This is a genomic window from Streptomyces sp. NPDC037290 (genome assembly GCF_055603245.1).
In genome coordinates, this window is sequence record NZ_JBVJVZ010000031.1 from 1 (window position 1) to 43,366 (window position 43,366).

Annotated in this window: 50 protein-coding genes and 4 pseudogenes; 20 read left to right on the plus strand and 34 right to left on the minus strand. The window is 68.9% G+C overall.

All coding sequences use genetic code 11. From position 1 onward, the window contains the following. The coding region (locus tag ACZ7HQ_RS40500) for an integrase core domain-containing protein (protein ID WP_471001242.1) at positions 1-404 on the plus strand (404 nt) is incomplete at its 5' end. A 136-nt stretch (positions 405-540) separates the two neighbouring features. On the opposite strand, the gene ACZ7HQ_RS40505 is transcribed toward ACZ7HQ_RS40500, so the two are convergent. Further along, positions 541-852, minus strand: coding sequence for a replication initiation protein, RepL2 (locus tag ACZ7HQ_RS40505; protein ID WP_471001374.1), 312 nt, complete (start codon positions 850-852; stop codon positions 541-543). Continuing rightward, positions 852-1,304 carry a MarR family transcriptional regulator gene (locus ACZ7HQ_RS40510; RefSeq protein WP_471001245.1) on the minus strand — a complete coding sequence of 151 codons (453 nt, stop codon included), beginning with the start codon at positions 1,302-1,304 and terminating at the stop codon, positions 852-854. Before ACZ7HQ_RS40510 ends, ACZ7HQ_RS40505 begins: the two co-directional genes overlap by 1 nt. Positions 1,305-2,471: 1,167 nt before the next feature. Here ACZ7HQ_RS40510 and ACZ7HQ_RS40515 point away from each other — a divergent pair. Continuing rightward, entirely contained in the window at positions 2,472-2,924 is a 453-nt protein-coding gene (locus ACZ7HQ_RS40515; protein ID WP_471001248.1) for a hypothetical protein, read from the plus strand. A gap of 207 nt (positions 2,925-3,131) precedes the next feature. Here the strand turns inward: ACZ7HQ_RS40515 and ACZ7HQ_RS40520 are convergent, their stop codons facing one another. After that, positions 3,132-4,232, minus strand: a complete 1,101-nt coding sequence (locus tag ACZ7HQ_RS40520) for a hypothetical protein (RefSeq protein ID WP_471001250.1) — start codon at positions 4,230-4,232, stop codon at positions 3,132-3,134. Between the two features lie 17 nt (positions 4,233-4,249). Continuing rightward, positions 4,250-5,009, minus strand: a pseudogene (locus ACZ7HQ_RS40525) (transposase). A gap of 681 nt (positions 5,010-5,690) precedes the next feature. On the opposite strand from ACZ7HQ_RS40525, the gene ACZ7HQ_RS40530 reads away from it, so the two are divergent. Together ACZ7HQ_RS40530 and ACZ7HQ_RS40535 are read left to right on the plus strand one after the other, a co-directional pair. Continuing rightward, entirely contained in the window at positions 5,691-5,885 is a 195-nt protein-coding gene (locus ACZ7HQ_RS40530) for a hypothetical protein (RefSeq protein WP_471001253.1), read from the plus strand. 166 nt (positions 5,886-6,051) lie between these two features. After that, on the plus strand, positions 6,052-6,321 hold the full coding sequence (locus ACZ7HQ_RS40535) for a DUF3761 domain-containing protein (protein ID WP_471001256.1): 270 nt from the start codon (positions 6,052-6,054) through the stop codon (positions 6,319-6,321). A 132-nt stretch (positions 6,322-6,453) separates the two neighbouring features. Here ACZ7HQ_RS40535 and ACZ7HQ_RS40540 read toward each other — a convergent pair whose 3' ends face one another. Together ACZ7HQ_RS40540 and ACZ7HQ_RS40545 are read right to left on the minus strand one after the other, a co-directional pair. Beyond that, on the minus strand, positions 6,454-7,056 hold the full coding sequence (locus ACZ7HQ_RS40540) for a DUF6417 family protein (protein ID WP_471001259.1): 603 nt from the start codon (positions 7,054-7,056) through the stop codon (positions 6,454-6,456). Between the two features lie 566 nt (positions 7,057-7,622). Further along, the gene (locus tag ACZ7HQ_RS40545) at positions 7,623-7,766 is read right to left on the minus strand and encodes a hypothetical protein (protein WP_471001262.1); all 144 of its coding nucleotides are present in this window, start codon (positions 7,764-7,766) and stop codon (positions 7,623-7,625) included. Positions 7,767-8,585: 819 nt separating this feature from the next. Here ACZ7HQ_RS40545 and ACZ7HQ_RS40550 point away from each other — a divergent pair. The 5 genes and pseudogenes from ACZ7HQ_RS40550 to ACZ7HQ_RS40570 all read left to right on the plus strand — a co-directional run. Beyond that, positions 8,586-9,068 (plus strand): MarR family transcriptional regulator, encoded by a 483-nt coding sequence (locus ACZ7HQ_RS40550; RefSeq protein ID WP_471001265.1) that lies wholly within the window; start codon positions 8,586-8,588, stop codon positions 9,066-9,068. Beyond that, the gene (locus ACZ7HQ_RS40555; RefSeq protein WP_471001269.1) at positions 9,068-9,391 is read left to right on the plus strand and encodes a replication initiation protein, RepL2; all 324 of its coding nucleotides are present in this window, start codon (positions 9,068-9,070) and stop codon (positions 9,389-9,391) included. The genes ACZ7HQ_RS40550 and ACZ7HQ_RS40555 overlap by 1 nt, the downstream gene beginning before the upstream one ends. Before the next feature lie 702 nt (positions 9,392-10,093). After that, positions 10,094-11,248, plus strand: a complete 1,155-nt coding sequence (locus ACZ7HQ_RS40560) for a ParA family protein (protein WP_471001272.1) — start codon at positions 10,094-10,096, stop codon at positions 11,246-11,248. Next, positions 11,245-12,528: a ParB/RepB/Spo0J family partition protein gene (locus ACZ7HQ_RS40565; RefSeq protein ID WP_471001275.1), complete on the plus strand. Its 1,284-nt coding sequence runs from the start codon at positions 11,245-11,247 to the stop codon at positions 12,526-12,528. The genes ACZ7HQ_RS40560 and ACZ7HQ_RS40565 overlap by 4 nt, the downstream gene beginning before the upstream one ends. Before the next feature lie 391 nt (positions 12,529-12,919). Beyond that, positions 12,920-13,435: pseudogene (locus ACZ7HQ_RS40570) on the plus strand (IS5 family transposase); the annotation flags it as partial. A gap of 72 nt (positions 13,436-13,507) precedes the next feature. Here ACZ7HQ_RS40570 and ACZ7HQ_RS40575 read toward each other — a convergent pair. The 14 genes and pseudogenes from ACZ7HQ_RS40575 to ACZ7HQ_RS40640 all read right to left on the minus strand — a co-directional run bounded on the left by ACZ7HQ_RS40575 (position 13,508) and on the right by ACZ7HQ_RS40640 (position 21,888). Then, positions 13,508-13,663, minus strand: a complete 156-nt coding sequence (locus tag ACZ7HQ_RS40575) for an excalibur calcium-binding domain-containing protein (RefSeq protein WP_471001278.1) — start codon at positions 13,661-13,663, stop codon at positions 13,508-13,510. A 1,028-nt stretch (positions 13,664-14,691) separates the two neighbouring features. Next, entirely contained in the window at positions 14,692-14,979 is a 288-nt protein-coding gene (locus tag ACZ7HQ_RS40580) for a hypothetical protein (protein WP_471001281.1), read from the minus strand. 251 nt (positions 14,980-15,230) lie between these two features. Then, positions 15,231-15,533, minus strand: a pseudogene (locus ACZ7HQ_RS40585) (Scr1 family TA system antitoxin-like transcriptional regulator); the annotation flags it as partial. 323 nt (positions 15,534-15,856) lie between these two features. Next, positions 15,857-16,405 (minus strand): WhiB family transcriptional regulator, encoded by a 549-nt coding sequence (locus tag ACZ7HQ_RS40590; RefSeq protein WP_471001284.1) that lies wholly within the window; start codon positions 16,403-16,405, stop codon positions 15,857-15,859. Continuing rightward, entirely contained in the window at positions 16,402-16,878 is a 477-nt protein-coding gene (locus tag ACZ7HQ_RS40595; protein WP_471001286.1) for an ASCH domain-containing protein, read from the minus strand. The genes ACZ7HQ_RS40590 and ACZ7HQ_RS40595 overlap by 4 nt, the downstream gene beginning before the upstream one ends. Then, on the minus strand, positions 16,875-17,555 hold the full coding sequence (locus ACZ7HQ_RS40600) for a GGDEF domain-containing protein (protein WP_471001289.1): 681 nt from the start codon (positions 17,553-17,555) through the stop codon (positions 16,875-16,877). Before ACZ7HQ_RS40600 ends, ACZ7HQ_RS40595 begins: the two co-directional genes overlap by 4 nt. An 88-nt stretch (positions 17,556-17,643) precedes the next feature. Further along, positions 17,644-17,946, minus strand: coding sequence for a hypothetical protein (locus ACZ7HQ_RS40605; RefSeq protein ID WP_471001292.1), 303 nt, complete (start codon positions 17,944-17,946; stop codon positions 17,644-17,646). A 93-nt stretch (positions 17,947-18,039) separates the two neighbouring features. Continuing rightward, entirely contained in the window at positions 18,040-18,741 is a 702-nt protein-coding gene (locus ACZ7HQ_RS40610; RefSeq protein ID WP_471001295.1) for a hypothetical protein, read from the minus strand. A 97-nt stretch (positions 18,742-18,838) separates the two neighbouring features. Then, entirely contained in the window at positions 18,839-19,225 is a 387-nt protein-coding gene (locus tag ACZ7HQ_RS40615) for a hypothetical protein (protein ID WP_471001298.1), read from the minus strand. Positions 19,226-19,387: 162 nt separating this feature from the next. After that, positions 19,388-20,005, minus strand: coding sequence for a hypothetical protein (locus ACZ7HQ_RS40620; RefSeq protein WP_471001300.1), 618 nt, complete (start codon positions 20,003-20,005; stop codon positions 19,388-19,390). Positions 20,006-20,027: 22 nt separating this feature from the next. Beyond that, the gene (locus ACZ7HQ_RS40625) at positions 20,028-20,453 is read right to left on the minus strand and encodes an RRQRL motif-containing zinc-binding protein (protein WP_471001303.1); all 426 of its coding nucleotides are present in this window, start codon (positions 20,451-20,453) and stop codon (positions 20,028-20,030) included. A 285-nt stretch (positions 20,454-20,738) separates the two neighbouring features. Beyond that, positions 20,739-21,074, minus strand: a complete 336-nt coding sequence (locus tag ACZ7HQ_RS40630) for a hypothetical protein (RefSeq protein WP_471001306.1) — start codon at positions 21,072-21,074, stop codon at positions 20,739-20,741. A gap of 129 nt (positions 21,075-21,203) precedes the next feature. After that, complete coding sequence (locus tag ACZ7HQ_RS40635) at positions 21,204-21,416, minus strand: hypothetical protein (RefSeq protein ID WP_471001309.1); 213 nt, start codon at positions 21,414-21,416, stop codon at positions 21,204-21,206. 16 nt (positions 21,417-21,432) lie between these two features. Further along, entirely contained in the window at positions 21,433-21,888 is a 456-nt protein-coding gene (locus ACZ7HQ_RS40640; protein WP_471001312.1) for a DUF6197 family protein, read from the minus strand. Between the two features lie 131 nt (positions 21,889-22,019). Between ACZ7HQ_RS40640 and ACZ7HQ_RS40645 the strand changes: the two are divergent. Further along, positions 22,020-22,505, plus strand: a pseudogene (locus tag ACZ7HQ_RS40645) (RNA-guided endonuclease InsQ/TnpB family protein); the annotation flags it as partial. A gap of 94 nt (positions 22,506-22,599) precedes the next feature. Further along, positions 22,600-23,265, plus strand: coding sequence for an RNA-guided endonuclease InsQ/TnpB family protein (locus tag ACZ7HQ_RS40650; protein ID WP_471001377.1), 666 nt, complete (start codon positions 22,600-22,602; stop codon positions 23,263-23,265). A gap of 13 nt (positions 23,266-23,278) precedes the next feature. Here ACZ7HQ_RS40650 and ACZ7HQ_RS40655 read toward each other — a convergent pair whose 3' ends face one another. From ACZ7HQ_RS40655 to ACZ7HQ_RS40700, 10 genes are all read right to left on the minus strand, one after another. Beyond that, positions 23,279-25,489, minus strand: coding sequence for a hypothetical protein (locus ACZ7HQ_RS40655; protein ID WP_471001314.1), 2,211 nt, complete (start codon positions 25,487-25,489; stop codon positions 23,279-23,281). Positions 25,490-25,504: 15 nt separating this feature from the next. After that, positions 25,505-25,897, minus strand: a complete 393-nt coding sequence (locus ACZ7HQ_RS40660; RefSeq protein ID WP_471001317.1) for a hypothetical protein — start codon at positions 25,895-25,897, stop codon at positions 25,505-25,507. An 11-nt stretch (positions 25,898-25,908) separates the two neighbouring features. Next, positions 25,909-26,379, minus strand: a complete 471-nt coding sequence (locus ACZ7HQ_RS40665) for a hypothetical protein (RefSeq protein ID WP_471001320.1) — start codon at positions 26,377-26,379, stop codon at positions 25,909-25,911. Between the two features lie 733 nt (positions 26,380-27,112). Continuing rightward, the gene (locus ACZ7HQ_RS40670; protein WP_234491171.1) at positions 27,113-27,331 is read right to left on the minus strand and encodes a hypothetical protein; all 219 of its coding nucleotides are present in this window, start codon (positions 27,329-27,331) and stop codon (positions 27,113-27,115) included. Position 27,332: 1 nt separating this feature from the next. After that, positions 27,333-27,974, minus strand: a complete 642-nt coding sequence (locus ACZ7HQ_RS40675; RefSeq protein ID WP_471001323.1) for a hypothetical protein — start codon at positions 27,972-27,974, stop codon at positions 27,333-27,335. A gap of 169 nt (positions 27,975-28,143) precedes the next feature. Beyond that, positions 28,144-30,426, minus strand: a complete 2,283-nt coding sequence (locus tag ACZ7HQ_RS40680; protein WP_471001326.1) for a hypothetical protein — start codon at positions 30,424-30,426, stop codon at positions 28,144-28,146. 122 nt (positions 30,427-30,548) lie between these two features. Continuing rightward, positions 30,549-30,872, minus strand: a complete 324-nt coding sequence (locus ACZ7HQ_RS40685) for a hypothetical protein (RefSeq protein WP_471001329.1) — start codon at positions 30,870-30,872, stop codon at positions 30,549-30,551. A gap of 231 nt (positions 30,873-31,103) precedes the next feature. Next, positions 31,104-31,367, minus strand: a complete 264-nt coding sequence (locus ACZ7HQ_RS40690) for a WhiB family transcriptional regulator (RefSeq protein ID WP_471001380.1) — start codon at positions 31,365-31,367, stop codon at positions 31,104-31,106. A 5-nt stretch (positions 31,368-31,372) separates the two neighbouring features. Further along, the gene (locus ACZ7HQ_RS40695; protein WP_470642048.1) at positions 31,373-31,498 is read right to left on the minus strand and encodes a hypothetical protein; all 126 of its coding nucleotides are present in this window, start codon (positions 31,496-31,498) and stop codon (positions 31,373-31,375) included. Between the two features lie 680 nt (positions 31,499-32,178). Beyond that, positions 32,179-32,580 (minus strand): hypothetical protein, encoded by a 402-nt coding sequence (locus ACZ7HQ_RS40700; RefSeq protein ID WP_471001332.1) that lies wholly within the window; start codon positions 32,578-32,580, stop codon positions 32,179-32,181. Between the two features lie 316 nt (positions 32,581-32,896). Here ACZ7HQ_RS40700 and ACZ7HQ_RS40705 point away from each other — a divergent pair, with 316 nt between their 5' ends. The 5 genes from ACZ7HQ_RS40705 (at position 32,897) to ACZ7HQ_RS40725 (ending at position 36,552) form a co-directional block, all read left to right on the plus strand. Continuing rightward, positions 32,897-33,700, plus strand: coding sequence for a GntR family transcriptional regulator (locus tag ACZ7HQ_RS40705; protein ID WP_471001336.1), 804 nt, complete (start codon positions 32,897-32,899; stop codon positions 33,698-33,700). An 84-nt stretch (positions 33,701-33,784) separates the two neighbouring features. Next, positions 33,785-34,345, plus strand: coding sequence for a UTRA domain-containing protein (locus tag ACZ7HQ_RS40710; RefSeq protein ID WP_471001339.1), 561 nt, complete (start codon positions 33,785-33,787; stop codon positions 34,343-34,345). Positions 34,346-34,430: 85 nt separating this feature from the next. Next, positions 34,431-34,754, plus strand: a complete 324-nt coding sequence (locus tag ACZ7HQ_RS40715; protein ID WP_471001342.1) for a hypothetical protein — start codon at positions 34,431-34,433, stop codon at positions 34,752-34,754. Between the two features lie 194 nt (positions 34,755-34,948). Continuing rightward, on the plus strand, positions 34,949-35,986 hold the full coding sequence (locus ACZ7HQ_RS40720) for an AAA family ATPase (protein WP_471001345.1): 1,038 nt from the start codon (positions 34,949-34,951) through the stop codon (positions 35,984-35,986). Continuing rightward, complete coding sequence (locus ACZ7HQ_RS40725) at positions 35,983-36,552, plus strand: phosphotransferase-like protein (RefSeq protein WP_471001348.1); 570 nt, start codon at positions 35,983-35,985, stop codon at positions 36,550-36,552. Before ACZ7HQ_RS40720 ends, ACZ7HQ_RS40725 begins: the two co-directional genes overlap by 4 nt. Positions 36,553-36,556: 4 nt before the next feature. Here ACZ7HQ_RS40725 and ACZ7HQ_RS40730 read toward each other — a convergent pair whose 3' ends face one another. Continuing rightward, positions 36,557-37,396, minus strand: a complete 840-nt coding sequence (locus ACZ7HQ_RS40730; RefSeq protein ID WP_471001351.1) for a DUF1932 domain-containing protein — start codon at positions 37,394-37,396, stop codon at positions 36,557-36,559. 4 nt (positions 37,397-37,400) lie between these two features. Further along, positions 37,401-38,045 carry an HAD family hydrolase gene (locus ACZ7HQ_RS40735; RefSeq protein WP_471001354.1) on the minus strand — a complete coding sequence of 215 codons (645 nt, stop codon included), beginning with the start codon at positions 38,043-38,045 and terminating at the stop codon, positions 37,401-37,403. Positions 38,046-38,131: 86 nt separating this feature from the next. Here ACZ7HQ_RS40735 and ACZ7HQ_RS40740 point away from each other — a divergent pair, with 86 nt between their 5' ends. Together ACZ7HQ_RS40740 and ACZ7HQ_RS40745 are read left to right on the plus strand one after the other, a co-directional pair. Then, on the plus strand, positions 38,132-38,692 hold the full coding sequence (locus tag ACZ7HQ_RS40740; RefSeq protein WP_471001357.1) for a hypothetical protein: 561 nt from the start codon (positions 38,132-38,134) through the stop codon (positions 38,690-38,692). Between the two features lie 101 nt (positions 38,693-38,793). After that, positions 38,794-39,072, plus strand: coding sequence for a helix-turn-helix domain-containing protein (locus ACZ7HQ_RS40745; RefSeq protein ID WP_471001360.1), 279 nt, complete (start codon positions 38,794-38,796; stop codon positions 39,070-39,072). A 1,154-nt stretch (positions 39,073-40,226) separates the two neighbouring features. Here ACZ7HQ_RS40745 and ACZ7HQ_RS40750 read toward each other — a convergent pair. Further along, positions 40,227-40,742 (minus strand): hypothetical protein, encoded by a 516-nt coding sequence (locus tag ACZ7HQ_RS40750; RefSeq protein ID WP_471001363.1) that lies wholly within the window; start codon positions 40,740-40,742, stop codon positions 40,227-40,229. Between the two features lie 418 nt (positions 40,743-41,160). On the opposite strand from ACZ7HQ_RS40750, the gene ACZ7HQ_RS40755 reads away from it, so the two are divergent. After that, a complete protein-coding gene (locus tag ACZ7HQ_RS40755) occupies positions 41,161-41,865 on the plus strand; it encodes a hypothetical protein (protein WP_471001365.1) in 705 nt (234 codons plus the stop codon). Between the two features lie 148 nt (positions 41,866-42,013). Further along, on the plus strand, positions 42,014-42,505 hold the full coding sequence (locus ACZ7HQ_RS40760) for a DciA family protein (protein WP_471001368.1): 492 nt from the start codon (positions 42,014-42,016) through the stop codon (positions 42,503-42,505). A 60-nt stretch (positions 42,506-42,565) separates the two neighbouring features. On the opposite strand, the gene ACZ7HQ_RS40765 is transcribed toward ACZ7HQ_RS40760, so the two are convergent. Next, positions 42,566-43,366 (minus strand): IS256 family transposase (locus ACZ7HQ_RS40765; RefSeq protein WP_471001371.1); only part of this gene is annotated, 801 nt, incomplete at its 5' end.

A 43,366-nucleotide genomic window follows, 5' to 3' on the forward strand; every position in this document is an offset into this window, starting at 1 on the left:
CCCACGATACTCCCGTGCCGCTCGCTGCCGATTCCCCACACCCACCCGCAAACCTCCAGCTCACAGAGGTGTTGCGACGACCGATTGAATCCGCCGAATATACGAGTGAGGCGTACAACGCGCTGTGTGAGCGTCTTGGAGTAGTGCAGTCCATGGGGCGTGTGGGGTCGGCCCTGGACAACGCGGCCGCGGAGTCGTTCCACTCGTCGATCAAGGTCGAGTACATTCACCGGCACCGCTTCGCCACCCGCGCCGAGGCCAGGCTGAAGATCGCCACGTGGATCACGGACTTCTTCAACACGCGCCGCAGGCACAGCGCCGCCGGCGGGCTGCCACCGACCGAGTTCGAACAGATCATCAATCAGAAGCGCGCTGAGGCCCATTCACGGACTCAAGCCGCATAGACAAAGACTCCACGATCGCAGGGGATTGCCAGCGCGCTGTGCGCCGAGGGCGTGCAGATTGCCGGGAGCGCAAGGGGGACGTCCTGCAGACCGCTCCTGATGTACTTCACGTCAATGAGCAGCGGTCTCTGGGACGTCAGGTTGCGCGTCGCAGAGGGACGACGACGTTCTCCCCCATGCGTTTGGGGTCGAGACGGTAGTACTTGATGTGCCCGAGTCTCTCGGTCTCCTCTAGCCAGCCGGCTTCGATGACCTGCTTGCGGGTGCGGGAGAACACGGGCGGGGCCATGCCGACGAGTTTGGCCAGGTTGACGGCTGTCTCGAGAACGGCACCGGACCGGTCGGTCGGGTGCAGGGCGTACAGCATGACGACGAGGCGCTGGTTAGCGCTCATGCCGGCGGTCTTCTCCAGCAGCTCAAGGTTCTTCTGCTTGTCGTCGCTGCTGATCACTGGACCTCCCACCGCGCAGGGGCGTTCTCGTTGAATCCAGGGATGTCGGGCGGATTGCACGTCTTCACCGCTTCGCGCTGTTCGATCCCGGTGCCGTGGAAGGCGATGTAAGGGCTGATTCTGTAGAAGTTGTAGTTACCGATGCGCCCGCGGACGACCAGGATGCGGTGCTTGACCAGCTTCCTATTGATCTTCCCCACGGCGTCAGTGGACATTCCTACGCGTTTGGCGATATCCGCTCCAGTAGCCCTGAGCGGCTCCATGCCCTCGGGGGAAACTCCGATCCACCACAGGACAAGAAACTTCTGACTGGGCGTGAACGCCTTCGATTCGGTGATCGCCTCGACACGTGCCTTGTCGACCTGTGTATGCCTGCCGGAGAAGGCGTATGGCGCATAGGGGACCGGCTCGCCCGTGTCGGCGTCGACCAGCCTGCGTGCTGCTCCCAACGGACCCTCCGGTACAAGGGGGTTGACGGATGGTGGACAAGGGACGGCCGTGAGGCCGACCTGATGAACTTAACGTACATGAGCAGGACGTCAATCAACTCCGCCTGTCGGCCGTGTCGCTTCCGCTTATGTGAAGAGTTCGTCTTGCTCGGCCTCGATCGCTCAAACAGAGACTCATGTACGTCACGTCAATCTGGTGCTGCTGCAGGATCGTGGTGGGCAGTTTCTAGTACCGTGGTGGCCGCTCAGGTGATCGCTCTCCCAGTCCGACAGATCGTCGTGCACGACTGCTGGGACTGTTTGGCACGTCTGAGAGAACTGTCTACTCAGGCCTGCGGATCGCCCTTCACGGCCGAGGGATCTGCTTGCCAGTTCCCTCGATCTTGACTGTTCGGGGAGTTTATGCAGGTCAGACACACATTGGCGGGCGCGCTCTCTTATCACTCCAGCTGCGCACCGTCGGCTACTGCACTTCAACCCCTCAGTGCCGTCTCACAGCAACGCACATCGTCTTCACCCCAGCTCCACTCAAGGCAGCCCATTGCCGCACAGCTGCTCCCCGCTTGGTCCTTGCCAACACGCCAGCGAGTTCACATGCGGGTTGTCGGGCAACGGCCCTCCCACACTCACATCCCGGCCGCTTTCGGGCGCGGTCGGCCTACACCACGACGAAACGGATTCGCGCCAGGGAGCTGGGGCAGCGGGACCGGCCGTCCGCGAAAGCCGATGCAGTCGCTTTAACCCCGACCTGAACCACTCTCCCGCCCGTTGAACCTGCACCACCGAAAGTCAGCAACGACGATGCCAGCAGTCGACGGAGCAGGTGCGCGTATGCTGCAGCAACCCCGTACCGGTCTTAGCCACGCTTTCCGTTTTGCAGGCCCCGACGGACCCGCCAGCCGCCCGTGGTGAACGACCACGTCGGCGGGGCACCGCAAGCCCGCCAGGGCTGAGGAGCTACCGACCCAGCGCGCGTGAGTCCCCAGACCGCAAAGCGTCATTGACCTGGGATGGAAGGGGCAGAACGCTGCTGGAGAGCCAGAACCTCGTGCTGCGGCCCACAGACAGCGAAGGCCGTCGCAAGAGCGGGCCCTACTCCCCCCACCCGTACATCGCCTCCTACGCGACCCAGGACGAGGTGGAGGACGCCATCCGCTCGCCGTTGGCGTGGCGCTGGTGGCCGCGAGCGGCCAGACGGCGGTGGCGGCCCCGCCGCCGAATCCGGCACCACCGGAGATCACCGTGGCCACGCAGGACGCCTCCCCGCAAACGACGACCAGCTGCGACTTCTACGCCTCCAAGCCCATCCACAGCGGCTCCCGGATGACGGACACCGGAGGCATCAAGACGTGCTCGGGTGGACCCGTCGCCTGCACCAGCGAGGTGGACCTGGAGCTCTACAACGACTACTCGAACCAGTGGATGACGATGGGGGCCGCGCGCCAGTCGAAGTGCGCGCCTCTGCTGCGGTCGTCGACCGCAGCAGCAACCTGCGAGCACCACTCCGGTGACCCGAACCATGCCTTCCGGACGACGACGTATGGCACCCTCGTGAGCTCTGGCGGCTCCGCGGGCAGCGGCACTGCGAACAGTCCCGTCCTTTACGTTCCCTGCGTGTAATGGGAAGGCGGAGGGCCTGCGGCGCTCGGGCGGCGGGCCCTCCAACTACGAGGCCAACCTGCCGCAGTAGGCACGGAGATCCCCACTCCGGGCGGTTGGCGCCAGCAATTCAACATGGCCTGACGGACGATCTACTGCTCAGACTGCCGCCCGCGACCAGCGTGAGCAACCCGAGAACCGGTCACACCAGCCCCTTGACCTGCGTATTCAAGTTGGCGGAGGCTCACTCCCCGGCGGGTGAGCTCCACTCAGGGGAGTGGATGCTGAGCACGGTGTCGTCCACTCCCGGCTGATGGGCTCCACTCGGTGGAGTCCACCGAGTGGAGTGCATGCACGGCATCGCCGGTGCGATGCACAGCATCGGATGCACTCAGTGGCCCGCCGAAGGGCCGTGGTGCGGGGTCCGGGCTTCTGGGGGCGGTGCGCCTGTTGGTCGTCCTCGCGCACCGGGTGCGGCCTGGCGGCATCGTCGCGGTGGGCGTAGCGGTCCATCGTGGCGCGGGCCCGGCCGGCCGCTGCGGTGAAGGCGGCCCCGAGGTGACGCAGCCGCTCGGCTGTGAGATCGAGGGCTTCCACGTCGGTGCGGGACTCCCGCAGGGCCCGCAGTGCCGTCAGGTCGACCGCTTCCTGTCGGCCGGGCTCCTGCTCCTGGTCGTCGTGCTCGGAGTCGGCAGCCTCGAGAGCGAGCAGTTGCTCGGGTATCGCCGCCTGCTGGTGCCGGGCGACGTCGTACGCCTGACCCCGCGCGGCGACGGTGGTGCGCAGCTTCTCGCGGACCACCGCGCCGGCCAGGACGGCCCGCTCGTACTGCAACGGGACGCGGGGTATCTCCCACTCCCCCGGCTCCAGGTCCGAAGGCCGGGGCGCGGCCGGTGTGCACGGGTCGGCCTGGACGTGGTTACGGGCCGGTGTGGGGATAGGCGGGCGGCGGTCGGGTTGGAGGTCGGCCAGTGACCAGCGGGCGGTGTAAAGGCGGTAAACCGGTAGCAGGCCGCGCAACGTCTTCGGCTCGCTGATGTCCACGCAGTACGTGGCGAGCGCGGCGTCCACGATCTGTTCGTCCAGGCCCGGCTCGCGGCGGCGGCCGCGCAGGACGAGAGCGAGGTGACGGCGGGCTTCGGCGAGCAGGTGCCGGCGGTGGAACCAGCCGCCGTCATTCATCACGAACACCGTCGCGGCGACGTCGACGGCCGCCAGGGCGACGTCGACCACGGCGGCGACCCGGGCCCGGATCGCCGCCGCTGCGGCGCGGGCGCTGTCGGCCAGGCCCTCGGCCGACGGCACGTGCAGCCGTTCGCCGAGGTGCACGTACAGACGGAGCCTTTTCAGCGGTAGCTCTCCAGAGTGATGACGGCTTTGGCTGTGGTGGTGAGCCAGGTAGGGCTGCAGCGGGCATGGCGGAAGATCTGCCAGGTTTTGAGCCGTGCGATGCCGCGTTCGACGGGATAGCGCAGCCGGGCGTGGGCCTTGTTCAGCGAGCGTTGCCGGACGGTGAGTTCTTGACGGGGTCGGCGGCGGGTTGGGACGGCGAAGGTGCCGCCCGCGCCGAGGTAACCGAGGTCGGCCATGGCCGGAATACCGAGGCGGGTGCAGGTGGTCACGATGCGGTGGTGGCGGGCGGCGCGCACGTCGTGGACCCGGCCAGGCAGGGCCCGGGAGACCCACAGCAGCCGGCCCACGGGATCGGTGACGACCTGCAGGTTCACGCCATGGCTATGGTGCTTGCCGGAGAAGTCACCGCTCCCGCCGGCGACCCGGTCACACTCCGCGAGTGTGCCGTCCACCAGCACCATATTCCACACCCGCCGCCTTCCCGGCACGCAAGGCGGCGGTCAGACCGGGGGCGCGGCAGGCGAGCAGGGCGACGACGGAGCGGACATAGGCGTGGGCGGTGCCCACGCTGATCCGGAACCCGGCCGCGATCTGGCCGAGGGTGAGGTGCTGCTTGAGGTACACGAGTGCGACCAGCGCACGCCCCGACGGGCGGAGCTTGCACCGGCGGTCACCCTCCCGCAGGACGATCAGCATCGTGACCGTCTCCCCGAGTGCGTGCGGCAGGTCCAGTGCGGCAGGATACGTCACCAACTGAGCCCCCAGGCTGAAGAGTCGAGACGTCAAGCACCTTGCTCAACTGCCCAGGGGTTCCGCCCGTTTCGTCTTCCCACCCATCACCCGATCGGCTGCCGAGCTGAAAAGGCTCACGCAGTGCGTCCATCTCCGAGCGGCGAAGCTCCACCAGCCGCGGCCCTTCCGGCTGGTGCTCGGGGGCCGGGCTGTCCTCCGTGTAGGCCAGCACATCGCGGCCGTGGCCGGTGAGCCGGGCCGCCCACCGCACGGCCCGCCACGGACAACTCCGCACGCATCTCCCGGCCGGCCGACTCCATCAGGCCCTGCCCCACCGCGGTCTCGACCTGCTTGTGGTGCTCGGGGCGCAGCGTGCCGAGCAGTACCCAGCCGTGCTCGGCAACCTCCTCATGGTCCCCCAGAACCCGCAGCGCCTCGAGCAAGGCGTGACCGTCGCCGAACGCGGTGCCGCATCCCTGGTGGGCACGCTCGGCGGCACCCTGTCCAAGCTCGACGCCGAAGGCCAAAGCCGGGAACTGACGGGTCTGATGCGACAACTCCCCCAGGCCACCTTCACCCACACCTCACGGGTTCACAGACGGGCAGGGAGCACGCGCGCGGAAGGAAGGAAGAGGGTAAATCCCTGTTCAGGGGGCGGCTGGCGAGCGTGACCGGCGTGGGGTGGTGTGCGTTGCGTCCTGCATGGACGAACTCCTCGATCCCGCCTTCGGTATGCCGGAGCTGTACGAGCCGCGCCTGCCACTGCTCACGCTCACGGAGGCGCACCAGCTGCTGGACGTCCTGCAGCACTTCGGCACTACCGACCACGACTGGGGTGCCCAGGCCCGCCACTTCGCCGCCGAACTCGCCGCCCGCGTCCCCTCACGCGACGCCTAACGACCGCCCCCCTGCTCTGCGAGGAGATGAAACGCGGCAGCTCCGTCCGGCACCGCACGGGCTTGGCGGCCCGCCGCCGAGTCCAGGATTCCCAAAATCGCATGTAAGCGGGTGAAACCCTTATAGAGTCCCCGTGCACTTGCTCGGTCTCAAAGGGGGGTTCCTTTTGCGCGCTCGTCTTGCGGTCTCGGCGGTGGCTGTCGCCGTGGCCGGTGTCTTCTTCAGTGCACCGGCCGCGTCGGCGGCGACCCTGCCATCGACCAACACCGCCCACCACTGCATCCAGCACACCACCGGGGTATGCGGCTGGACACACCACCAAAAGCCCCACGACAAGTACGAGACCGCGAAGTGTCAGGACGCGTCCTTGTCGTACTCGCGGCACTCCCAGGGCACCTGCTCCCACCACCACGGCGTCCGCTACTGGTTCAAGTAGCCCGCCACACACCGCAGGTCGCCTCCTCCATGTTCCCGCAGGAGGCGACCTGCACGTCCTCGACCCCCACAGGGGCGGCCGGCCTGCGGACGCGGGCGCACCTTGCGCGCTTCGCGGCCGGCCGAGGGAGGGTCAAGGCAGCCTGGTCAGCCGCAGGGTGCCCGTCGAGCGGTCGGCGTGGTAGGTGACACCGTACTGGCGGGCGAACCGGTTGGCCTCGGCGACCGAACCGCCCATCGAACGCAAATAGAAGGCGTAGGCCACCGAGGCGATCTGCTCCTCGTTCAGGTGCAGAACCCACCAGCTGCCGAGCTGGCGCGCGGTGCGCACCCGGTCGGCCAGGCCCTCGGGCGGCGGTACATGCAGCCGTTCGCCGAGGTGCACGTACAGACGCAGTGCGTCCATCTCCGAGCGGCGAAGCTCCACCAGCCGCTCACCTGCTGCCATCCCCTCAGGCCGGTGTGCGGGGGCCGGGCTGGCCTCGGTGTAGGCCAGGACATCGCGGCCGTGGCCGGTGAGCCGGGCCGCCCACCGGACGGGCCCGCCCTCGTACACGGACAACTCCGCACGCATCTCCCGGCCGGCAAACTCCACCAGGCCCTGCCCCACCGCGGTCTCCACCTCTTTGTGGTGCTCGGGGCGCAGCGTGCCGAGCACCACCCAGCCGTGCTCGGCAACCTCCTCATGGTCACGCACAACCCGCAGCGCCTCGAGCAAGGCCTTCCTGCCACGCATACGCCCCTCCCCCACTGTCACGCTCGCCGCTGAACGCCGGTCAAGGCGACGGTAGTAGCCGCCCCGCGAGTGCGTGACGGAACGCTGGATAGATCAACGGTGTGTGGGCCACGCGGAGCGGGCCCACACCATGACACTCCCGGTGTCAGCGCCCGGCGGGCCCGGCCGGTCGGGCCCGCCGTAGCCGGGGTCGGCTCGTCAGTATGCTCGGGCGACGGTGACGGGAGCGTCCGGGCAGTCGCCAAGGACATCGGCGAGCGCGGGCTGATCGTCGGCATCGACGCTCAGTTGGCAGCGAGGCGGCAAACGGACATGCGGCACAGCAAGAGGAGCGTCGTCAGGTGAACCAGCCGATCTCGCGTCTCGAGATGTTGCGGTTCGCCCACCGCGTCGGCAGTTGGCCTTGATCGACCGGTGGATCGCCGACGAGGCGTACGGGATCAGCCACTCCCGCTCCGGAAGCCGACGCTCCTCGCCTCGGCGCCTCTTCGCCTCCAGCGTCGGTGCCGGGCCATCGCTCGCCGTGCATGAAGCCTTGGCTTTTTGCACTGCCTCATTCAGCGCGGTCATGAGATCGAGTTCCCAAGATGGTGCTCCGGTTCGAGCGCCCCGGGCAGCGGATTTTTCTCACGTTTGGCTTCGATGATTTGTCCGATGGCCTTGAGGTACTGGTCGGTGGCCTCATCGTCCTCGAGCGCGTCGGCTGTCATGGTGTCCTTGAGAGCAAGCGCGCCCCCGTACCGGGCGTCGAGGGCGACGATGCACCCGTCCAGCAGACGCCGTTTTGCCTGCGGCCCCTACCGAAGCTATGCGAGCGCTGCGCGACGACTGCCACGAGGTGCGCCGCGATGCATAACCATCAGCCGGCAGCAGGCGACTCCCCTGTCAAGGCGCGCCCACCTACGTACCGCTCCTCCACCTGAGGGGCAAAGACACTCCTGCTCGCACTACGTCACCGGTTCCCTCCGTCCCGGACCAAGCCATCCCTGGCACCAGCCCAGGCCAGCCCGCCACGATGATGGGAGAGCAAACCAATCAGGCACGCGTATGCGCCTCAGCCACGGTCACAGCTCAGCCACGCCCTGTTGGTGCTACAGCCTTGACCACAGACAGCGTGCACTGGAAAGCATCCCTGCCCGACATGCCCGAGGACCGGCGCGATAGCGACGGCCCGCAGGGCCTTCCGTGGATCGCGGGACTTGCCCTCCCAGAACTGTATGAAGAAGACGTAGGCGCCGCGAGGCTGTGACCTGCGTAGACGCGCCATGCGACCCGTTCCTGGGAGCGGGATACCCGATCCGCAGATCATCATTGCCGATTGCCAGATCGGGTTGATCCGACTCAGGCAGCGGGTTGATCCGACTTGGGGATCGGATCAGTTAGCGATGTGCTCAGTGTGCTTGTGGCACATCGATCCGACTCTGTGGCCGGATCACTTAGCAATCTGGTAATGCTCTTCCTGGTAACTGATCCGCTCCACGAGTCGGATCGCTTAGCTCTCATCACATCGACTGGAGGGACGGCTCTCGATGGCAGAGCAGGCGCGGAAGATTCTCGCGCTGGTCGATCAGGACACAGGTGAGGTCGAGGAGGTACGCCGCGCCAACTATGCGTTCGATGGTGGCGCTCACATCAATGTGGGCATTCGCAAGGGCCGTGAACTCGCCTCTGCTGCTTCTGGTCTGACCGACAAGGAGTTCAGAGTCCTTGCTTGGTACTGGTTCGCCACGGAGACGAGTGAGGAGGCCATCATGCGAACGGGGGCAGATATCGCGACAGAGCTTGGCATGAGCCCGGATGCTCTATCGAGAGTGGTGAAGGTGCTGAAGAAGGCCCGCCTCCTGGTCGAAGCGGGCGGGCTTGGGCGGACCACCTTCTACCGGTGCACGCCGTACCTTGCCTTTATCGGCACCGGTTTCGCGCACCGGGCAGCGGTGAAGGACTGGAACCCACCAGAGACGAAGGTGCGCGAGCCCCGCGACCGGCGGCGCCGGAAGAAGGACGAGGCCTGATGAGGATTCACGAGGCGGAGGATGTTCAGTACCTGCTCAAGAAGACCGGGCGTGTACTGAACCCGAACCAGCGGATCGTCGTGATGCTGTACGCGTCTTCGGAACAGCGCCCTGATGGCACCGTGATGATCAAGGCAAGTGAGCTGGCTGCGACAGCGGGCATGACGCCACCTGTGTTCTCCCGCACGAGGAAGGAACTCGTGGCGGCCGGCTGGATGGAAGAGACAGGCAGCGTCGGCAGCGTGAAGCTCTACCGGCTGGCCCCGCAGATATTCGAAGACCGCGGCCCAGCAGGTCGGCACCTTCGAGCAGTAGGCAGCTGAGGCCCCCGGTAGAGCGAGGCGACCCGACTCGGGAGTCGGGTCGCCTCGCTCTATGTCAGCCGTTCCTCGCCTCGCTCGGGGTCTCGGCTGGCTGCATCCTCAAAGCAGTGGTTGTGTCGAGCAGCGTGAGCTGAGTCGAAGTGACCCGGCAGTGCTGCATGCCTGAGGGACGGCTGGGCCCTTCCATTCCCGTAAGGTCGACTCCTCCGGACGCCAAGGCGGGTGCTATCTGAGGTATCACTTCTGGTTGGCGGTCCTGGCTTCCCGGCCCCCCGAACCGATTGCACACGTTCGGCTTCAATCGCTTGTCGCAGTCAGCCAGTGCTGCTCCTCCGTGCGTACGGCGGTGCCGAGGGTGGGGTAGTGAGAGAACTTCGTCGTTTCCTTGGGCTCGGTCCGATCGCATGTCCAGCGCCCGGTCGTGCCATCCCGACGGCGTGCGGGGTTGTCCGGTTTGTGGTTGTTCCGCCGGTGACGCGCTGTGCCCGGCGCGAAAGCCGCAACAGTTGCGATCCCAGCCCGCATCCTGGGGAGGGGAGTCCAGTGGCATCAGGTGTCCCAGTGTCCTCGCGACTCTTCGCCGATGTCGGTGGCGCCGGTAGGTGCTTGGAGTGAGCTTGGTTGTTGTCTGTGGACAACAAACTTTGAGCTGGAGGTGTTTTGTGGGGCTTCTGAGTCGACAGAGGCGAGTAAGGTAGCGTCATGACCGCGCCATACGACCCGACTGATCGGGAAAAGGTAGTAGCGAAGCTGCCTGCCGACCTGCGCAAGGAGCTGAAGGTTCGGGCAGCGGAGCTGGACAGAGACATCCAGGACGCCGTCTCGGAAGGCGTCGAGACCTGGCGAAAAGCGAAGCCACGCCCAGAGGTCGACACCAGTGGTGGATCCTCGTTCTCCACCTATCTCCCCGTCGGGCTGTACGGCCAGCTTAAGGACCTCGCCAAGAAGCGAGGCATCTCCTACAACCAGGGCGTGGCCCAGGCGATCCGTTTCTGGCTAGACAACAACCCCTCCCCCAGGCCCAAGCCGGCGCGGGTCACTGGAGCGCGCCGGTTCATCTTCGGCAACCAGAAGGGCGGCGTGGGCAAAACGTCGGTCGCTGCCGGCACCGCTCAGGCCCTTGCCGAGTCCGGGCACCGCACGCTGCTGATCGACTTTGACCCGCAGGGCCATCTCACCGTGCAGCTCGGCCACAAGATGCTGGACATCGACAGCCCAAGCCTCGCCAAGCACATGCTCGGTGACGCAAAGGGCGAGCTGCGCGACCTGCTCGTTCCGATAAAGGGTGGCGACTTCGAAGACCACCTCTGGCTGCTGCCCTCCTGCAAGGACGCATTTCTGCTGGACGCCAAACTGGCAACCAGCCGCTTCGTCCGAGTCAAGGAGACTGCGCTCGAGAAGGCACTGGAGCCACTCGAGCAGGAGTTTGACTTCATCGTCGTCGACTGCCCGCCCAGCCTGGGCTACTCGATGGACACCGCCCTCTACTACTGCCGCACCCGCGAAGACGAAGAAGAGAACACCTCGGGCATCGTGATCGTCGTCCAGGCCGAGGACTCTTCCGCAGACGCATTCGACATGCTCGACGACCAGATCCAGGACCTCACCGGGGACTTGGACATCGACATCGCCATGATCGGGTTCGTCGTCAACCTGTACGACGCGCGCAAGGGATACGTCGCCACCTCATCCCTCGAAGAATGGCGCAAGATCGGCGACCCACCAGTCATCGCCATCGTCCCGGAGCTGAAGGACCAGCGGGAAGCCGTCCGGGTCAAGCAACCCCTGCTGGTCCATGCTCCCTACGGTGAGCAGTCGGAGGTCATGCGGACCGTGGCTCGGAGGATCAGCGCGTGAGCAGCATCGCAGACAAGCTCGGGACCGGATCGTCGTTCGGTCAGGCACGCCGAGAACGCAGCGCCCGGGGAAGGGCCAAGGCCATCACCGAGGGCGAAATCCCTGCCTACGAACTCGTACGTCTGCGCCTCGATGAGGTGTCAACCACCCCGCTCAACCCGCGTCGCAACTTCGGTACCGATGAAGAGATGACGCGATTCGGAGAGGAACTGCGCCAGGTCCAGCTTGCCGCCTGCGTCGCGGTCACCCGCGCCGCATATCTGGCACTGTGGCCCGATCACGAGCAACGCATCGGGTCCGCCTTGCACGTCCTGGTCAACGGTGAGCGCCGCTTCCGGAGCGCAGTACACGTCGGGGTCGACACCCTCGACTTCGTAATCCGGGACGATCTGGCGTCTTCCCGCGAGCAGTTCATAAAGCACTTGCTCGAGGAGAACCTCAGCCGAGAAGACTTCGACGTCATCGAGCGGGCCCGCGGTGTAGAGCAGCTGGTGAGCGTCTGCGCAGAGGGAGCCGGCCGAGGCGCTCGCTCCCGCGCGGCTGAACAGCTCGGTAAGGACCGTTCATGGGTAACCAACCAGCTGGTCCTGCTGACCTTGCCGGTTGAGCTTCAGACGATGCTCAGCGCCGGGACTATGTCCGAACGCGACGGACGGGCTCTCGCACGCCATTTGAAAGACAACCCCGGGCTCGATGCGGCTGACCTGTTGCAGTACCTCCAGGAGACGAAGGAAGCCGCAGCTCAGGCCAAGGCTCTCGAGAAGGAGGCTGTGGCAGCGGCTCGCGAAGGTTTGTTGTCCGCGGACAACAAACCCGAAACACCAATCGAACCGGAACCGCAGGCCACTCTGTTGTCCGCGGACAACAAGTTGAAGGTGCCGGCTCAGGCGCACCCCGGAGAAGGCGAGCCGGCACTGCCCTCGGCTGAGGGAGCGAGTGAGTCCCGAGCCGATCAGCAAGGCTTGTTGTCCGCGGACAACAAGCACGCGGACAACAGCACCGATGTGATCGCTTCGGGCGACAGTCCGAGCCAGCGCACGCAGTCAGCGGTGGCTCCCGACGCCGCCGCGTTTCCTGCTGACTCCGCCGGCTCATCAGCAAGCGCGCAAAGCCGCCCGCTGCCGTATGACGACCCCGGGCACATCGCCATGCTTCTGAGGCTGAAGATGGAGCCGCCAGCGTTCGCCAAGTGCACCCGCATGATGCTGAACGCTCTGCGGGAACAGCAGCCTGACACGTTCGCCGCGTTGGTGCACGAGCTAGCTGAACAGCCAGCCTGAAGTTGTAGTCGCAGGCTGTGTAACGAAAATGGCCGGTGGCCCTGCGAACATCGCAGGACCACCGGCCATTTCAACGTCCTTCCCCGGCCTCCAAAACACTGCCACCGGCCTGCCTGGCCGGACGTTTGTTGTCCGCGGACAACATCCGTCAGAAGCCATCCCGCCCTCTCGCAAAGGATCCGTGCTCCCCTCGCAGCCCGAGGAACAGAGGCCTTAGCCGTGTTTGGTGACGCATTCAAGCCGCCCACGTCGCGGTCCTCCTGCTGCTCGCGTGGCGGGCGACGGTGCGGGCCACGGTGGCCTGCTGCTCCCCCGGGGTTCGGGTTGAGGGCCACGCCCCCCGGCTTGGAGGGCCTGCTGCCAGTCGGTGAACAGCTACGTGGACATGGAGGACGCCGCGGTCGACGGCTCACACGTTCGGGCTCTGAAAGGGGGGCTCACACCGGACCTTCGCCGGTGGACCGCGGTCGGCGGGGCAGCAAGCACCATGTGTTCACCGACCGGCACGGCACGCCCCTGGCGGTGTCGTTGACTGGAGGGAACCGTCATGACGTCACTCAGCTCATGCCTCTGCTGGACGCGATCCCCCGAATCCGCGGCCTGGTGGGCCGGCCGCGTCACCGGCCCACGGCGGCTGTTCGCCGACCGTGGCTACGACGACAAGTACCGGCGGCTCCTCCGCGCTCGCGGCATCACGCCAAAGATCGCGCGCAAGGACACCGCCCACGGGTCCGGCCTGGGCAGGACCAGGTGGGTCGTCGAGCGAACCTTCGCCTGGCGCCACCAGTTCAAACGCCTGCGGATCCACTACGAGATACGAGCCAACCTCCACCTCGGAACGCTCCAACTCGCCTGCAGCATCAGCTGCTTGAGACGACTCCGAACCTCATTCCGAAATGATCAGTAAGACGCCGGCCGAGATGTGGCTCCCTCCTCGCACCGGCGGTACACGCGATAAGCGGTAGATGGGTCGCCGGTGCTACTTCTCGCAGGCGGTGCCGTCACCATCGCGGTCGAGGCCGGCACGGTAGCCCGGATCCCCTAGGTGCAACGGCGCCGCACCGGCAGCCCTGGCCTCGGCACAGTTCTTGTAGTACACATCCGGAGCCGGCGGCTCGAAGGTTTCCGTGGGCATGGGTGTAGGCAGCGTGGTTTGTTCGACCGTCGGCGTCGGCCTCACCGATGGTCTGTGCTCCTCAGGAGGCCACGACGTTACGACGGCCGTGCTCGTTTCCACAGGCGGTGACGGTGTTTTGACGCCCGTTAAAGCCGTTGACGAAGCACTTGGCGAGAGCGGAGGGCTACTTGTGGTCGACGTGTGCGTCTTCGGTTTACCTGCGTCAGGGCCGCACGCTACGAGAGCCCCGCCCAGGGCGGCCAAGATGATCAGTAGCGGCAGGGTGGCCGCGAACATGACGGCTAGGATCCGACCCAGCAACTCGGCTGCAGTCCACCGCCGACGTACGCGCGATAACGGTCCGTTGTGTCTTCCGCTGTCGTCCATCGCAACGTCCTTACTGCTTGAACCTCATCCCAGTTCAGCACCGTGAGGTGCGCCCCGCACGTTGAGGCGGCGCTCGGGACAGGGAATACCCGGCACGTCCGAAGACGACTCGATCGAGTGATGCTCGGCGTGGCGGCCTACCAGCTCGCTGACACGATGCCTGCCTGGCTCTTCGCCGTCCGGCGGAAGGGCGCCGTGGCCACACGGGTAGAGACTCCGGTCCATTGCCGGGCGGCGCTTCCAAAGGCCTGCTCCCGCCTGCCCTTCCCACTCGCGTAGGGATGGGCGGGAGCGGAGAGGCCCCGCTGGAGGGGCGCCCCCTGGCCGGGGCCTGCATGGGACTTCGACTTCAACACCGAACCGGTAATTCGGTCATAACATCCAAACATGGACTGGGAATGGATGTTTGCGGCCGCGGTACCTGTGCTGCTGCTGGGAGTAGCCACAAAGCTGGAGAGGGACCAGTTACGTCGCGAGCAAAAGCTTCGTGAACTGGTATGCAGCAAAGCTGCCAAGGAGGCCAAGGGCTTCCGGGCAGCAGGAAGGCCGGGCCGCGAGAGACGACGGCCCGGCCGGCAGGGGCGACACGTGTGAAGCGATCACCCTCGAGGCCCGATCGTTCCACAGTCGAGGTCAGGTCGCGTCGCCTGAGGCGAGGATCAGACGACGTCGAAGGGGATACTGCCGTCGCCGGTGATGTTCATCAGGATTGTGAAGCTGTAGGTGAAGAAGCCCCGTTCCTGGCCGTTGGGTAATCGCAGCCTCCGGTCCTCGTCGTCGTAGACGTCCTTGGCGGCTGTTGCGTCTCTCATCGCAATGGAGCCGCCCCAACGTTCCCGCCAGTTGGCTTCGCTGGAGCGCTCGTCTCGGCGTCCCCAGAGCGTTGCCCGCGCAGTGCGCCACTGACCGTGGGCGAAGACTTCAACGTCACCTGAGTAGATGGTCATGGTCTCAGAGTGATGCCCGGGGCACATGCCCGCACGCCGACGGTTGACTCGACTCTCCCTCGTGTGGGTGTCAGTGCGAACGAACGCGCTCTGCTGCCGGGGGGACGGTGGCCAGCAGTACCGTCAGATTCGCTGCACGCGGCATTACTGATCTGCTGTCGTGTGCAGCCTGGCCGTCCCAGGCATACGCCCTGGTGGTTAGCGGCGGGAACCCGCGGTCTTCAGGTGCCCACGGGCTCCCGCCCCACCGGTCAGCCCCGGGCGTCGGTGGCCTTGAGGACAAGAGCGCGTGCCTCGGCCCCGTACACGGCCATGGAGCGCAGCCGCTCGAACGTCTCCAGATACTGAGTGATCTCGTCGGGCTGCGTCACGCTCACTTCGGCTGACACCAACTCGACCGATACGAGACGGTCGCCGTAAACGTGGAAGGTTTCCTCCAGCCAGTGCGTCCGCCGGGACGCCATCGGGACGATGCCAAGGGACACCACAGGCAGCGCACCGGCCGTCAGGAGATAACCGAGCTGCGCAGCCATCGCGTCCGGATCCGCAATCTGATTGGTGATCTCGTCCATAGAGTGGTCGGCGAAGTGCATGGACAGGACCATCGCCTCGTCCGCGTTGGCCGTGGTGGCGGGGGTCTGCTCGACCATGTCGGGGTCTCCTTCGGAGCCGGTCAGGAGGGGGAGCAAGGCAGCAAGGCAGTGAGGCAGTGAGGGTGTCGTCGTCGCCGGGCAGGCCGACCGGGTCCAGGAGGAGGACCAGGTCTTCCTTACTGCTCGTGTGGCGGGCGACGGCGCGGGCCGCGGCGACCTGCTGCTCCACGGGGGTTGAGGGGCAGGCCCTCGGCTTCGAGGACCTGCTGCCAGTCGGTGAACATCTACGCGGCCGCCCTGGTGGCCAGCGCGGCCTTGAGGATCGCCATGTTCTGCGCCTGCCGGGCCGGGGTCATCGGCTCCTTCCACGGCTCGTACGGGGCGGGCCGGGTGGGGATGAGTTCCAGCTCCAGGCGGGCCATCACCGTCTCGCGGACGGTCGGCGGGGCGAGGCGCGCCTTGTGCTGCCTCTCCTGCAGGCGGCGGTCCTGTTCGGCGACGACGCCGACCCAGTCAGGCCCGAGGCGCCGCACCAGGTCCTTGCGGAGCTTGCTCCGGTCCCGGGCGGTGGTCGCCGCCCACACTCCGGTCGGGGTGAGCTGCTTGTTGGCCAGGGCCCACTTGAGACAGCCGGTGACGATCGGGCAGCCAGAGCAGGCGAGCTTGGCCTTGGCCAAGGCCTTCTCCCGCTCGAGGCGGTCGGTGACGTCCTCGATGGCGAACAGCTTCGGGTCGTCCTGGCAGCGCGTCGGGGCGTCGGTGTGGGGGAAGGGGATCCGGCCGTCGGCGACCACGGCCGACGGGTTCGGGGTGCCGGTGCGCAGACCGTTCATGACGGGACCTCCGTGAGCTGCGGGACCAGGTTTGGGAGTTGGACGAGGACCTGCTCGAACACGGCGACCGGGACGCGCCACGGGCCGACCTGCCCGTCACACGGGCCGACCTGCCCGTCACACGGGACGGGCAGAGCCAGCGGGTGGACGTCGTCCAGGCCCACGTGGACGCGCTCGGACTGCGACCAAGGGCTGCACGGCTCGCCCGTGTCGGTGTGGGAGCCGGTGATGCGGACGATGCCGAGGACCGCGCGGGAGAGCAGCTCGAGGCCGCGGATCGTGCGGGCCACGAGCGGGTCACGCAGGGCGGCCCGGTCGATCTCGGCTCCGGCGTGCAGCAGGCGCCAGCCCGGCGCCCAGGACTTGGGGCGGTTCTCCACGCGCTTGTCACCGTGCAGGATGCAGGCCGCCCAGGGCTGCTTGATGGTGATGCCGCGGATGTGGTCCGGGGCGTAGAGCGTCGGCGGCTTCACGCGGCGGCTCCGAGGGCGCTGGTACCGGGCCGCCCGGCGCGCCGGCCGTTGATGGACGGCACGGTGGCGTGGGAGCGGTCGGCGAGCACGGCGCGACCGGTGTGCTTGCCTGCGTACATCGCCGCGTCGGCTGCCCGCTGAAGTACGGACAGGTCCGTCGTGCCGAGGACGTCGGGGGAGGCGGCGCCGATCGACGCGGCGACGTCGACCAGGGCGCCGCCGTCGACCTCCACGGGCTGCGCGAGCAGGGTGACCAGCTGCGCGAGACGGAGTTCGCGGCGGGCCGGTGCGATCCGTACGGCGAGCGCGAACTCGTCCCCTCCGACCCTGCCGACCGCCCCGCGGCTGCCCGCCCAGGCGGTGAGGCGCTGCGCGGTGGCGGCCAAGACGCGGTCGCCGGCGGCGTGCCCGCCAGGGCCGTCATTGATCTCCTTGAAGTGGTCCAGGTCCACGATGACCACTAAGGAGTCGTCGCCGTACCGGTCGGTGGTCTGCCGGGCCTTGGCGGTGTAGCCGTCGCGTCCGAGCAGTCCGGTGAGCGGGTCACGGCGGGCGGCGGCGAGCTTGCGGTGGAGGCTGACGGCGTGGACGGTCCAGCCGGTCAGCGGCACCGCGAGGCTGGTGATGATCAGGGCGCGTTGTCCGGACGGGGCGTGTACGCGCGCGATGGAGGCCATACTGGGGGCTCCCTCTCGTCTTGTACGGGATGGGTGGCCCGAGGCAGGCGTCGGTTTCCAGGCCGTGAGCGTCTGCCTCGGGGCGTATCTACAGCTCGAAGCTGTTCTTGCTGGTCCAGCTGAACGGGTTGGACCAGCGACCGGCCTTCGCCGCCCGCCAGTCCAGCTCCCACCCGTCGCGGACCCCGCTCGCTCCCCAGCCGCCGTCCTGGCGGCCGGGCTTGGCGAGTCCGGCCTTCCGCGCGGCGAGCGCCGCGTCGTAGACCTGGTGGGCGCGGGCCAGGGCCTCGCTGGGGGAGGTGGCCTGGCCGGTGAAGACGTGCAGCCCGTGCAGCTGCTGGTCAGTGCGGTGTGTGGGGACGTCTACCTCGTAAAACTCCAGGTTCGGCATGACGTCCATCTCCTTCCTGCGCTGGTCGTGGCGGAACACTGCGACCGCCCCGGCCGGGATGGCCGGGGCGGCCGGGGCGGCACAGGCAGCCCGTCAGGCGGTGGCGTGCAGGCCGGTGAGGTCGTCGTCCAGGACGTCGCCCTGGTCCTCGGTGGCGTCGGCGGCCGGGGTGGCGGGAAGGCCGGCGGCGCGGGCGGCGAGCTGGTGGCGGATCTCCTGGATGTTGTTGATCGGCACCGGCTGGTCGCCGTCACCGGTCAGCAGCGTGAACTGGGGCTTGCTGTGGCCGAACTCGTTCTTCTCGCTGCGGTAGTGCAGCCAGACGCCGGGGGCGAGGAAGAAGGACGCCTCGCCGTCCTCGTAGCCGCGCCACCGGTCCTCGTCCCGCAGGAAACCCTCGCCCTGGTCGATCCGCCACGCGTCCGAGGCGGCGCGGGAGGCGGCGTCGTTCTCGGTGGCGGCGGCGACCTGCGCCAGGCCCTCGGACAGGGTGGCCGGGGCGGCCGGGGCGGTGCGCGTGCGCGCGGTGGTCGGCTGGGCGGTGCTGCGGGCCTTGTTGAGCAGGCGGCGCAGGGGGGTGAGGAACAGCTCGGCCAGGGAGTTGACGGCGACGGCGGCGACGACCGCGACGCCGCCGGCGAAGGCGAGGCGCCAGTCGCCGGACCAGGTGTCGGGCGAGTAGGTGTAGCCCGCCCAGGCTCCGATGGCTCCGCCGATCACGACAGTGATCATGTCCAGGCCCTCGGTTGCGGCGTCGGCGACGGTGATGGCGGCGCGGCGTACGGATGCGTGCATGCTGGGTGTGCTCCTTCTTCTGTCGGATGCGCTCTGGTGGGGGAAGGGGTGGCTCCGGGACGGCCGGGTGTGACGGCCTGCGGCCGTCCCGGGCGTCTCAGTTGCCGCTGCTCGCGTGGGCGGCGGCGGTGGAGCGGACGGCGGCGGCGAGCAGCACGGTCATCTCGTGGCCGTGGTCGACGACGTCCTCCAGGCGATCGATGACCTCGCTGGGCAGGCCGCGGTTGCGGGCCCCGGTCAGGACGCCCTCGAGGTAGAGGACGTCGGCGAGGATCCGGCCGCGGGCGTCCAGGACGCCGGGCTGCACGGCCAGGGCCTCGCTGTTCTTGGCGGTGGCGAGCGCGGCGTGGTCGGCGGCGGCGGTGTAGGCGGCCTCGGACTGCTCGATGAGCAGCGTGTCGACGTCGGTGGTGTCGCCGTAGGCGCGGCGCCAGCCGAAGCGCGCGGCAGCGGCGTCTATCAGGGAGCGGCGGGCGAGGGGCACGGTGACCTCCAGGGGAGGGCCGGTCGTCCGGTCTCGGCTGACCGGACGGACACCGCACGGCCCCGCCGTCGCCCGCTCGGGGCGGTGCGGCGATCGGGGCCGTACGGAGAGCGTCCGGTCAGCGCTTGGGGAAGACGGTCCGGTCCCAGCCGCACGCGGGAGTCACCGGCGGTCGCCCTTGCGCAGAGTGATCCAGGTGGTGACGAGGGCTGCGAACACGCCGATCGCTCGGTGCGCCGCCTGGTCCAGCTCCATCAGCGCCGTCCCGGGACCGGAGACGTCCTGCACGGCCTTGGGGTACTCGGTGGCCTCGCCGCCGGCCTTGCGTACGACGGTGGCGTGCTTGATGTACCCGGCCTTGCCAGCTTTCTCGGCGAGCCAGAGAAGCGGGTCGCGCCGGTCGATGATGCCGTGGGTGAGTGCGTTGATCGCGGCGCCGGTCAGGAGCGCGGCCGCGGGAACGCGGTAGCCCAGGGTGCGCGTGACGGCGAGGGTGGAGGCGAGCTGCACGGCGGAGTAGCTGGCGACGTGTCGGCTCGCCGAGCGCCTGCCGTACGCGCTGGCGGTGCAGGTGCGGCCTTCCTTGCCGTGCCGCCAGGGGTTCTCCTCCACCGGGGAGCCGTCGTTCTTGTAGACCAGGTGAGAGCCGTGCATGCCCTTGGTCGAAGCGTCGTGCGAATTCTGGACGAACTGGTCCCCGAGTCCGTGTACCCCGTCGAAGACGGCGGTCAGGGCGGCGACCAGGGCGAGGCCTTCGATGGCGCGTAGGCGATCGGTCATGCTGGGCTGGTGTCCTCTCGGATCAGGCGGCAAGCAGGTGCTTGGCCGGGGGAGCGATGTAGGAGGCGGGGTCGGCGGGCGTGCCGTCGAAGCACTCCAGGCACGAGCCCAAGGTCTTCAGGGGAAGGCAGTGGAAATAGCGCCGGCGGCAGGTGCCGCATGTCTGGCGAGCTGCCATGGCCTTGTCGAGCGCGGCTTCCTTCGCGAGGGTCATCGGGAGCTTCGGCGTCGCCAGGTCGATCCGGTACAGCCACGCCCACCGCTTCCCGCCGCGGCATTCGATCCGGGCGACGGGCTCGTGGCCGCCGGGGCGCAGTCCCATCTCCCGCAGCTGGCGGCGGGTCGCGAGGTTGGCGCGCCCGGCCTGCTTCCACCGGAAGACCGGTAAGGAGCCGTCGCCGGGGTCGTACGGGTCGACGTCGACCAGGTCCTCGTCCTGGTCGGCCATCACCTGCTCCAGGGGCGGCCAGGGAGCCGGGTGGGGCGCTGCGGGTAACGGAGGCTGGGGCGCTGCGGACGCGGGCGCCCGATCCGGCGGCGCGGACGGGGTATGAGCACGGGTTGTCCTCCAGCGGGTGTGAGGGCGGGCAGTGCTGCGCCCCGGCGACGGAGGGGCCGTCGACGGGGGTGAGGTGAAGGTGGTGGCCGGTCGGCCTGTCCGGTCACCGGGACCGGCTGCCTCCGAAGTAGGGGCGGCCGGTGCCGGTGGCCAGGCGGGGCGGTCGGAGCCGGGTCAGAGGGCGTAGGCGACGAGAAGGAAGGCGAGGGCGGCCGCCCCCGCGATCAGGAGGGTGGCGCCGGCGCTGGCCCACCAGTAGTGACCCACGGTCTTGATGTCGCGCAGGTCGCTGAGCGCGTCCGCGATGCGGGCGTGGAGCGCGGCCAGCGGGGGCAGGGCGGCGTACCAGCGGCCGAGGCGGTCTATCTGGCCGGCCATTTCGTCGTCGGGGAAGTGCCCGCCGTGGAGGGTCTGGCGGTGAGCCTCGCCTACGGCGGCCAGGGCCTCGATCTCGGTCACGACGGGGCTGGTGGTGCGGCAGACGGTGCAGCGGTAGCGGTATCGGCGCACGTTGGTCGGTCTCCCGAGGGATGGGTGGGTGAGGGCAGGGAACAGCGACGCCCCGCCCGGAAGGGGTCCGGGCGGGGCGCGAGGCCGAGCTGGCTGTTGGTGCCTCCGCGTTCTGGGCGGAGGGTGCGGTCAGGTGTTGATCTGACTGCGGACCTCTGCGACGGCGCGGAGGATCTCGTGGGCCATGTCGCTGATCGCCTGGAGCTGCCTGTCGATGTCGGCCGGGTCCGAGCCGGTGAACGAGAACGAGCGGCCGTCGTCGCTTCCCGGCTGCGGGCCGGTGAACGAGAACGACCGGCCGTCGTCGCGGTTCGACTCGGGGTTGGTGAACGAGAACGACACGGGCAGCTCCCCGGGGTCAGATGTTCATGTGGCGGGCGCGCCGGATGGCGGCCTCCCACACGCTACGCACCTGCGCTCCGGTGTGGGAGTCGTTCCAGGAGGGGATCGACGTCCACTGGTTGCCGTGCTGGCGGCGGGCCTCGTCCAGGAGGAGATTCCCGGCGTCGCAGTAGGCGGCGTTGCGGGCACCGGCCGCGGCGCGCAGGGCGCCGATGGAGCAGCGGGCCCCTTCGGGGTGGACGAGGGTGTACTTGGCCCAGCCGTGGGTGTCGAGGAAGGCGAGCGCGTCGGTGAGGGTCTTCTCCACCGGGCCGGTCCGGCGCACCGGCGCAGCGGCGGGGCGGTTGACGGGAGCCTGCGCGGGAGCCGCGGCGGCGGGTTCCGGGGTGGGGTCGAGGAGCTGGAACGCCTTCTCGTACAGCTCCCGGTCGACGGGGGCGAAGTCGGTACTGCTGTTGGTGTGGGTGTTCATCAGAACTCCTTCGTGGATACCTGCGGCTTTAGCCGGGGGAGGAAACGAAGCCCCCGCGTAGAGCGGCAGGGAAAGCCGGTTCGCCCCCTGGGCGGAGCGGCGTTGTCGGTGGCGGCCGGTACGTTGATCACATGCATCTGAGGTACTCCTTCCGGATCGAGCCGACGCCCAGTCAGCGCATCGCGCTGGCCTGTACGTTCGGCTGCGCCCGGGTGGTCTACAACGATGCGCTGGCCGTCCGTAGGGCGGCGTGGAAGGTGGACCGGTCGAAGGTCCCCACGGGTGAGCTGGCCCGGCGCGTGATCACGGCGGCGAAGAAGACACCCGAGCGGGCATGGCTCGCCGAGGTGTCCGTCGACGCCTTGCAGTCCTCCCTCCGCGATCTGGATACCGCGTACACGAACTTCTTCGCGTCGGTGTCCGGGAAGCGCCGGGGTCGTCGTGTGGGGCTGCCGGTGTTCAAGTCGAAGAAGGACAACCGTCAGGCCGTCCGCTTTTCGAAGAACGGGTTCCGGCTCCGCGAGAACGGCCGGCTGAACCTGGCGAAGATCGGGGACATCCGGGTCCGCTGGTCCCGGCCGCTTCCCTCCGCCCCGTCGTCGGTGACCGTGGCCAAGGATCCGTCGGGCCGGTACTTCGCCAGCTTCGTCGTGGACGTCGACCCCGAACCCCTGGCCCCGGTGGACGCCGAGGGTTGGCATCGACCTGGGGCTGACGCACTACGCCGTGCTCTCCAACGGCCAAGTGATCGACAACCCCCGCTTCCTGCGCCGCGCCGAGCGGAAGCTGAGGCGGGCGCAGCAGACGCTGAGCCGGAAAGCGAAGGGATCGAAGAACCGGGCCAAGGCCCGCATCAGAGTCGCCCGCGCTCACGCACGGGTGGCCGACGCGCGTAAGGACTGGTGCCACCAGCAGGCTTCGAGGCTAATCCGCGAGAACCAAGCGGTCTACCTCGAAGACCTGGCGGTCTCCGGCCTTTTGCGCACCCGCATGGCCAAGTCCGTCCACGATGCCGCGTGGAGCATGTTCCGCCGCGCGCTGGAGCAGAAAGCCGCCCGGCACGGCCGACACGTCGGTGTCGTCTCGCGCTGGCTGCCCTCTTCTCAGACGTGTTCGGTGTGCTGGGTCGTGGACGGGAAGAAGCCGCTGCACGTGCGCACCTGGCGGTGCGCGAGCTGCGGTACTGAGCATGATCGTGACCTCAACGCGTCGCGTGTGATCCTCGCCGCCGGGCAGGCGGAGAGGCTAAACGCCCCTGGAGGGCCGGTCAGTCCTGGGGTGGAAATCCCACGCCAGGCACGGCCCGTTGAACGGGGAACCCACCCGAAGGCCCAGCCGGTCACCACCGGCAGCCAGGCGGGAATCCCCGTCCTTTAGGGCGGGGAGGATGTCAAGCTGCCCTCCACAGGCCGTTCTCGTTGGTGACCTTGTTCTGCTTCTTCAGTTCGGACAGGCGCGGCTTGATGCGCTTGGCGGGTGTCTCGAGCTTGCGGGCGATGGTTTCGGCGGTCATCGGGATGGACTGCTCCTGCAGGAGCTCGAGGATGCGCGGCTTGATCAGCTCCTGTCCTTCGGGCGCCCCCGGGGCTCCGCCAGGCCCGGCAGGTCCGGCGGTTGTGTAGGGGGTGCTGGGGTTGTGGTGGGGCGCCTCCTGCGAGGAGGGGGTGCCCTGCGCTGCGGCGAGGAGGTCGGCGAGGCTGCCGATCAGGTTCTTGCCGCGCTTGTCTACCATCTGGATCTGGGTGATCGCGTCGCGCTCGCGCCAGGCGTCGCAGTCCTCGATCCCGACCGGCGGCTCGCCTCCGGCGAGGGAGACGGGCTGCACGTCCAGGTGCAGGGAGCGGAACTGGACGGCCTGCGAGCCGGGGGTGAGGAGGTAGCCGAGGCCGAAGGTGCCGTCCTCGGGGGCGGCGGCGGCCTCGGTGGCCAGGCCGCTCATGTCCCGGTCGGCGACCTTGGCGTACTGGCCGGGCCACTGCGTGGGGATCATCGACAGGTCGATGCCCTCCGCGCCCTCGACCGCGTTGGCGCCGACCAGGGAGCCCTGGCCCTTGGCGCAGCGCAGGAACACCGCGCCGCCGCCGACGAGGAGCTGGGAGCGGATGACGGTGGAGTTGCCGAGGTCTTCGGCCAGCGGGGTCTGGGTGGCCAGGACGACGCCGATGCCCCTCTTGAGGGAGCGTCGGGTCAGCTGCTCCACGATCGCCTTCGCCTCCAGGTGGTACGGGGAGGAGGCTGACAGCAGCATGTGCGCCTCGTCGATGACGACCAGGACCAGCGGGTCGGTGAAGGGAAAAGCGGGGGAGCGGTAGCGGGCCTCGCGGTCGAGCATCATCGCGTAGGCCAGGCGCAGCGCGCCCATCGCCTCGTCCAGGCCGTCCCCGAGGTAGGCCGAGAGCGAGGCGCCGGCGATGGTCCCGGCCTGCGGGGAGGCGAGGATCACCGCGATACCGGAGCGGTGGGCGGAGAGCAGGATCTGCTCCAGCAGCCCGGACTTGCCCGACCTGGACCCGCCGACGAGGTAGAGGTGGCGGGCGCCGGAGCCGGGCTGCGCCAGCGGCAGGAGAGCAGCCCGGCCGTCGACGTAGGTGCCGGCGCGGACGTAGCCGCGGGAGTCCATCGACAGCTCGTCCACGACCGAGGAGAGCATCGTGCCGTGCATCAGCGCGTGCTCCTTCATCACCCGGATCCCCATCTGCGAGGGCTTGTCGCCGGGGGCGAGGGCGATCTGGATCGTCTCCAGGTCCAAATTGCCTGCGAGGTCCTGGAGGTTGACGGTGCCGATCGCCCTGCGGTCACGGGTGGCGATCCCCTCCCAGTCCAGCGGCCCGTCGTAGCGGGTGACGGTCAGGGTGGTGCCGGGCATCGCGCCTTCCTGCGCGGCCACGTACGCCGCCCAGATCTCCTCGGGCGTCGTCGGGGTGCCGGCCGCGATCTGCGGCTGCGCCGCCGGGACCTTCAGGTGCACGGTGACGGGCAGGGCGTTCGGCGCGTAGTGCTTGGGGTCGCCCAGCTCGACCTGGGAGACGGGGATCTGGTAGACGGCGGCGATGTCGGTGGCCCGCACCCGCACCTGTTGCCCCTGGGGCAGGGTGATGATCCCGGTGAACGTCACGTGGTCGTCGTCGGCCTCGAGGGCGAGGTGCTCCAGGTTGGCCCCGGGCTGGATGAGCTTGCGGTCCTCGGTCTGGGTGGGGCCGGAGATGAACTCCTTCCACCAGGCGGTGATGAGCTGTGCCTGCGACGTCAGCCCACCCGCCGTACCCGCGCCCGTGGTCGTGGTCGCGGGTACGAGGGCGGCGGTGTGGCCGACGATGTTGCGGCGGTGGGCCAGGGCAGCGGCCCCGGCCGGGACCGCGAGCGCGAGGGCGATCAGCGGGTTCCCGCCCGCGGCCAGGACCTCGTGCGCGGCGATGCCGCACCCGGTGGCCGTGAACCCGCACCCGATCAAAGACCGCAGTACCGGGGTGGAGACGTTGACGGCCCACGCCCCGGCTCCGGCCGCCGCGGCGGCGAGGGCGGACCAGGGGCCGGCCACGAGAGGCACCACCGCGAGCGCGGCGGGCGCGTACTGGATGAACTGTGCGCGGGTCGGCCCCATGATCCTTCGTTCTCCTTAACTCTGGGTGTAGAAGGCGGCTTCGGCCATGTCGACGGGGGAGGTGGCCACGGCGTCGGCGATGCCGCCGTGGTCGTTCTCGGTGGTCGTCTTCGCGTCGTCGGCGGCCGCGGAGGCGCTGTCGGCGGCGGAGGTGTAGGCGCCGGCCGCGTCCTTGACGCCGGTCATGGTCAGCGCGGCGTCGGCGAACTCGCTGGTGGTCGCGTCGTCGACGGCCAGCGCCTTCATCGTCTCGGCGGCGTCCAGCATCTGCTCGGCGGCGTCGTCGACGTCGGAGGCGAGCGTGGTGACGGTCTGGGCGTGCGCGTGGACCTTGTGCGTGAGCCAGGCCAGCTTGGTGCGCAGGGCCGCGTAGGTCGCGGCGTCCTTCAGGGTCTCGGTGGCGCTCATGCGGGGCCTCCTTATCGGGCGTTGTAGAAGTCGCGTTCGGCGGGCTTGGTCAGGGGGGAGTCGGCGACGGCCCGAAAGATGCCGCCGTGCCGCAGTTCCGCGTTCGCGGAGGCGGTGCGGCACGCCTCCTCACCGCCCTGGATCTTGTCGTGGAGGTCCTTGGCGGCGGCGGCCTGGAGGTCAAGCTGCTCCTTGAGCACCTCGCACTTGCCGATCAGGTTCGCGCCGACGCCCTTCGCGGTGATCTCGGCGATGAGCGTGTCGCAGTCCGTGGCCAGCTCCACGGCCTCGTCCATGAGGTCCAGGCAGGTCTCGGTGCTGGACTGGCACAGGGTGGCCGATCCCTCCGCGAGGTCGATGACCTGGGTGAGGGTCATGACCTCGCCGCCGCTGTAGGTGCGGGACTTGCCCGCGGCGGTCGTGACGTGGACGCCCTTGTCATCGACGGTCGCGGAGTGCGGTACGGGCGGGTTGGGCTGCATCGCGGGGTCCTTCCTGATGTGCTCGGGCAGCGGGACAGTGCGGGGCGGCGGGACCGTGCCCGCCGGGGGGACTGCGGACCCCGGCGGCACCGTCGTCGGCGGGGTCGTCGGCGGCAGGGGAGCCGTCGGCGGCGGGGGAGCCGTCGGCGGTGGGGGTGCGGACGGCGGCGGAGGTGTTGTCGGCGGGGTCGTCGGGGGCGGGGTGCCCGGAGGCGGGGGCGCCGTCGGTGTGGTCGGCGGGGTAGTCGGGGGTGCGGTGGGCTTGGGCGGCACGGTGGTCGCGGAGGGCCCGGGAGTGGGCCCGGCAGAAGTGGAAACGGAAGGCTTCCCGCTCGGCTTTTTGAGGTAGGCAGAGCGCCAGCCGTCGCGCAGGCCACCGGCGATATGGGCACCCGCCAGAAGCCCGTAATGCGTTTTCGCAGCTAAGTTGTACGGCGTGTTTCGAAATGTTTCCGGAGCCCGGGTCGGACTCCATTTCTCTTTCGGTTTAGCGGGGGGTTTCTTGATTCCCGCCTGTTCGTATTTCCCGTGCGTTTTTTCCACGCCGAACAGGTAGCTGATGGCGAGGAGTACGAGGAGTTCCACGGCCCTCCCTTCTGTGACTCTGTGTGGTTGCGGACGGTTACCGGTTACCGGTTACAGGCCCCTGGGACACCGGTTCGCGCCGTCCGGCGGGCGGTTCCGGGGGTGTCCTGGGGGCTGTAACCGGTAACCGGTAACCGCACTAGCTGACTCAGCGTGACGACGAGCTGATGTTGTTCACGGTCGTGTTCGCCGTGTTGAACACCGACTCCAGCGTGGTCCGGATCTGCTCGCTGAACGGCGTGTACGGCAGGAAGATCCCGGAGACGATCAGCATGATGCAGATCACCATCTGCTTCCCCTTCGTCTTCTTGAAGGTGAAGAACACGGCCCAGCAGAACAGGGCAAGGGCGAAGAACTGAAGTGTCATGTCACGCACCCTTCTCGAAGGTGAATCCCTTGTCGTTCACGGGGGTTACCGCGCCCGAACCGGAGGACGCGGAGAGCTTCTTGTAGGCGATGAGTCCGCCGCCGCCGACGAGCGCCACCCACAGCCACGGGCTGGAGGTGATGCCGCCGGCACCGGAGCCGGAACCGCCGGATTCCTGGGCCTTGGACGCCGCACCGCCGAGGGTCGGCGCGTCGCAGGTGGGGATCCTGGCGACGTCGTACGAGGCCGCCTTGGCGACCGCCGCCGCGCGGGACTTCATGCACTCGCGGTAGACGGTCATCTCCCGCTCGTAGGTGACCTTGGCCGCGGCCTCCTCGGTCTGCGCCCGCTGCTTGTCGGCCTCCGCCTCCACCAGGGCGTTCGCGGCCTTCTCCTTGGCGCTCACGCGCTCCTGGGCAGCCTGCTCGCCCTGCATGCTGGTGACGGCGACGACCGTGCCGCACACGGCGACGACGGCGATCGTGCCGCACACGGCGAGCGCGGCGGTGTTGCGGCGCATCCCGCCGACAGCGGCGGACAGACGCGAGGTGGCGGGCTTCTCCGGCTTGTCCGGAGTCGGGGGCGTCGGGGGGGTCTGGGGGTCCATGAGGCTGAACTCCTTGTCCCAGTCGATTCCGGACATGGGCTGCTGACTCCTTCTCGGTGTGGTTCGAGCCCGCCCAGGCGTGCCGGAAGCGGGTTCTGATCTGGGGAAACGTGCTGTACTGGACGGGTGGCTGCTTCCGGCAGTCGCGAGGAGGGCCAGCCCGAATCCCGCGGGCTGGCCCTCCTTGGTGTGTGCCGGACGGGGATCAGGTGAGGTACTTGTCGGCGTCCTCGGGCCGCAGCAGGCCGGCCTCCTTCAGCAGCCGGACCGCGCGGGGCTGGTTGACAGAGAGGTCGGTACGGACCCGGTACAAGGTCACGTAGCCGTCCTCGTCGCGCGGGAGCTCCTGTACGAGCGGGAGGAGTTCTTCGTCCGTCCGGGCGGGCGTGCCGGGCCGGTCCGTACCGCCTGTACGACCCGTACCGCTGGTTCCGGTTGCACGGGAGGAGACGGTCGCCGTACCGGTACGGCCACCCTGTACGCCCTGGCGGCCGGGCTGTGTACGGACGCTGACCGTGCCCGTGCGTCCCTGTACGGCCGCGTGTGCCGTACCGGTACGGGCCGGGGTCGCCGTACCTGTACGCGCCGCCCCGTCCGGGGTGGTGTGTACACCGTATGTACGGTCGCTGTACGGCCTGGTCAGCGCACCTTCGGCCCCGCCGTGGTGCGCGGCGTGGGAGGGGGCGTGTGCCGGGTCCGTACCGTCGTGTCCGGGACCCGTACCGTCCGCTCGTCCGCCGCTGTTCGCGGCGTACAGGTCGTTGTGAGCGGGCTGCGTACGGCCGGACGTCGCGCTGTCCGTACCGTCCGTCCGGCGGTGCGTACCTGTACGGGCGGGCGTTCCGTTTCCGCCGTCCAGGCCGGTACGGACCGGCGTTCCGGCGGCCGTACCGGACGGCGCGTTCGTCCCGCCGTGGCCGTCCGTCCCGTCGGTGTGCATGAGGGTGTGGACGCGCCAGATGACGGCCACGAAGATCAGGACGACGAAGGTGGTGAGCTGCCACGGCGCCGACCCGCCCTCGGGTACGAGCTTCGCCTGGTCAGAGAGGTGGAAGACGACGTTGGCCGACGCCATCAGCAGCAGCGCCGGAACGATGTCCTTCTTGGTGCGGAACGCGGTGACGCAGTAGACGTCGATCGACACTGGCAGGAGCGGGGCGACGTACTCGTTGATCCCGACCATGCGGGCGAGTTCGTACTCGCCGGAGGCGGCGAGCCCGACGCCGGCGGCCAGCGCGACCCACGGCGCCGCCTTCCACAGCTTGCCGCCGAGGTTCTGCCGCCAGCCGCGCCACCGGGCGGCGGCCTGCTTGGCCTCGCGGGCCTCGTTCAACAGCCGGCGGGCGCGGGCCTCGTCGGCCTGCGCCCGATCGGTGATGCCCTTGGCCTTGCGCTCGGCCTCGGCGGTGATGCGCTCGGCCTCCTTCTGAGCGGCCGCGCGCAGCTCCTGGGCGACCGACGTGGCCTCGGTCCGCAACTTCTCGCGCTGCTGGTCGCACGCCGTCTTCAGTCCGGCGAGCTCCTCGGCCAGGGCCTGGCGCTTGGCGGCGGCCTCGGTGTCGAACTTCTCACCGAGCTGGCGCAGTTCGGCGCGCAGTTCGGCGCGGGCCTTCTCCGCCTCGGTGTGGGCGGCGGCGACGTGGGCGTCGGCCTCGCGGCGCCGCTCGGCGGCGGCCTCGACCGCGTCCGCGTACAGCGTCTCCGCCTCGGTGCGCCGGGCGTCGTACTGCTCGGCGGCGGCCTTGGCGAGCTGGGCGTGGCGCTCGCGGGCCTGCTCGACCTCCTTCTGAGCGGCGGCGAACAGGTTGTCGGCCTCCTCGCGGGCGCGGGCGAGGATCTGCCCGGCCTCGGTGCGGCGGGCCTCGACCAGGGCGCCGATCTCGGTGAGGTCGGCCTCCGCCAGGCGCCGCAGCTCGGCGACCGCGGACGCGGTGGCCTGGTGGTCGGCGGCGGCCAGCTCGGTCAGCTCCGCGACCTGCGAACGCGCCTGGGCGAGAAGCTGGTCGGCGCGGCTCCGTGCCTCGGCCAGGAGCCGGTCGGCCTCGCCGCGCAGCTTCTGCGCCTCCTCGCGCACCGTCTTGGCCTCCGTGGTGGCTGCCGCCCGCTGGGCGGTGACCTCCTCCTGGGCGCCGGCGGTGACGGCCTCGGCGCGCATGCGCGCGTCGTCCAGCAGGACGGTGGCCTGCTCGTGGGTCTCGGCGACGGTGCGCGCTGCCTGCTCCTCAGCCTGCGTCTGCAAGACGAGGGCCTGCTCGCGGGCGGTGTCGATGATGTCGGCGGCCCGGTCCCGGGCGTCCGCGACCCCGACCAGCACCTCGCCGTCCATCTCCACCACCGGCGACGTCTCCGAGACCGTCTCCGTCTCGGGGGTCGGGGCCGGGACCGGGGCCGGGGCGGGCAGGGTGGAGGCGGCGGGCTGCGCGACCGTCGTGGCCGGCTTCTTGGTGCGGGCGGTGGCCCTCTTGTTCCGGGTTCGAGTGGCGGCCACGCCGCCTCCTTCCAGATCGGGCGCCGCCCCGAAGGCCGGGGCGGCGGTTGTACGGGGTGGGTGGGTCAGCCGCACTGAGCGGGCAGCGCGGCGGCGTGCTGGCGGTGGCCGGTGAGGTGCGGTCAGTGGACGTCGATGAAGCGGAACGCCGCGAACGCGGTCGTGTGCGGGTCGGTGGTGGCCTGGATGATGCGGTCGGCCGCGTCGCCGTCGCCGCGATTGACGGCGTCGGCGGCCGCCCGGGCGGCGTCCCAGTCGATGCACGTGGTCGTCTCCGGGGCCCGACGGTGCAGCCGGGTTCGCAGCGTGCGCCAGGCCCGGCGGACCGGGTGCCGGCGGCGGGCCCGCGTCACCCGGGCGGCGGCGTCGCGGTGCCCGAGCTCGTTCAGGATCTGCTCGGAGTCGTAGTCGGCGGCGGTCCAACCGTCGCGGCGGATGGTGCGCATGGTGTCTCCTGGCTGCAGGACGTCGACCCGGGTCCATGCCCGGATCCGGGGATGCGAAAGGTCGGCCGCCCGTGGTGCGGGCGGCCGACCTGGCCGAACAGCGTGGAACGGGAGTTGAGTTGGGTTTGCGTCCTACGGGGCGGGACGCTCAGCCATGAGCGCGACGGCCGAAGTCGTGCTGCTCGTTGGTCCGGCGGAGGTCGTCCTCCAGGCGCTTGTGGTCGGTGTCCGTCATGCCGACACCGCCTGCCGGGCCCGGTTGCGGGCGGCGCGGCGCTTCATCGCCCGCCGCTCGTCCTCGGACAGTCCGCCCCACACGCCGTCGTCCTGGCCGGACTCCAGCGCCCAGGTCAGGCACTGCTCGATGACCGGGCAGCGGTTGCTGCAGACGGCCTTGGCCTCCTCGATCTGCAGGAGCGCCGGGCCGGTGGTGCCGATGGGGAAGAACAGCTCGGGGTCCTCGTCGCGGCACGAAGCCTGGTGGCGCCAGTCCACGATGGTCACTTCCCCTGCCGGACGCGGCGCAGGGCCTCGTCCATGTCCGTATCGGAGTCGCCGTTGTTCCGTGCGATGCTGATCTGCATCAGGGCCTCCATCCAGGTCCTGGACAGCCCCGGGGGCCTCATCCCTGGGGCTGTCGCGGTTGGTAGAGCCGGTGTCCACCGCGCTCTCCACCGCCCACCGAACGGCCCGGAGGCCGGGCGGCGGGCGACTGGGCAGCGCGGGGCTGCGAAGTGCATGGGGTGTTGCGGTGCGCGGCCTTCTGCCTTCCGCACTGACCACCTTTCGACCGGGAGGTGGAGTGCCCGCGACCACTGGCTCACCCGCCGGGTCGTGCGATGTTCCGTATACCGGCTGGGGGCTGTCATCGCGCTACCGCCGCAAGGTTCTCCGGGGGAGGGTGATCGCTCGGCCCACGCGACAGCCGAAACAGACCGGGGTCTGCCTTGCTGCCACTCCGTGGCACGAAGAAGGGTCGCTCTCACTTCCCCGCCTCGCACCGCCGTTCACGGTGACCGGGATTCTGGCTCCGGTCGTGCCCTTCTGACGCATCCGACAGCCCCACAAGGACTGGAGTCCGGTCACCCTTACGCGCAACACCCGGCCAGTTGCCTGGTCAGGGGCGGCAGTCGTCACCCGGCGTAGCGTCTTCTGATTTCAAGGAACGGTCACTCCCCGGTCCGGCCGCGACGCCAGTCGCAAATGACCTTCTCCGGGTGCTAGGCGGTCGGTGAATCTGGCCGCTTCGACCGCCGCCACTCGAGGTGGCGACGATGGGAGCCGTCAGAGCCGAAGGTGACTGGGGTCAGGCCGCGATCTGCAGGGGTGCCGCGACGGCCGGCCGCGTGATGCGCAGCTGCGCGGCGTAGGGGAGGAGCACATCCACCAGGCGCTCGCGGACCAGCTCGGTGATCGACGGGTCGGCCGCGAGGATGTCCCGCGCCGCCTCCCGCCGCGCGCCGTACTCCGCGGTGACCTCGTCGCGGGCCTTGGTCTTGCCCTTCTTCACCCCAGACGCGGCGTCCCATCGGGCCAGCTCGTGCGTGGTCACCAGGTCGTACATCTCCAGCGGCGTGCCGAAGGCGACGTCCAGGTCGATGCCGGCGAAGTCGGGGAGCGGCACCTCCACTGCCTCCAGGAGCGCGAGCGTCTCCGCGTCGAAGGTCTCGGTGGCGAGGCCAGCGGTGGGGCGGCTGGTGGTGTTCATGGGGTGTTGCTCCCTTCAGTGGGGCGGGCTCGGAGCGTTCAGGCATGCCAAGTAGCGCCATGGCATGACGGGATGGCTACTCCTTGCGTTCGGCTACTCACCGCCGCTGGAGCACCTCGATTACAGCGTCGCTTTCAGGCGAGTGTCAACCTGTCTAGCTAACCGATGTGTCACATAGGCCTTGAGCTGCACTTTTATGAGCAATAAAACTTGTATCGCGCGCCGCGACTTTCGGGAGACAACTAGACATGTCATGCTGTGCGCGTCGGGCAGTGAGATCAGCTGGCCGGCCACGAAGGGGAAGGACAGGCAACTGGTGCCCAAGAAGGAGCCCGGGAAGGTTGAGCGGATCGCCGCCGACATCCGGGACAAGATCGAGCGCGGTGCGCTGGCGCCGGGGTCCCGCCTGCCTGGCGTCCCCCAGCTCCAGAAGGATCACGGCATCGCCTACCAGACCGCCCGTGATGTCTACGGGCTGCTGGAGGGCGAAGGCCTTGTGTTCTCGCGCCGCGGGAAGGGCACCTTCGTCTCGCTGGTGGTCGGGAAGCTCCTCTCCGACCGGACCACGCGCTACCTGGCCGCGGTTCGCGAGGCTGGCGGCGCCGCTGGAGCCTTCGAAGCAGAGCTGAAGGCGCGGGGCCTCAACCTCAAGAACCAGGTGGTCATCGACCGTGACGTGCCGCCGAAGAAGGTGGCTGAGATCTTCGGCATGCACCACCGCGCCAAGACCTTGAAGCGCGCGCGGATCATGTCCGCGTGCCTGCCCGACAACGAGGACGCAGCCGAGGTCATCCAGGTCGCGACAAGCTGGTTCCCGCCCGAGGTCGTCGACGCCTGCCCTGTGCTTGCAGAGCACAAGACAGGCGCAGGAGGCAGCAAGTCCAGGCTGGCCGAAGCGGGCTTCAAGCAGGTTCGCCTTCGCGAGGAAGTCGAGGTCAGGGCACCGTCCTTGGACGAGGCCAACGCACTCGGGATCCCCGCCGACCAGTCCGTCCTGGAGATCACCCACAAGGGCCTGACATCGGAAGCCCGTGTGGTGGAGGTCTGCCTGCACGTCCTGCCGCGATCCAAGTGGTTGCTCGCGTATGAGTGGCCCATCGACAGCCCGGAACCCGGGTGACCTGAAGGACCCCCCGTCCCGCTCCTCGCAGAGCCGGGGAAGACCGAATACCCATTGACCACAAGAGCTAGGAGCTTGCACAACATGGCCAGCAACCAGATCAGCGAGACCGGCACGATCGTGCGCGACGCCCGCACCCGGTACACCACCGTTCAGCGTGAGGAGAACGGTGCGCACGGCGCGTTCGACGCTGAACTGCACCGCACCGGACGGGCACCTCGTTCCGAGGTCTCCGTCAGCCGCGCGGCCGCCCCGGCCGACGTTGCCGAGCTGCTGGGCGTCGACGGCGAGGTTGTCGTGCGCGCCCGCGAGATGTTCGACGGCGACCGCCTGGTTCAGCTCGCCACCACGTACATCCCGGTCGATGTGGCTGAGGCCGCCGGGATTGAGCAGGTGGACACGGGCGTCGGCGGCATCATCAGCCGCATGAAGGAGGCTGGCTTCGACCAGGGCGACGCTGCTACTGAGGACATCGCGCTGCGCCCCGCCACCGCGGACGAGGCTGCGCGTCTCGGACTGACGGAGGGTTCGGACGTGCTGACCATCAACCATGTCGGCCGCACGGCCGATGGACGGGTGGTCGAGGTGACCCAGCACGTGCTGGCGAAGGGCTGGACGCTGAGGTTCTCCGTACCGCTCGCCTGAGACTGCACGGCGCACGTCGGTGCCCTGTCCCCGGCAGGGCACCGCCAGCCACCCTCCTTCCGAGCTCCTGGAGATTGAGCCCCATATGAACGCCGAAGAGCGCCTGACCAGCGAAGAGCTGATGGAAGAGCTCCGCAGCGCGCTGGACGCCACCAGCGGCTGGATCCCCGCCTTGGTGAGCCCCGAGGGACCCGTCGGCGTGTCCAGGGAGGCAGCGCTGGACACAGTAGTCACGCGACTACAGGAGTTCGCGGAGGCGCCAGCTATGCCGGAAGCCGTCGCTCGCCAGCTCAGGAGTGCGGCTGACGCAGCCGACGCAGCGCTCGTCACTGAAGGCAGCGCGCAGTACGGGGCCTTGGGAGCCGCGTACGCATATGTCCTCCAGGCCCGGCGCGCGGCAAGCGAATGAGCTGCCCCTGATGAACGCCTCGGCTTGTGCACTGTGCCCCCTCATGACTGTTCGTCTTGTGGGGGCCATCACACTCGCGCTGAGCAAGACGGAACATCACAGCGGCTTGTCGAAGCCTGTGCGCACTCTCATTCACGGGTTTTCAACATCCACATACACATGGGATTTGGAGCCTGAGCTCTAGGCTCGCGGCCATGACGATGACGGAGGGGCAGAGGGTGGGGAAGCAGCGAGCAGGGTGGAGGCCGGACCGGCTGCGCGAGCAGCGGGAGGCTCACGGCCTGACCTTGGAGAAGGCGGGCGAGCGTCTCCGGGCGGTTGCCGAGCAAGCCAGGCTCAAGGGCATCCCCGCAGCGAATCCGCAGACCTTGTGGCAGCACGAGCAGGGCGAGGTCTACCCCGGCCCGCACTACCGGCGTGCCTATTGCCTGCTGTACCGCGCGACCGAGCCGGACCTTGGTTTCCGTGCCGCGCTGCCGGGGGAGGAGACGTCCTTCAAGATCACGCCGATGACCGACCGCCTCAACGGCTCGCATGTTCTGGCTGTTGAGCGCGCGATTCACCGCATCACGCCGGGCTCGGACGAGGCCGACCACTTCGACTTGCAGCAGCGGATCATCGACGCGTGGAAGCGCCGGCACACGGGCGGCGACCCCCATCGTCCCGTGCTCATCCTGGTCGGCGGCTTCGCTGGCAGCGGGAAGACCGAGCTCGCCCGCTTCTTCGTCCAGCTCACCGGCTGGCCGCTGCTCGACAAGGACCCGCTCACCCGTCCGCTCGTGGAGCGCCTCCTGGTCGCGCTGGGCGGCGACGCGAACGACAGGCACACCGACCTCTACCACGAGAAGGTCCGGCCGGTGGAGTACGACTGCCTCATGCAGTCGGCCATGGCCAACATCAAGTGCGGTATCTCCACCGTGCTGACCGCCCCGTTCATCGCGGAGATGACCGACCCGGACTGGATGCAGCGCCTGGCCAACCGCGCGGGCTCGATGGGTGTCGACGTCTTCCCTGTGTGGGTGCGCTGCGACGAAGAGTCGATGCGCGAGTACATCGGATTCCGCTCCGCGGCCCGGGACGCGTGGAAGCTCCAGCGGTGGGACGAGTACATGGCCACGATCGACCTTGACCTTCGCCCGGCGGTGCCGCACCTGGTCGTGGACAACCGACTGGGCACCGCGGTCACGCTCGCGGACCAGGCACGCCAGGCGATGGGGGCGATGTACGCATGACGGAGAAGCAGGGCGTGATCCTCTACGGGCCGCCGGCCTCGGGCAAGGACACCATCACCACCGCGCTCAGCGAACTGGACTCCAAGTACGCCCAGTTCGCGCGGCTCAAGGTCGGGTCGGGCAAGTCGGCCGGCTACCGGATGGGCACGGCGGAGCAGCTGCGCGAGCTGGAGGCCGCAGGCGACGTCGTTTACGCGAACGCGCGGTACGGCAACACCTACGCGATCGACCGGCCCGGCGTCGACGCGGCGTTCGCGGCCGGGGTGCCCGTAGTGCACCTCGGGCAGGTCGACGGCATCCGAGCCCTGGTCGACGGCTACCCGGCCGATTGGTCGGTGGTGCTGCTGTGGTGTCCGCGCGAGGTGACCGAGCAGCGGTCGGCCGGGCGCGGCGACAGCGACACCGCGGCGCGCCTGGCGGCGTGGGACACGACCCACGCGGACCTGGACGCGCACCCGGGCATGGTTTGGGACCTGACCGTGGACACCACGGTGTCGGCGCCGCAGGACGCGGCGCGGCTCATCGACCAGCTGCTGGCGCAGCGGGCGGGAGCGGCGACGGCATGAGGGGCTACGGCTGGGCGAGTCGGTCCAGGGCGTCGGTGAGCGTGAGATTGCCGTCGTCCTTAGCGTCGTTCCACCGTGCCAGCGTGGACGCGGCCGCGCGCAGCATCTCCGGTGGAAGGCCAGCGGCCGCGAGGGTGTCGGCGGCCTCCTCCAGCTCCGGGCCCCAGCGCCAGGCGCGGGCTGCGGTCTTGACCACGTACTCCGGTTCCGCGAGGTACGAGTCGGTACGGCGGGAGGCGACCTCGAGGAGCTCCTGGTCGACGCCATGCTCGCGGGCCATGCCGACCGCGAGCGCCACGAGCACCCGACTCGTCTTCTGGAAGCTGGCGTACGCCAGCTTCAGCGCGGACGCCTTGCCGACCTCTGTGCCCAGCACCTCTGTCTGCACCGCAGTGCCCACGAATAGCGCTTCGATCCGCGCGGTCGCGTCGGCCGGGCCGGACAGATACAGCACCGGAGTCTTGCCGCGCACTGGCGGGGATCCCACGACTCCACCGTCCACGACGGCCGCGTCCGGTTCGAGCAGAGTGGCGATCCTCTTCGTTCGTTCGGGGCTGATGGCGTTCGCCTCTACGTACACCCCGGTGAAGCCGTGCTCGGCAACGTCGTGGGCTAGGTCCTCGGCGACGGCCGGCGGGCAGAGGCTGATGACGATGTCGCTGCGGTCCAACAGCTCTGCCAGCCTTGCCACCGGTGTCAGGCCGAACTCCGCGGCGCGCGCTGCGGAGGCGGCGCTGCGCCCGGCCTCACACCACAGGACCTCGGACGCGTTCGCTGCGGCGCATGCGGCGACGGCGGCGCCCATGCTTCCGGGGTGGAGGATGCCGACGATCGGCTGGTCCACGGTGCTACTCCGTCTCGTTGAGCAGGATGGTGATGGCGTCGGTGATGTCGTCGACGACGTGGTGCGCAGCAGGAAGTGCGTCAGGCCAGGGGCGTCCGCGCAGCCAGATGGTGCGCAGGCCGGCCTGGTGGCCGCCGCCGATGTCCCCGGCCGGGTTGTCGCCGACCATCCAGCCGCCATCCGCGAGGTTCGCGCCGCAGCGGGAGGCGGCGAGCTGGAAGAGGCGCAGGTCTGGCTTGCGGATCTCCAGGTCGCCGGAGACCGCGACGCCGTCGACCAGGGCCTTGAGGCCGGTCGCGGCAAGTTTGGCGCGCTGGATGTCGCTGGGCCCGTTGGTGATGACGCCGATAGTCCATGTGGCTTCGCGCAGACGGGCAAGGCCTTCAAGGACCTCGGCACGGCAGGCAACGGCGGCAGCCATGAGGTTGACGTACTCCTGCCACAGCTGCGTGGCCGGCACATCCAACGCGAAGGTTGCCCGCAGCCGGGTGAAGTGGCCAGCTGTCGCGCGATCGGCCAGGTCGGTGCGCAGCTGTTGTTCGATGGCGGCCTTGAATCCGTGTGTGCGGCACAGCGTGGTGATGGCGTCGCTGAGCGCGCTCTGGCGATCGACGAGGGTGTTGTCCAGGTCGAAGAGCGCAAGCGGCATGAGTTGGACCCTACCGAGGCGTGGCATGCCGGCGTCCACGAGGTGTGTCAGCCCGGTGCGTGGAGCGATATCGGGAGGGGTTGGTGATGGCTGAGCGGTTCGTTCACTGCGCAGGCAAGACGGAACTCACCGCGGAGCAAGCCCAGCTTCTCCAACGCGTGGACCCGCGGTACGCCGACTCCGGGGTCGATGACTTCGCGTTGGTGCAGTGGTGCGAGTTGTCGAGTGGTCATGACGGCGTCCTGCACCACAGCGAGGTGATGTCCCTCTTCGAGGGCGATCACTGGTGGCTGCGGTGGGATGCGGGCCAGCATGAGTTGGTGCCGCTGGCCATGTGTTCGGTTGACTCCGGCCCGCCTGACGAGGTCAGCACCTATCCGTGCGGCCTCTTTCAGGGGCACCCCGGCCAGCACGGCTGGGAGGTGATGGACCCAGAGCTGTGCGCGCACGCAGGGCTCGGCACGCCAGTTCTGATCTGCGAGGGGGTGTCATACGACAACCGGTACATCGCTGTCTTTGAGGCCCCTTGCCTGGGCTGTCCCGAGCGGATGGTCCAGGTCAGTGCCGTCGATCCGGCGCGAGCGCAGCCGCCGGAACATCTCGGTGCCAGGACCAGCCAGTGGTCGTTGTACGGGCGGGAGGAGTGACCTTGCTGACCCGTACCTGCGGAAGTTTCCATGTCGCCGCTACGAACGGCGTACCGTTCCCGAGATCACTTCGTGTATCTTTTCAGGCTCTGTTCTCTACGATGGAGGCTGCCATGTCGGATGCATTGCGTCGAGTTGATGCTCTGGTGGATGACGACACGCTGCCCTCCCCGCGCGTTCGGCAGCATCTGCGGGTCACGGCTGGTCTCACCCAGGCGGAGGTCGCCGACGCCATCGGCGTCAAGCGCGTCGCCGTCGCACGCTGGGAAGCCGGCCTCACCAAGCCCCACCGCGGCAATCGGCTGAAGTACGCGCACTTCCTTCGCCGGCTGGCGGAGAAGTACCCGACAGCCGCCGAGGAGGCACCAGATGAGGACTGATCTCGTACCTGCTTCTGGGCAGGCCGACTCCGCCTTCGGGATGAGGGGGTCGGGGTGACGTAGCCGCCACCGGCCGCGCGGCCACCTTGCGGACTGACAATCCGCTTCGGCCAGCGCGGCCCTTCGTACCGACTGGGGCGTGACACCTCAGTTCGGCTGCTCAGTACCGGTTGGCGCCAGTCCTGAGCCTCGGCTCATCGAGCCACTGCATTTCCACTGCAAAACCCCGCCTGACAAGCGGGTCGGTTGCCCCTTTGACAAGGGCGCCCAAAGCAAGACCCCGGTCGCTGACAACGGCCGGTGCCCTTCAGCAAGACCCCGGTCCTTGACAAGACCGGCGCCCTACCCACGAACCGCGGAGCCCTGGCAGGGGCTCTGCGGTTCACCACCACCGAGAAGAGAGGAGAAATCTCCCCCCGCCCGATCGGTATCCGCCCGCTTCTCACGAAGGGGGCGATCCCAACCCATCCGCACATCTGGCCGGTGGTCCAGCCCCGAGGGGCTCGGTCGGTCCAGCTATATGGAGAGCAGGTCGCTTCTCATAGTGCCCGAAGTGGTGTCCCCCTGTCAGCTCGACCCTGTCCGATTCACCCCGGTTCAGGCGTGGCGGTCTTCCCGTGTGACGGGATCGGCGTACGGTTCATCCCTCCTTTTCCGGTTCGTGCAGGAAGAGGGTCTTCCGGTAGGAAGCTACAAGAGCGGCGGTTTCGGAGCGGCCCTGAAGGGCTCGGTCGCGGTGTCGGCCGCCCCGCTCATGCACCCGCTCACGGAGATCATCAACAACTCCGTCGACGGAGGCGTCCGCGAGGACGTCGTCCCGTGTGGCGGGACGGTTTCCAAGATTTCTGCCCGTCGTGCGGGAGCGCGGGGGGTGATCGGGGTTGAGCGGGCTCTGTCCACAAGCCGCCTCATGCATCTTCGGCAGATGGATCACGAAGCGCGCGTTCTGCCTGCTGAGGGAGGTGTCCGCTTTGGCGTGTACACCGGCCCGATGGCGACACAGACGATGTTGGGATGTTCGGCTCTTGCGGTGTCCGCCGCTCCTGGCGGGGCGGTGGGCCGGTGAGTGCTGTGGTGGAGTCGGTGGCTGCGCCGGCGGGTCTGGTTCGTCGGCAGCGGGTGCGTGTGCCGATGCGTCTGGTGTGGTCGCCGTACTACCAGGACGTGGCTCTGTCGGTGTACGTGAAGGTGAAGGCGCTGGCGTCGCGGCCGGAGGGCTGCCAGGCGCGGACGGAGACGATCGGCTCGTATCTGGGGTTGTCGGCGGCGTCGGTGGAGCGGGGGATGGCGCAGCTGCGTCGTCCGGGCCCGGACGACGTGGTGGAGCTGCATTCGAAGCGCCGGACGCTGCCAGGCGGGAAGGGGGAGTCGGCCGTGCGCACGGTGCGGCCGATGTCGCGGGAGGAGGCGTTCGTATGGCTGCCGGTAGCGGCCGCGGAGGACCTCACGCCCCGGCAGCTTCGGGTGTACGCGCTGGTGGCGTATGCGCAGGCGCGGGGGATCGCGTTGACGGAGGCGGAGCTCGCGTCGTGTCTGCGGCACCACTCGGGCAAGAAGGCTGGCGCGGCGTTGTCGGTGACGGCGGCGTCGGCGGTCGTGGACGAGGTTGAGGCGGCGCGCTGGATGACGGTGCAGCGGCGTGCGGGGGCGCGGGGCCGGAACGTGTACATCGCGCACGATCTCGCTCCGGAGGCCCGCACGGACGTCCCCGTCGACGGCTTCGGCGCTGCTGCTGAGGCGGCCGAGGCGGTTGTGGACAGTGCTTCCGTGGGGTCGGGCAGTTCCCAAGTTGGTGAGGGATCGGGTTCCCCGGTTGGTGAGGGATCCCTCGCGAGTAGGGAAGTACCTATGACTGACTCACCTGATGACGGGCGCGCGCTCTTGTCACCCGCCGTAGGCGAGGTACAGGTGGGTAAGGCGGCTGGGCCTGTGGAAAACCCGGCCGGTGGTGACGCTGCGGCTGCTGCGGGCGACGCTGCTCTCGCGCTTCGCGCGGGTGGACACAATCAGCCCTCCCCCTCGAAGCCGAAGAACCGCAGCAGCCGGAACAGGGCCGGGATCCGGTCGTACGACGGCCCGCGTCTGGCGATGAACGCGCAGATCTACGCCGTGCTGGAGCCGGTCCACGTGCTGCTGGAGCAGGTGAACGACTTCGTGGCGCGGAAGGTGGCCCGGGAGGTGGGCCGCCAACTGCGCGAGGGCACCGACCCGGAGCGGCTTCAGCACCGGCTGACCGCCCGGCTGGCCAAGGTGATGCTCTCCGACATCCGGGACCCGGGCCGCTGGCTGTTGGGGGTGGCTCTGCCCGGGTGGGGCTGCGGCTTGCAGGACTGCGAGGCCGGGGTGATCTGGCGGACCGGCGCTGCGTGCGAGATCTGCGCGGAGGTCGTCCAGGACAAGGCCGCCGCCCGGCAGCGCGTGCAGCGCATCGCCCAGGGCCTGTGCCCCGAACACGGCACCCGCCCCGGCCCGGCCGGACACTGCGCCGACTGCATGCTGGACGACGCGATCCGCAACCCGGCCACGGTCCCGGCGCCGCGCAAGCCGGAGGGCCCGCCGCGCGGATCATGCGCGGACTGCGGCGCCCGGATCATCGTCATCGGCCGCGCCGTCGAGGACGGCCTGTGCAAGCTCTGCCGCGAGGAAGCCGCTGCACTGGGCGCCGCCGCCGCACCGGCCGGGCAGCACTGCTCGGGCCGGGACGCAACCGTGCCGTGCGACCGCAAGCCCCTGCCGTCCCGCAGCGTCTGCGGTGTCCACCGCGTCCAGCAGCTGGCCGGGGAGGTGGCGTGATGACCGAGACCCCGCAGCTCAGGGCGTCGACCTGGCCCGCATAGCACTACGCGCTGCCAAACTGGCGGCGCAGAAGAACGGCGGCGGGCGCACAGCCCAGCCGAAGCCACGCACGACCCGGGTGGTCCGGCGTGGCGGGCGCGAGCCGATGGGGCTCGGCGCCGCGATCGGCGCCCTGATCACCGAGCGGGCCTGGGAGCTCCCGGCCGCTGGCGCGACACTGAGGGAACACTGGGAGGCCATCGCCCCCGAGCTCGCCGGACACGTCACCGCCGTCGAGTACGACGCCGACTCAGGCCGACTCACCGTGCGCCCGGAGTCGGCGGCTTGGGCGACGAAGACGCGCCTGGAGCAGGCCCGCGTCATCGCGGCCGCCAACGCGTCGGCCGACCGCACAGTCGTGCGCGCCCTACGGATTCTCGCGCCCGGGTCGGTGCCTGAGCCTGAGCCGGCCGACTCTGATCCGGTGCCTACGACTGTGGTGGCCGGGCTGGTGCGCACCCGGGAGACCGCCTCGGACGGCTACCGCCGCGCGCTCGCCGCGCACCAGGCGGCAGCACCGCCGCACCGGGTGGACCCGGCCAGTATGGAGAAGACCAGGCACCAGGCGGAGCTGCAGAACCTGGAACGGACAACGTGACGGATAGCTGGTCTCTGCAGGGGGTCTGTCCAATCAACGGCTGATCTTGGTTGCTGAGGGTCAGTGGCTGGTCGGGGTGAGTCGGCCTTCGAAGGCGATCTGGAACGCGTTCAGTGGTGCCTTCCAGCGCATCGTCCAGCGGCGTCGTCCCTTGCCGGTCGGGTCCAGGCTCATCAGCGCCATGTAGACGCACTTCAACGCGGCGGCTTCCGAGGGGAAGTGACCGCGGGCCCGAACAGCCTTGCGGATGCGGGCGTTCACGCTTTCAATCGCATTCGTCGAGCAGATGACCTTGCGAATCTCGACGTCGAAGGAGAGGAAGGGCACCATCTCGGCCCAGGCGTCGGACCACAGCTTGACCACGGCCGGATACTTGCTGCCCCACTTCTCGGAGAACTCCAGGAACCGCTCGGTCGCGGCGGCCTCGCTCGGCGCGGTGTAGACGGGCCTGAGATCCTTGGCGACCTTGTCCCAGTCCTGACGAGCGCAGTAGCGGATGCTGTTGCGAATCAAGTGAACGATGCACGTCTGAACGACCGTTCGGGGCCAGACCGTCTCGACCGCATCCGACAACCCCTTCAACCCGTCACAGACGAGCATGAGGACATCCTCGACACCGCGGTTCTCCAGCTCGGTGAAGACCTGGAGCCAGTGCTTGGCGCCCTCGCCGCCGTCGCCGGCCCAGATCCCGAGGATGTCGCGGGTGCCCTCGACGGTGACGGCCATAGCTACATAGATCGGACGGTTGGCTACCTTGCCATCGCGAATCTTGGCTCTGTCGACGATCTTGTGATGCGGACGTCTGAACGGGCTGTGCCGACTGTTCGCGATCATGCATCGCGTGCCCTCGTGATGTGCTCT

Excerpts from the sequence above, each read along its gene's own strand:
- ACZ7HQ_RS40620 (WP_471001300.1), bottom strand. The coding sequence starts at position 20,005 with ATGACCGATCGCCTACGCGCCATCGAAGGCCTCGCCCTGGTCGCCGCC.
- ACZ7HQ_RS40660 (WP_471001317.1), bottom strand. The coding sequence starts at position 25,897 with ATGAGCGCCACCGAGACCCTGAAGGACGCCGCGACCTACGCGGCCCTG.
- ACZ7HQ_RS40755 (WP_471001365.1), top strand. The coding sequence starts at position 41,161 with ATGAACGCGCAGATCTACGCCGTGCTGGAGCCGGTCCACGTGCTGCTG.
- ACZ7HQ_RS40700 (WP_471001332.1), bottom strand. The coding sequence starts at position 32,580 with ATGAACACCACCAGCCGCCCCACCGCTGGCCTCGCCACCGAGACCTTC.
- ACZ7HQ_RS40685 (WP_471001329.1), bottom strand. The coding sequence starts at position 30,872 with ATGCGCACCATCCGCCGCGACGGTTGGACCGCCGCCGACTACGACTCC.
- ACZ7HQ_RS40560 (WP_471001272.1), top strand. The coding sequence starts at position 10,094 with ATGACCGCGCCATACGACCCGACTGATCGGGAAAAGGTAGTAGCGAAG.
- ACZ7HQ_RS40670 (WP_234491171.1), bottom strand. The coding sequence starts at position 27,331 with ATGACACTTCAGTTCTTCGCCCTTGCCCTGTTCTGCTGGGCCGTGTTC.
- ACZ7HQ_RS40580 (WP_471001281.1), bottom strand. The coding sequence starts at position 14,979 with ATGACCATCTACTCAGGTGACGTTGAAGTCTTCGCCCACGGTCAGTGG.
- ACZ7HQ_RS40625 (WP_471001303.1), bottom strand. The coding sequence starts at position 20,453 with ATGGCCGACCAGGACGAGGACCTGGTCGACGTCGACCCGTACGACCCC.
- ACZ7HQ_RS40590 (WP_471001284.1), bottom strand. The coding sequence starts at position 16,405 with ATGAACGGTCTGCGCACCGGCACCCCGAACCCGTCGGCCGTGGTCGCC.
- ACZ7HQ_RS40735 (WP_471001354.1), bottom strand. The coding sequence starts at position 38,045 with ATGCCGCTTGCGCTCTTCGACCTGGACAACACCCTCGTCGATCGCCAG.
- ACZ7HQ_RS40575 (WP_471001278.1), bottom strand. The coding sequence starts at position 13,663 with ATGCCCACGGAAACCTTCGAGCCGCCGGCTCCGGATGTGTACTACAAG.
- ACZ7HQ_RS40550 (WP_471001265.1), top strand. The coding sequence starts at position 8,586 with ATGGCAGAGCAGGCGCGGAAGATTCTCGCGCTGGTCGATCAGGACACA.
- ACZ7HQ_RS40710 (WP_471001339.1), top strand. The coding sequence starts at position 33,785 with ATGGCCAGCAACCAGATCAGCGAGACCGGCACGATCGTGCGCGACGCC.
- ACZ7HQ_RS40600 (WP_471001289.1), bottom strand. The coding sequence starts at position 17,555 with ATGGCCTCCATCGCGCGCGTACACGCCCCGTCCGGACAACGCGCCCTG.
- ACZ7HQ_RS40745 (WP_471001360.1), top strand. The coding sequence starts at position 38,794 with ATGGAGGCTGCCATGTCGGATGCATTGCGTCGAGTTGATGCTCTGGTG.
- ACZ7HQ_RS40555 (WP_471001269.1), top strand. The coding sequence starts at position 9,068 with ATGAGGATTCACGAGGCGGAGGATGTTCAGTACCTGCTCAAGAAGACC.
- ACZ7HQ_RS40695 (WP_470642048.1), bottom strand. The coding sequence starts at position 31,498 with ATGAGGCCCCCGGGGCTGTCCAGGACCTGGATGGAGGCCCTGATGCAG.
- ACZ7HQ_RS40540 (WP_471001259.1), bottom strand. The coding sequence starts at position 7,056 with ATGCGTGGCAGGAAGGCCTTGCTCGAGGCGCTGCGGGTTGTGCGTGAC.
- ACZ7HQ_RS40545 (WP_471001262.1), bottom strand. The coding sequence starts at position 7,766 with ATGACAGCCGACGCGCTCGAGGACGATGAGGCCACCGACCAGTACCTC.
- ACZ7HQ_RS40760 (WP_471001368.1), top strand. The coding sequence starts at position 42,014 with ATGGGGCTCGGCGCCGCGATCGGCGCCCTGATCACCGAGCGGGCCTGG.
- ACZ7HQ_RS40610 (WP_471001295.1), bottom strand. The coding sequence starts at position 18,741 with ATGCACGCATCCGTACGCCGCGCCGCCATCACCGTCGCCGACGCCGCA.
- ACZ7HQ_RS40720 (WP_471001345.1), top strand. The coding sequence starts at position 34,949 with ATGACGATGACGGAGGGGCAGAGGGTGGGGAAGCAGCGAGCAGGGTGG.
- ACZ7HQ_RS40530 (WP_471001253.1), top strand. The coding sequence starts at position 5,691 with ATGGACGAACTCCTCGATCCCGCCTTCGGTATGCCGGAGCTGTACGAG.
- ACZ7HQ_RS40750 (WP_471001363.1), bottom strand. The coding sequence starts at position 40,742 with ATGTACACGTTCCGGCCCCGCGCCCCCGCACGCCGCTGCACCGTCATC.
- ACZ7HQ_RS40655 (WP_471001314.1), bottom strand. The coding sequence starts at position 25,489 with ATGGGGCCGACCCGCGCACAGTTCATCCAGTACGCGCCCGCCGCGCTC.
- ACZ7HQ_RS40725 (WP_471001348.1), top strand. The coding sequence starts at position 35,983 with ATGACGGAGAAGCAGGGCGTGATCCTCTACGGGCCGCCGGCCTCGGGC.
- ACZ7HQ_RS40715 (WP_471001342.1), top strand. The coding sequence starts at position 34,431 with ATGAACGCCGAAGAGCGCCTGACCAGCGAAGAGCTGATGGAAGAGCTC.
- ACZ7HQ_RS40740 (WP_471001357.1), top strand. The coding sequence starts at position 38,132 with ATGGCTGAGCGGTTCGTTCACTGCGCAGGCAAGACGGAACTCACCGCG.
- ACZ7HQ_RS40640 (WP_471001312.1), bottom strand. The coding sequence starts at position 21,888 with ATGAACACCCACACCAACAGCAGTACCGACTTCGCCCCCGTCGACCGG.
- ACZ7HQ_RS40665 (WP_471001320.1), bottom strand. The coding sequence starts at position 26,379 with ATGCAGCCCAACCCGCCCGTACCGCACTCCGCGACCGTCGATGACAAG.
- ACZ7HQ_RS40605 (WP_471001292.1), bottom strand. The coding sequence starts at position 17,946 with ATGCCGAACCTGGAGTTTTACGAGGTAGACGTCCCCACACACCGCACT.
- ACZ7HQ_RS40675 (WP_471001323.1), bottom strand. The coding sequence starts at position 27,974 with ATGTCCGGAATCGACTGGGACAAGGAGTTCAGCCTCATGGACCCCCAG.